Genomic DNA, 57,671 nt, shown 5'->3' with positions numbered 1-57,671 from the left:
TATTATCAAACCTGAGCCTCAGCATAGCTGTTTTTGAGAGTTTGACGCTCAGCTGCTGATGATTGTAAAAATGGTCGATACCTTTCTCATCAGTGCTTTTCATACCCGGCTTTCCTATATCGTGAAACAGCATGACCCATCTTAGAATCCTGTTCTTTTCTATGTTGGCTACCGAATGCAAGGTATGCATGGCCACATCATAGGCATGGTATGGATTGTTCTGTACAGTGAGAAAGCAAGGCTCAAATTCCGGAAGGGTATACTTTATCAGTTTTGTGTCCATTAAAAGTGAGAAGCAGAATGGGTTGTCGGATAACAGTATTTTAGTCAGCTCATCCCGTATCCGTTCACTGCTTATATTTTCTATCAGCTGGCAGTTCTTCCTAATAGACTTCAGAGTGCTTTCATAAATTGTAAAACCGAGCTGAGCTGAGAAGCGAACAGCCCTAAGCATCCGCAGCGCATCTTCGTTGAACCTTTTGTCTGGGTCTCCCACTGTTCTTATAATACCAGCCTCAATATCAACTATGCCCCCAAAAGGATCAACAATTCCTATAAGCGGGTTGTAGGCGAGGGCATTGATAGTGAGATCCCTTCTAGAAAGGTCTTCCTCAATTGAGGAAGTAAAGGTTACTGACTCAGGCTTTCTGAAGTCAAGATATTCACCGTCAACCCTGTAGGTTGTTACCTCGTAGCTGCTTCCCTCCAAAATTATTGTGACAGTACCGTGCTTGATGCCGGTATCAACTGTCTTTGAAAAAAGCTGCTTTATTTCCTCTGGTACTGCGTCTGTAGCAATATCCCAGTCCCCGGGAGTCTTGCCTAATATGGAGTCCCTAACGCAGCCGCCCACTACAAAAGCTTGATGCTTTTGCTTTTGCAAGGTGTCAAGAATAAATTGCACCTTCTGGGGTATCAAAATGTTCATATTGTATTTCATAGACTCTCCCCCTATAGTTAAGCACTAACCTCCGAGCGTTACATCCTGATCCTGATACCACTCAAGGGCTTTATAAAACTGTGACCGATCAAAATCCGGCCACATTTCCTCAATTATATAAAAATCTGCATATACTGACTGAATAGGTAAAAAACCGCTGAGTCTGCGCCTTCCTCCCCAACGTATCATCAAATCCACTCTGGATATATCCGCAGACGCAATATGCTCTGCAAGATTGATATTTTCTGCTGATCTGCAGTCTTTGATACTGCTGAGTGCGTGGTTTAGATCCCAGTTCCATCCGTAATTGACTAAAAAGTTTATTTTGATAAGACCCTTTCCAAACTTTACCCTCTTGGTATAGGGCAGCAGCTCTTGTGGAAACATCGGTGATTCCGCATTTCCTATGACCAAAAGCTCCGCGTCCTTTCCCGCAAGCTGCATAACAGCGTCAACGCAAGCTTTGCTGAAAGCCTGGGTTTGTACGGAAGGCCTCTTGGTATTATCTTGGGTAAAACCGTATAAAGTCAGTTCTTTAATTCCAAGCTCAAGACATAGGCTGTAAAGCTCAAAGCCGGGTCCTATGCCATGGCTGTATCCATCCTGCTTTTCATAGCCTTTCATCTGGGCCCATCTTCTATTTCCATCGGGAATAATTCCAATGTGCTGAGGCAGCCTCCTAAAGAGAGGAACACTCATATATTCACCTCACATTTCAATATAGCAGATACCACGCCAATATCTGCACTGCTATATTATTACCCGATATAGAGAAAATTAGCCTTGTATGAAGTTTTATAGCTCAATGACCTCATATTCATGGTTCAGCAGGTTTATAACCAACAGTCGTCTACTCAGAGTGTTACCACGTTTTATTAGGACCTTTAATACCTCCGCGACCTGTATGGAGGCGATCATTGCGGGTGTAAAAGCCGGATTGCCCAGCTCCTTTTCTATGCCATGCTGTACATCATTTGGGTACAAGCGGCTTAAGGTTCTATCCCCGGGAAATATCGTAGTAACTTGCCCGAACCAGCCTGCAATCGCCCCATGCACCAGTGGGATTCCTGCCCTTTCGGCAAGCTCCTCGAGCACAATGCGGCTTTCTATATTATCCAAAGCATCAACGACTACATCATGGCCCTTTATTATTTCAAGACCATTATCAGCGGTGAGCCTTTGTTGTATTGGTGTTACGGCAATAAGCGGATTGACTCTTCCTATTCTTTCCTCTGCGGCTTTAGCCTTGCTGCAGCCAAGGTTGTCCATCTCAGACAGCAGCTGCCGGTTAAGGTTCGACTCATCAAAAATATCTCCATCAACAGCTGTAATAAAGCCTATTCCCAAACGTGCAAGCTGCTCTATTATATAGCCTCCGAGGCCACCACAGCCCACAACACAGACTTTGAAACCTTTAAGGCTGTCATTTTCTTCAATGCTGAGGGTATTTATATTTCTGATGTATCTCTGCATTTGTATACCTCCATGAATTTTCTGGAAATTTTATTCTTATACAATTATAACTTTTATAGCATCAGCAATACAATATTAACATTTTCTTCTTATGTACCGAAAAAATATATAAGATTTTTGAATAAGGTAATTTATACTTTCCTATTCGTTATAGAGGAATTGCAGCAATGACGTTGAATATATTCAAAGAATAATCATGCGATATAAATCGCCTATGCAGATTACATAGAATAGCTGCGATTTATAACATCAATGAAAACGTTTCGCACTATTGAACTATTTTCTAATGGATTTAGTGCGAAACATATAGGAGAGATAATATGAGAAAGCTTCTGACAGCTTTTGTTTTAGTGTTTTTTATTATAGCTAACCTTTCAGGCTGTACCAGTAAAAATGATAAAGCTTCGGGAAATAATGCAGGGATACCTTCCAAGGGCTATGGAAATACCCTTGGGAATATATCAAATGGGGGCATTGTGGCATATCAGGGAGATTGGGTTTACTACTGCAACGGTACTGATGATGTCAGCATATATAAGACGAAATTAAACGGTTCGGATAAAACAAAAATAAATAGTGACAAATCAATGTTCATTAATGTACAGGGAGATTGGATTTATTACAGCAATATTGAAGAGACAGAAAGCAATAGAATATATAAAATAAAGACTGATGGTTCGAAAAGAACAAAACTGACCAATGATTCTGCTTCCTTCATAAATGTTGTGGATGAATGGATATATTACAGCAATGCCTCGGATAACAGGCGTATATACAAGATGAAAATAGACGGCACAGAAAAAATATGCTTAGCTGCTGACTTTTCTTCATATCTGAATGTACAGGATGATTGGGTATATTATAGCAATGGAGATGATAAGAGGCGAATTTACAGGGCAAGTATCGATGGCTCAAAAAGAGAGAAGATATCTGAGGATGCTGCCGCATATATAAATGTTGAGGGGGACTGGATATACTACAGCAATGGTTCGGATGGAAACAAGCTATACAAAATCAAGAAGGACGGAACCGGGAGGACTGGACTGACTATTGAAGAAGCGCTGTATATAAATGTGTCCGGGGACTGGGTATATTACAGCAATGGATATAATGGCAACAGGGTGTATAAGATAAAAAAAGATGGCACTGAGAAGAACATTCTGAATTATGAAAGCTCAAAGTTCCTGAATATTGCAGACGGTTGGCTGTACTTCATTGTAGACTCTGCTTCCAACAGGCTGTATAAGATGAAAAATGACGGGACTAAAATTCAAATGGTGGAAAAAGTAGAAAGGTAGGAAGCTCGTTTCCTACCTCGCATACGACTTTTCTAAGGCTACGTTCATAAGTGCCATTGACAATTTCTGTATAAGCATACTTAGGCTATTGATATGGCTGTTCTACCAAGTAGTTACTCATGGGTGTATGCTATATAGCGATTTGGCTAATGCGACTATGTTGCGATACATAGCCGCACGTGCATCTAAACTGCTAAGTCTACATGCTGGATAGTACCTGCCAGTCCGTTTTCCCTGAGGAAAATGCCGGTCTTCTGGATAACTCCATTTTCGGTATTCTCTGCACCTTTCAAACTGAAGGGTGTGGCTGCACTGCCCAGACATATTGCACCTATTCCCTTTTGGCCAAGTGCAAAAAGAGTGCCATTTCCATGCTCGTCCTTAGTCCATATTCTCAGCTTGTCAAAAACAGCGTCATTTTCATCTATCCACCCGTTCTTATCTCCATCATAAAGGGATAAATCCGAGAAGCCGTCGCCGCTTTTAGGACCAAAAAGCTCGCTGCCATCATTTATCTTGCCATCACCATTAAGGTCAAGGGACAGGAATCCGCTTCCGGTACTCAGCTGTGATATTTGATCTGAATACCCGTCACAATCAATGTCAAAGCTGAACTTGCTGTCGGAAAGCTTAGCAGTGGGGGAATCAAAGTTAATTACCAAAGGATCTTTTCTTATTGCATCTCCGGCTCTTATATGTATGCTTTGGCTGGTATAGAATTCCCTGCTCATGTTCAGTTGGAGGTCAACCTTTATTTCCTTCCCATCAGCGGTTTTTATAATACCCGTTGACCTGAAGGACATTTTTTCACTCTCATAGTGTGATTTATGAGAGTCGTAGATGAGCCCCCATCCAGCCTTTGGTGATTCTATGACCAAATTTGGCTGAACTTCTTCACTTGTTCTGATTTTTTTCGGAAGCTTGAGCTTTACTTCCCTGCCAAGAAAATACTCCATCATAGCTTCGATGAGCTGCAGTTTCAGCTTATCCTTTTCACTCAGCATATCCTCCATGTCATCCTCGACACTTTGGGTTTCACTGCTGCAAAGGGATTTCTGCATTTCACGTCCTATCTCGGATATATCAATAGTTACTCCCGGCGGACCTTTCATCCCTTCATTAGGATTGTCACCTACCCAGAACTGCAGGTTCTCCTGCTTCTGATTCACCTCCAGCATGGCATGCTGGCTTAGGAAAGAGATGCTTGAGCTTTCGATTTTCATTTTTTTACCTCCTTGTATGAATTGTAAGCCAAAGCGGCAATCCATTTGTGCCTTGGCACTGGTATACAATATATCGGAAAATTTTGGAACATACTTAACTTATTACTATAGGCAGGAACATCATATTATAGTATAATTGTATCGATACAATACGAAGGAGTGGGAATATGGGAGATGTGATTTACCCGGGGGAAATTGATATTGTTTTAGACAGGAGTGACGCTAAACCTCTTTATATACAGCTGTATGAGCAGTTGAAGAAATTAATAAATGAGGGCATATTGGCCGAGGATTATAAGCTTCCGACCATAAGAAGCTTTGCTCTGCATCTGGCAGTAAATAATGTGACCATAGTCAACGCATACAAGATGCTGGAGGATAACAAGCTGGTGTATAAGAAGGTAGGCAGCGGCACCTTTGTGATGCCCTTGAAGGATGATATAAATCTGGAAAGGGATGCAGTCACTGTAAGTGACGAAATTGAGTTCGATATGGACAGAGAAGTATATGAGGATACTATAAACCTTTCTGCCGCTTCTCCCGATCCGAAGCTTTTTCCCGTAAGAGATTTCAAGCGTGTACTTAATGAGGTATTGGAAAGGGACGGAGGCAGTGCCTTCATGTATCATGAAAGTATGGGTTATAAGCCTCTAAGGGAGTCAATAGCGCAATATCTGCCGGCGTACGGTATAAAGGCATCTGCTGAGGATATACATATTATATCCGGTGCTCAGCAAGGCATAGATATTGTTTCCAGGGTTCTGCTTACAAACGGAGACTATGTTTTTGTGGAAAGCCCCACGTACAATGGTGCTGTGGCTGTCTTCAAGTCAAGGGGAGCAAAGATTGTGGAGATACCACTGCTTACTGATGGACCGGATATGAAAGTGCTGGAGAAAATGCTTAAGCTTATCAGACCTAAATTTATATATATAATGCCAAATTTTCAGAATCCTACCGGCTGCACTTATTCCGAAAGGAAGCGCAAACATCTGCTGCTGCTGTGCAGAAGATATGATGTAATGGCCGTTGAGGATGATTATATGAGCGACCTCAGTTACATTGACAAGGGAGCAAGACCTCTAAAAGGACTTGATAATGAAGATCGTGTAATATATATAAAGAGTTTCTCCAAGATATTCATGCCTGGACTAAGAGTGGGGTATTTGATTATACCGAGTTCCATCAAGGAAAGGGTTATGAGCATCAAGCACATAACGGACATATCTACCTCTGGACTTATGCAAAGGGTTCTTGACCTGTATCTCAGGAGTGGTATATGGAATAAACATCTGGAATATATGAAGAAGGAATACAGCGTTAGATATTATGAGGCAGTAAGAGCGGTCAAAAAGTACCTCAGGGGGGCTAGCTTCACCCAGCCATATGGAGGGCTGAACCTATGGGTAAAGCTGCCGGAGGGGATAAGCTCCGGTGAGCTTTATGACAGATGCAAAGAAAGAAAGGTGCTTTTTACGCCTGGAACGGTATTTATAAAGACCTACCCAGGGGAACAGCATATTAGGATAAGCTTTGCAAGCACCGGCATTGAGCAAATAACAGAAGGAATATCAATAATAGGGCAGGTTATGGAGGAGATGAAAAGCACTAAATAATCTCCTTCAAAGCCATAATACTTAGAAAACAATAAAGCAAAATTGGAAATTCCGATAGAGTGCTCATGGGTAAAAGTGCTCTTTTTATCTATTATTGCAGCAAAGACAACGGCAATGTTTTTTAGCTTGCGAAAAATCTATGAAATATGTTGCTTTTAGAATAGTGATGAAGTTATCAAAAGGTAGTGAGGAATAAGAATCGTAATTGTTGGAGAAATTTAAGTTGTGATGAAGCACTATATGCGCAGCAGAATAAGGAGGTATGTGATGAAGGAGTTATACATAGGTGTAGACGTGGGGTCGGTAAGTACAAATGTGGTTGCAGTGGACAATAACTACAATGTGTTGTCAAAACAATATATAAGGACAAACGGGCAGCCTTTGGAATCAGTAAAGCAGGGACTGCGAAACCTCAGGGAGGAATTTAAGAACGATGGAAAGGTGCTGGGAGTGGGTGCTACAGGCAGCGGAAGGCAGCTTACAGGTATAGTGGTAGGCGCTGATGTAGTGAAAAATGAAATAACAGCTCACGCAACTGCTACCATTACATATTTTCCCGAAGCTAGAACTATATTTGAGATTGGCGGTCAGGATTCAAAGATTATAATACTTAAAGATGGTATGGTTGTGGACTTTGCAATGAATACAGTTTGTGCAGCCGGTACAGGCTCCTTCCTGGAGCATCAAGCTGAAAGGCTGAAGGTTAGGATAGAGGAGTTTGGAGATCTTGCATTGTCAGCAGAGAAAAATGTCAGAATCGCCGGAAGATGTACTGTATTTGCAGAGTCTGATATGATTGCAAAGCAGCAGTATGGTTTTTCAAAAGCAGATATTATTAATGGCTTGTGCGAAGCTCTTGTCAGAAACTACATAAATAATCTTGGAAGAGGCAAAAAGTTTGAAGCTCCTTTTGTATTCCAGGGTGGTGTGGCTGCCAACAAGGGCATCAAGGCAGCCTTCGAAAGAGTAGTAGGGCATGAAGTTGTTATCCCTGAACATTATAATGTTATGGGAGCAATTGGTTCTGCAATACTAGCCAAAGAGCATTTGGAAGGCACCGGAGTTGCAACAAGGTTCAGAGGCTTTGAGGTCAGTGACTTCGATTTTACTCCTACAAGCTTTGAATGCAGTGGCTGTGACAATTCCTGCGAGGTCATCAAAGTGGAGCTGAACAAGAAAATAGTGGCAATGTGGGGCGACAGATGTGGGAAATGGACCAATTCTGTTGTGAGTTAAAAGTATGATTGCATAGTGAAAAAAGTAAGCGGCTTAAGCCGCTTTTTTTCTAAAAGGTTGCATATATTCATTCCTTCCGTAATAACTTTATATAAGGAAATGCATAAAGGATTTCGTCTAATATACTAAGATGGGAGGGATATTTATAAAACCGAGAATTATTATTTTAACCAAGAAGAGTCTCATGATTTATACTGCACTACTGCTGATCCTGGTTATTGGCTTGGTCTTATTGTTTACATTAAGAAGTAATGAGGTAGGACTTGCTACCTCAGGATATACATATTTAAGATACAATGACGGAGTATATGTAGGCATTGAAAAGACTGAGTCCGGAGATGTGAAGGCCGAGGTAACCATAAAGAACACAAAGATAAAAGACATAAAGCTTATCGAAATGCCTTCCGAATACATAAGTAACAACCCCAGTATAAATGATGAAATTTCTGAAATCATCTATACAACAATAAAGTCACAGGATGTTGCAACGGCAGATGATACCGGTAATACCTCCTATGTGTTGAGCAAAGTGATCAAGGCCGTAAGAAATGCCTTGAACGAGTCTCTCATTAAGCAATAGATCGGAAATGAAAAATCTCAATGGTATTTATACCATTGAGATTAATTATTATATATGAAAGTTACACTTTCCCATATAATAATTCAGTTTTGATTTAACTGCCCGTGCCAGCATTTTCTCATTGCTTTGAAAAAGGCACATGGGCTTCAAAGGGGCTTTGCCGCCTTTGTTACTGGCTGTGTTTGCAGTTAGGGCAATAACCAAAGAAATAAAGCTGCTGGCTAACCAACTTGTAACCTGTCTTATTCGATACCTGCTCCATAAGGTCAAACAGCATTTCGTCTTCTACGTCTTCAACCTTTCCGCAGCCTGCACAGGTAATATGCGGATGTTGACTAACATTAGCATCATATCTGAATTTGTCTTCCCCAACATTAAGCTCTTGTACCAGCCCCAACCCCTTGAATACTTCAAGGGATTTGTATACTGTGGCAAGGCTCATTGTAGGATATACAGGCTGTAACCTGTTGTATAGCATATCCACACTGGGATGCTCTTTTGTATTCTTCAATATGTCGTAAACAGCTATACGCTGGGGAGTTACTTTATAGCCCTTTTCCTTTAGATATTTAATTAAATCAACCATGTTTATTCCTCCAGCGAAATTATTATTCATATAGAAAAAGCATAATGTAAATATTTACATTTGTCAAGACATCTTAGGTATAAAATGGAAGAGTATGATAATGAATTAACAACTTTCTCATATGTACGATAACGATTATTATTAAATAAATTCTATGGTTTAATTATACCACTAATAAATTAAAAGTAAATACTGTAAACTTAATTTTAAGAGGCCGAAGCTTAAAACTAAAAAAGAGCCCCTCATTGAGACTCCGTAAGCATCTACATAGCTTGGTCCTTCTTTGTGTTCTGAGAAGTAATGCTTTTCTCAGGAAAAAAAAGTTTGCCTAATACCTTGAACTTATCCAGAGCATACAAAACTGTAAATGCTATGGATACTAGAAGCACTAATCCAAGGTTTAAGCTGCTTCTGGCTATATAATACATTAATCCGAGGGAAAAAAACGTGAGAAAGAAGTACTTAAGAACATCAATTATTTTATCATTCATCTAATCACATTCCTTTTAACAAATTATTTGATGCATAGTTCCCTCGGTGATAGGTAATTCAATTGTCAATATGATATATATTACTATGTAAAATTCAAATATCCTTCTGAACTATAAAATAATATTAAAAAAAAGGCATGTTGGCATAATAATCCTATAAGCAAATAGCAAAGCCCCTCGAAATTGAGGGGCTTTATGTTTCCTAAACTATAGTCCTGCTGCTTTTTTAACAGCCTTCTGGTGTCCGGGATCCAGTCTGCTTCCGCTGTGGGTTCTACTGTTTCTAAAGTGGATGCAGAAATGACCTTTGAAGTTGTTGTTTCCTATCGATTCACCGCCATGGGGCATGCCGTTCATGGAGGCTGCTATTTTTCTTTCTACACCTTTATGCTCTATAGTCACAATTACCGCTCTTCTGTCCCAGCTCCAGCTTCCGTAGATACTCTTCATGATTTTTGTATCTTCGGCGGTCAAGGGTTCGGAGTCAGCATGGTTTCTGCCGTACAATCTCTTTACCTTAAAGGATTTGCCTGTTTCTACATCGGTTACTGTGGCTGTGTCACCCTTTTCATAAATATACTGTACTTCTTTGAACCAATCCAGGTATTCGCCTTTTGTGGCTGATGTGCTGGGCTCGTCCTTTGGATCCTCTTCTATATTATTATCGTTGCCTTCGGGAATCTTTACTTCCTGGCCTGCCTGAAGAGTTGTGTCGCTGCTGAAGTTGTTTTCGTTCTTAATTGCTTCTGCGGTAACACCATAATCTTCTGCAATGGATTCAAAAGTGTCCCCTTCCTTTACAACATAAACATTCTTATTATAGTCATATATGTTTTCCAGCTCTGAGCTATCCTGTACGGGGGTTGCAGGTTTTGTTTCAGCAGGCTTGGCAGGGGATGGCTTTACCACTTTAACTACATTTGGTATTATAATCTCATCACCTATATCAAGTATGCTTTTCTCATTAAGATTGTTATATTGAAGTATGGAATCAACAGTTACGTTATAATCAGCTGCTATATCCCATATAGTATCACCATCTTTGATTTTGTACTTGACATTGACCTTGGTTGTATCCTTTCGGGCAGCTGAGGAACGGCTGGGAATTGCAATATGCTCTCCTGCAAGCTTATTAATCAAGCTGATTGTCGCAGAACCCAATATGCCGTCAGCATCCAAACCATTTTTTTTCTGGAATTTCAGTACTGCGTCTTCTGTAACATCTCCGAAATAGCCTGTACAGACTTCATCAAAAAAGCCAAGTTTTTTTAATGCTGCCTGTGCTTTTACTATTTCATCGGATTTGTCCCCTTTTTTAAAAGAGGAAGTGTCGGCGTATAAAGAAATAGTCATACTGAATATCAGCGCCAAACACAGTGGGATAAGAAATGCTCTCTTTAAGGTATTGCCTTTCATGTGATATCTCCTCTCAATTGGCTTACGAGGTTAGTTGACGGATTCGGATCGAGAGTAATCCTAAGCATTCAGAAAGATGTCATGCTATTCACCCCAGACGTATATCCCCCGCTTCCACTATGGAATTAAGCCTGTCTTATTGCCTCTATTATACTACAGTAGAATAGCCGTGTGAAGTTAAAATTTTCTATTAGTTGAATATTTGGTACTTGCAGGAAATACATAACATTAGTCGAATTAATCAATAATATAATTGGTGCGAGGTTACGAGGAGTAGGGGCGATTCATGAATCGCCCGACAATAGCTTTGAACAATAACTTGCGAGGATGATACTATGTTTAAAAGAATAAAGCTGACGATACAGTATTTGAAGGATAAGAATGTACCTTTTGTTAAAAAGCTGCTTATAATCGGGAGTGCACTATATCTTGTTTTCCCTGTCGACATAGTTCCGGATTTTATTCTCGGGCTTGGGATACTGGATGATATAGCTGTAATAACATTTATTTGGCTTGCACTGAAATCCGAACTGGATGAGTATGGTAAGGCAAAAGGAACTTTAATAAGCGGTAAATCTAAGGTAATACCCTTTGTGAATAGAAAAAAGGGTGAATAGCGGGGTGAAAAAATGAAAAGACTCGCAGCTTTATTTGCGATGGTTTTGATAATTATATTTCTAGGCTGTTCAAGAGCGGACAGTCAGCAGAATAATATTAAGAGCAGTCAGGAGAATGAGCAGAGCAGCAGTGTGAAGGAAACAGTGCAGCAGAAAGATGATCAGGAAGAACTGGTGCTTTCTTTTGTAGGAGATATGATGTTTGATAAGTCGGTTGCCGGTTTTATCAAGTCGAAGGGGGAGGACTATGTTTTTGAAGGTTATGAAAAGCAATTCAAGAGCAGTGATATTGTTTTTGGAAACCTTGAGACAGCTCTCAGCGGTAGAGGACAGCCAATAAAGGAGAAGGAATATACCTTCAGGAGCAGTCCAAAGCTCGCTCCCCACTTGAAGAAACACAATTTTACAGCATTGAGTATTGCAAACAATCATGTACTGGATTATGGACCATCAGCCTTCAATGATACTATGAAGCTGCTGAAGGAAAATGGTATAAGCTATGGGGGCGGAGGCTACAACAAGCAAGAGGCTTCCAATGGAGTTGTAATAGAGAAAAAGGGAGTCAAGATTGGTTTTATTGCTTTTACAAGAGTAATACCCAGTTTGGATTGGTATGCCAGAGCTAAAAAGCCTGGTATAATAGGAGCTTACAAGGTTCATGAAGCAGAAGTTTTAGAGGCCGTGAAGAATTTGAATGAAAAATGCGACCTTATGGTAGTCTCATTGCATTGGGGCAAGGAAGGATCAATCGTTGTGAGGAAGGAAGAGACAGAGCTTGCACATAAGCTGGTTGATTCAGGAGCTGATGTCATAGTGGGACATCATCCGCATGTTGTACAGGGAATTGAAATGTACAATGACAGGCCGATATTTTACAGCCTGGGTAATTTCTTCTTTACAACCTCACATGCAGAAATATGCAACAAAACTATAATGGCAACCGTAAGGTATGACAATAAAGGAGTGCTTAGGTCCGTTAAGGCAGTACCCGGTACCATAAGATCGGGAAGGCCTTTTCCCATGGAGGAGGCAGAGCAGCAAGAGTTTATAAAATATCTCAATAAAATGAATACTAATCTGGAGCTATAGAGTAATATTCTTGCCTCAGCAATAATATAATGTTGAGTGTCTTTTATATACCCGCTGCTGAAACACGTCAAGTTTAATTATCAATACGAAATCCAGCATTAGAGGTATATTTTTGTTTTTTGAAAATTTTACTAGTCAGAAGGAAAAAAATAGGGTTTGTAGAATTATAAGGTAAATTCAAAATATTCAAAAATAATACAAGGAGGGGATGCATATGAAAAAGCAACCCCTTAGCTCCTATGATGCTTATCTCTTTCGGGAGGGAAATCATTATAGGAGTTATGATTTCCTGGGTGCACATCTTACAAATACAAACGGACTTGATGGAGCAGTATTCCGCGTATGGGCTCCAAATGCCGGTTCTGTAAGTTTATTAGGGGATTTTAACAGCTGGAAGGGAGCCGGCTTTGCTATGGAAAGAACCGACGATTCCGGCATATGGTCTGCGTTTATTCCCGGCTTGAAAGAGTGGGATATGTACAAATATGAGATACATGCAAAGGATGGCAGTGTCATTGTTAAATCAGACCCCTATGCCTTTTATTCAGAGCTTCGACCGGGTAAAGCGTCAAAGTTGGTTTTACTCAAAGGCTTCAATTGGAATGACGCAAAGTGGATGGAACAACGCAAAAACGCAAACATATACGAGTGCCCTATTAACATTTATGAAGTGCATCCGGGCTCCTGGAAGCAAAAACCTGATGGAGAGTATTATTCATACTGGGAGCTTGCAGAGGAGCTTGTGGACTATGTTAAGAACATGGGCTACACCCATATAGAGCTGATGCCTCTTACTGAGCATCCCTTCGATGGCTCCTGGGGCTACCAATCCACCGGATATTATTCAGTAACCAGCAGATACGGCTCACCTCGAGACCTGATGCACTTTGTAGATAAGTGTCACCAGGAGGGGATAGGAGTAATACTGGACTGGGTTCCAGGACATTTCTGCAAGGACGATAATGGTTTGAGACTTTTTGATGGTACTGCCCTTTATGAGTACAGTGATCCGAGAAAGGGTGAGAACTATGGCTGGGGCACCTGCCATTTTGATCTTGGAAAGCCGGAGGTACACAGTTTTTTGATATCCAATGCGGTTTTCTGGTTCGAAATGTATCACATAGATGGACTGAGAGTAGATGCAGTTGCAAGCATGCTTTATCTTGACTATGAGAGAAAGCCCGGGGAATGGGCGCCCAATAAATATGGCGGCAGGGAAAACCTTGAGGCGGTAGATTTCATAAGAAAGCTTAACAAGATTGTTTTTGAATACTTCCCCAATGTGCTTATGATAGCTGAGGAATCCACTACCTGGCCTCTTGTGACAGCTCCCACCTATCTTGGGGGGCTTGGCTTCAATTATAAGTGGAATATGGGTTGGATGAATGATATGCTCAAATACATGTCAATGGATCCTATACACAGAAAGTGGCATCACAGCCTGCTTACATTTTCACTTATGTACGCATTTACCGAGAACTACATCCTGCCACTATCCCATGATGAAGTGGTACATGGAAAAAAGTCGCTTCTGGATAAAATGCCCGGGGATTACTGGCAGAAGTTTGCAAACCTCAGGTTATTCCTAGGCTATATGGCAGCACATCCTGGAAAGAAGCTGCTTTTTATGGGAGGAGAGCTGGGACAGTTCATAGAATGGCGTTTTGACTCCAGCCTGGACTGGCTGCTGTTGGACTACGAAATGCACAGGAAAATGCAGCATTATGCAAAATATCTAAATGGAGTTTATAGCAAAGAGCCGGCATTATGGGAGCTGGACCATGTGTTTGAAGGCTTTGAATGGATTGATGCCAATAATTTCAATCAGAGCATAATAGTTTTCATGCGCAAAGGTAAGGACCCTAAGGATACTATTATAACAGTATGCAATTTTACTCCTGGGTTTTATGAAGACTACAAAATCGGAGTGCCATACAAGGGTGATTATACCGAGGTATTCAATAGCGATTGGCAGGAGTTCGGGGGCTCAGGACAGAAAAATGAAGAAATCATGAGTGCAAAAAAACTGAAATGGCAGAATCAGCAATACCTAATAGAGATAAAGGTACCACCGCTGGCTGTTGTATATTTTAAACCTGTCGGTAATTTAGAAGAAGTGGATTCTTATGTAGAAAGTATTGAAGCTCTAGAGCCTGAGCTTTTAAGGGTTTAATTCTGGTTGCGCGTTTCGTGTTTCGCGTTACGCGATTAAGCAAAGGCTTCGAAGCCATAGCTAAAACTCGCAACTCGTAACCCGTAACTCGTAACAAATTTCTATAATTTACTATGATACGAGAATAAATCATTATGGATATTAATAGATATGGATAACCTGAATAATTTAAGGAGGGGTATGCATGAGGAAAAAAGAATGGATTGCCATGATTCTGGCTGGCGGACAAGGCAGCAGGCTGACTTTGCTTACGAAGAAGATTGCAAAGCCCGCTGTATACTTTGGGGGTAAGTATAGAATCATTGATTTTGTACTAAGCAATTGCTCAAATTCAGGAATAGATACTGTAGGTGTATTGACACAATATCAACCACTGGTTTTGAACGCGCACATAGGAATTGGCAGCCCTTGGGATCTGGATAGGAAAAAAGGCGGGGTTACACTTCTGTCACCCTATGTGAATGAAAAGGGCGGGGAATGGTATAAGGGTACAGCCAATGCGATATATCAAAATATCAATTTCATAGATGGGCACAATCCTGACTATGTTGTAGTGCTGTCGGGAGATCACATTTACAAAATGGATTATTCAAAAATGCTGGATTTTCATAAGCAGAAGTCAGCAGATGCCACTCTTGCAGTTATAGAGGTTCCATGGGAAGAAACCGACAGGTTCGGGATTATGAACACTGAACCTGACAGCAGAATATATGAATTTGATGAAAAGCCTAAGAAAGCGAAGAGCAATTTAGCCTCAATGGGAGTATATATTTTCAACTGGGAGGTTCTGCGAAAGTATCTGATGGAAGATGAAGCAGATCTTAGCTCCAGCAATGACTTTGGCAAAAATGTCATACCTCAGATGCTGAACAATGGGATGAAGCTTTATGCATATCCCTTTGAAGGCTACTGGAAGGACGTAGGTACTATAGAAAGCCTTTGGGAAGCTAATATGGACCTGCTGAAGGAGGATAACGAGCTTAATCTTTACGACCCAATGTGGAAGATTTATTCGGTAAATCCTATCAGACCGCCTCATTTTGCAGGGGAAACTGCTGTTATAAAGAACTCAATGGTAGGTGAAGGCTGTGTCATATATGGAGAAGTAAGAAACTCAGTTTTGTTCCCCGGAGTTTACGTAGGTAAAAACACAAAGGTTATTGACACTGTTGTGATGCCGAAGGTTTTAATCGGCGACAATGTTACTATAGAACGCGCCATAATAGGTTTGGGATCTGTCATTAAGGACGACTGCAGGATAGGCGACAGCAAATCCAAATCCATTGCGCTCGTAGGGGAATATGAGCAGCTGTCCGAAGGCACTGCTTACAATGAGTGACCGGGTGCACCTAAATACACTGAGGGAGGGATAATCATGCTGGACTATATGGGAATTATCAACTTAAGCGAGAGAGAGGACAATATAAAGGAATTGACATATAACAGACCTATAGCTGCAGTACCGATAGCCGGAAGATACAGGATGATAGATTTTACTCTTTCAAACCTGGTGAACGTCGGCGTTCAGAATATCAGCATATTCACACAGAACAAATACAGGTCTCTTTTAGATCATCTGGGGACGGGAGCGGCTTGGGATCTGGACAGGAAAAACGACGGACTTTTTATAATGACACCTATGTTTAACTATTATACTCTGGGCATTTACAGGGGAGATATGGAGAATTTCAAGAACCATATTGACTATATTCATCTAAGCAAGCAGAACAATATCATTATGACCTCAAGCAACATGGTATGCAACTTGAATTATGAGAATGCAATAAAGCATCATAATGAAACAGGAGCAGACATCACAATGGTATACAAGCAAGTGGACAATTGCACCGAGGATTTCAAATATTGCAACACTCTTACCTTGGATGAGAGCGGCAGGATTACAGATGTCGATATTAATCTGGGTAAAAAGAGTGAAGGCAACATTTCTATGGATATATTCATTATGAAAAAAGCACTGTTTTTGGATATAGTCCATACCTGCATATCCAAGGGTGACTGTGACTACTTTAAGGATGCAGTACATAAGAACTTAGACAAGTTCAAGGTATACGGGTATAAGTTCGATGGCTACCTTGCCTGCGTCAATTCAATACAGAGCTATTACAGGGCGAATATGCAGCTCTTGGATCTGAATATTTCAAAGGAGCTGTTCTTTAAAAATGGGCTTATATATACAAAGGTAAAGGATGAGCCGCCGACAAAGTATGCAGAAGATGCAAGGGTGATAAACTCATTGGTAGCTAATGGATGCATAATAAACGGCGAGGTGGAGAACAGCATTATATTCAGAAGTGTGAAGATAAAAAAGGGAGCAGTGGTCAGAAACAGCATTGTAATGCAGAACTGTATTATAGAAGAGGATTCATTGTTAAGGAATGTAATACTTGATAAGAGTGTGAAGATAACAAAGGAAAAACAGCTTAAGGGGGATCAAAACTACCCAATTGTTATAGAGAAGAAAGCTATAATATAGTTTCAGTTTATCTATGGGGGGAGTAGTTGAAATGAAGGTGCTTTTTATAGCTTCAGAGGCATTTCCCTTTATAAAGTCCGGAGGTCTGGGGGATGTGATTTTCTCATTGCCGAGAGAGCTTCGAAGATTAGGGATAGATGCCAGGGTCATGATTCCCAAATACGGGGATATACCATCATTTTTCAGAGAGAAGATGTCCTGCGTAAGTATATTCAACGTACCTGTAGGCTGGAGAAACCAATACTGTGGTGTGGAAGAAATAAAATACGAAGGAATGCCCTTCTACTTCATAGACAATGAGTATTACTTCAAACGTCAGGGGATGTATGGGTTCTATGATGAAGCGGAGCGGTATGCATTCTTCTGCAGGGCTGCCCTGGAAGCCATCAGGTATTTGGATTTTAAGCCGGATATATTGCACTGCCATGACTGGCAGACCGGGATGGCTAATTTGCTGTTGAAAGCACATTATGACAGTGATGCTGCATATAATGGCATAAAAACCGTGTTTACAATACACAACCTGCAATACCAGGGTATTTTCCCAAAGGAAGTTCTTGGAGAGCTATTGGATCTGGGTGATGATTACTTTAACGTAGATGCGGTGGAGTTTTTCGGAGGGATAAGCTTTACGAAAGGTGGAATCAATTATTCCGATGTCATTACGACAGTAAGCGATACATACAGGGAGGAAATCCAGACACCTTTCTTCGGTGAGCAGTTGGATGACTTGCTGAGAATGAAGAGGGAAGGACTTTTCGGAATTGTAAATGGAATTGACTACAGCAGTTTTGACCCCAAAACCGATAAGGGAATCTTTGTGAAGTATGATTCTAAAAATATTAAAAACAAAGCGTTGAACAAGACAAAACTTCAGGAGCAGTTAAAGCTGCCTGTCAACAAGGATATACCGATGCTTGCATTGGTTAGCACCTTAACACGACAAAAAGGACTTGATCTTATAGCTAATGTGCTCGATGGCATACTTGCAATGGATGTTCAGCTGGTGGTGTTAGGTCAGGGAGATAACAATTATGAGACATTGTTCAGGAATTATGAGAACAACTATCCAGATAAGTTTTCAGCCAGCATTACATATGACGATGTGCTTGCCCGCAAGATTTTCGCTGCTTCAGACTTCTATTTGAAGCCATCCCTTTTTGAACCCTGTGGAGTGGGGCAGCTTATTGCTCTTCGTTATGGCTGCATTCCCATAGTGCGGGAAACCGGCGGACTTAAAGATACAGTCAAGGCATACAATGACAGCACAGGCGAAGGAAACGGCTTCAGCTTCAGCCAGTATACGCCGCAGCACCTGCTTGGCGCAATTAAGAAGGCTTTGGAGTACTATAAGGGCGATAGCTGGCTGCAGATAGCAAAGAACGCCATGAAAGAGGATTACAGCTGGAAGAGAACTGCAATGGCATATAAGAAGCTTTATCAAAGCATTACATAGAAAAAAGAGCGCACATTCTGCGCTTTTTTCGTATCATGGTATTACAAGGAATAATACATTTTTTTATCCATAGTTTAAATTTTGAAAATATTATATAATAAAGTAACATTATTCGCTATAAATCGTTATTTAATGTCCCTTCCAGGCAAAGCCTGTCAGCGTGCAGCAAAGCTGAACGAATGGACAAAATCGATGAATGTTTTGTATACACAAAACTAGGAGGCAATTATGATTATAAGTAAAGATAGATTTAAACATGATTACTTGAAAAAAATATCAACCATGCATGCGAAAAGCTTTGAGGAAGCAACAAACAATGACCGGTATACAGCTCTTGGAAGCCTAATCAGGGATTATGTATCAGGGGATTGGATTAAGACAAATGAAGAATATCATAAAAAGAATATAAAGCAGGTATATTATTTCTCTATTGAATTCCTGCTGGGAAGACTCCTGGGCAACAACCTGGTAAATACCGATATGGAGAAGGTCTGCGAGGAAGTGCTTCAAGAACTCGGAACCACCCTGAAGGAGATAAAGTCTGCCGAGCCTGATGCTGGGCTTGGAAATGGAGGACTTGGAAGGCTGGCTGCTTGCTTTCTTGATTCCATGGCTTCCCTTGGAATACCTGGGCATGGCTGTGGAATCAGATACAAGTATGGACTGTTCCATCAGAAAATCGTTGACGGCTATCAGGTGGAGCTCCCTGAGAATTGGCTCAGAGAGGGAAATGTTTGGGAGATGAGGAAGGCTGACAAGGCTGTTGAAGTCAGGTTTGGGGGAAATGTGGCCACCGAGTATGAGAACGACAAGCTAAAATTCAAGCATGAGAACTATGACACAGTGCTGGCAGTTCCTTATGACACACCGATAATGGGTTATAAAAATGAAACTGTTAACACATTAAGGCTCTGGAGTGCAGAAAACCCAGAGAAGGATTTCGACTTATCCTCCTTCAGCAAAGGGGATTACATGAAGGCAGTGGAGAACAAATACTCTGTAGAGGCCATATCACAGGTGCTTTACCCTGATGACAGCTATGTAGAAGGCAGGAAACTGAGACTCAAGCAGCAGTACTTCTTTGTGTCTGCGGGCCTGCAGAGTATTGTAAGAACCTACAAGCATGCAAATGAAAGCATTAAGGATTTTGATGAAAAGGTGGCAATTCATATAAATGACACTCACCCTGCAGTGGCCATACCTGAGCTAATGAGAATTCTCATGGACCAGGAAGGCATAGACTGGGATACGGCATGGAAGATAACTACAAATACTATTTCCTACACCAATCATACTATTCTATCCGAGGCACTGGAAAAATGGCCTATAGATATGTTCAAATCAATGCTGCCGAGAATTTATATGATTATTGAGGAGATAAACGAGAGATTTTGCAGGGATTTGTGGAATAGATATCCCGGTCAATGGGACAAGATATCAAGAATGGCTATTACAGCGGAAGGATATGTGAAAATGGCACACCTGGCAATAGTGGGGAGCCACAGTGTAAACGGGGTTGCCAAGATTCATACTGAAATATTGAAAAAGCAGGAGCTTGTGGATTTCTATCATTTCTATCCATACAAGTTCAATAACAAGACCAACGGCATTACCCATAGAAGGTGGCTGCTGAAGTCAAATCCCGAGCTGGCACAGCTGCTTAAGGAGACCATAGGGACCAGTTGGGCAAAGCATCCCACAGATCTTATAAAACTATTAAAATATCAGGATGATGCTGCAGTTCAGGAAAAGATAATGAGAATAAAGCAGAATAATAAGCTGGAGTTGGCAAGAATAATAAAACAGAAGTATTCAATAGATGTTGATCCAAGCTCAATATTCGATGTGCAGATAAAGAGAATGCATGCATATAAGAGACAGCTTCTTAATGTGCTCCATATAATGCACCTTTACAATTGTTTGAAGGAGAATCCCAAGCTGGATATTATCCCAAGAACCTTCATATTCGGGGCCAAAGCGGCACCGGGGTATTATTTGGCTAAACAGGAGATTAAGCTTATAAACACCCTCGCCGATAAAATAAATAATGACAGGACCATTGAAAATAAGCTTAAAGTTGTATTTATGGAAGACTATAAGGTATCTTTGGCTGAAAGGATAATTCCGGCAGCTGATGTGAGTGAGCAGATATCTACTACCACAAAGGAAGCCTCAGGTACAGGAAATATGAAGCTCATGATGAATGGAGCCATTACTGTCGCTACTCTGGATGGGGCAAATGTCGAGATAAGGGATGAAGTCGGGGATGAAAATATTATTATATTTGGAATGACAGAAAGAGAAGTAATGGATTACTACAGGCAAGGTGGATACAATGCAGTCGAGATGTATAACAATGATCCAAGGATTAAAAAAGTTGTAGACCAGTTGGTAAACGGCTTCTTCCCGGTGAGCAATGTTGAGTTCATGGGCATTTACAACCACCTGCTGCTGCAAAACGATGAGTACTTTGTGCTGAAAGACTTTAATGCATATGTGGAAGCCCATAAATGGGCGGATGAGCTCTATCGGCAAAAATCCAAGTGGGCAAGGATGAGTATAAACAATATTGCTCACTCTGGAGTATTCTCCAGCGACAGGACAATATCGGAATATGCAACAGGCATATGGGGGGTCAAAGAGGTGATTATATGACGAATACATTGTTTTTTCATAACTCTCATGAGGAAAAATATCGTTTCCCCTTTGGTGCAGTTCCCTGCGGCAGCAAAGTCAGCCTGGGGCTTACAGTTCACACCTCGAGTCCAATAAGCTCAGCTGATGTAATAATCAGTATAGAGGGCGGCATTGAACAGAGGTTGGGCTTAGCCTTAAAGGACGAATCGGGAGAAGCAATGCACTATACTGCAGAAGTGGATGTACCACAGGAGCCGGGACTTCTGTGGTACTATTTTGAGCTAGTCATGGAGGGCAGAAAGTATTACTGCGGGAACAGCGAAAGCTCGCTGGGAGGTATAGGCCGCGTATATGATACAATCCCTCCAAGATATCAGATTACAGTATATAAGGGAGAAGCAAAAACTCCATATTGGTATAAAAGAGCAATAATGTACCAGATATTTGTGGACAGATTCTATAATGGGAGCAAAGACGGCAAGGCGCTGAACCCTAAGAAGAACAGCTTCATATATGCCAATTGGGAGGATACCCCTACTTATATAAAGGACTGTGAGAATGGCTCAATAGCCAGGTGGGACTTTTTCGGAGGAAACCTTCAGGGTGTGATAGATAAGCTGGACTATCTAAGAGCGCTGGGTATCGCTGTGATTTACTTGAATCCTATTTTTGAGGCACCCAGTAACCACAAATACGATACGGCGGATTATAAAAAGATAGACCCGATGTTTGGCAGCAATGAGACCTTCAAGGACTTGTGCAAAAAGGCGGAACAGCGGGGGATATCTATTATGCTGGATGGGGTTTTCAGCCATACCGGCAGCGACAGCATATACTTCAACAGGTATGGCAGCTATCCCGGTATAGGAGCGTTTCAGTCAACAGAATCCCCATATTACTCATGGTACCGCTTCAAGTGCTCCAAGGATGACTATGAGTGCTGGTGGGGAGTCGAAAGCCTGCCCAATGTCAATGAAATGGATCCTGGATATGTTGACTATATAATTACCGGGCAGAACAGCGTCATAAAGCAATGGATGGACTTGGGTGCAAAGGGCTGGCGTCTGGACGTGGCAGATGAGCTTCCCGACGAATTTATCCGCATTCTCCGTAAGGCTATGAAGGAAAAGGATGCTGACTCGGTACTTATGGGAGAAGTTTGGGAAGATGCCTCTAATAAGGAAAGCTATGGAAAAAAGAGGGCTTATCTTATGGGAGAGGAACTGGATTCAGTAATGAATTATCCCTTTAGGGAAATAATGATCGACTTTTTTACCGGGAGACACGATGCAAGACATGCAAATGAAGTTCTCATGAGTATTTATGAGAATTATCCTCTCCATAATTTCTACAGCAATATGAATTTGATCGGTACCCATGACGTTCCAAGAATACTGACCATACTGGGGGATGCCCCCGGGGAGCAGCAGCTGTCGCAGATGCAAAAGGAAACATATCGCCTGCCTGAGAGTCAGAGGTCTCTAGGCATAGCAAGACTTAAGCTATTGTCGCTTATACAAATGACCTTTCCTGGAGTTCCAAGCATATATTATGGAGATGAAGCAGGACTGGAGGGGTACAAGGACCCTCTGAACAGGGGAACCTATCCTTGGGGAAATGAAAACTCTGAACTGCTTGATTGGTATAAGACTATAACGTCTATTAGAGGCAAATATGATGTTTTCAGCACAGGCAAATGGATTACGGTATATGCTGAAGGCGATGTTTATGGTTATGTAAGAAGTATAGATAATGGCAGGGATGCATTCGGGGAGCATTGTGAGGACAATACTGCCCTTGTGCTGGTGAACAGGAGCAGGGACAGCCGGCGCCATGTATCAATAGACATGGGGAAATGGTGCAAGAGCAGCATGTATGACTTGCTTGAGGGCAGTAAAGGTATTGACATTGTTGAGGGCAGGCTGGACATTATCCTGGAACCCCTGCAGGGGAAATTATATATGGAAAAGCTGTAGATATGAGGTTAAGCATGAGTATAAAAGAATCAATACTCAAAGAGAGTGATAAAGTACAATCGAAGAAAAGCCGCAGGGACAGAAAAGACAAGGGGGTTTTCTATACTCCCCCGGAGGTCATAGAAAGAATGACTGAGAAAGTGCTGTCCAAGGCAGATGTGATAGAGAATCCTTATATCAGGATATTGGACCCTGCCTGCGGGACGGGTCTTTTCCTTATAAAAGCCTTCCAGATGCTGAAGGAGAAGTTCGAGAGAAACTATGAGACAATATTGGACAGGAATAAAGAGCTGCAAGGAAAGCTGCAAAAGGAGGGTATAGGGCGCTTTATAGTTGAAAACAACTTATGGGGTGCCGATATAGATCAGGAAGCTTTGGATACAGCCGGTGAAATACTAATGCGGTTGGCAGGGAGAGAATGCCGGGGGAATCTTGCCTGCTGTGACAGCCTGCTGGGCGGAGTAGAAGGGGAGTACGACTATATATTGGGCAACCCTCCATACATAGGTCATAAGATGGTATCCAGTGAATATAAGAAAGTCTTGCAGCAGATATATAAAGGAATTTACATGGATAAGTCTGACATATCTTACTGCTTTCTGAAAAGGGGCATAGATTTTCTGCGTCAGGGGGGCACTTTAAGCTTCATTACTTCCAGATACTTTATGGAAGGCCCATCTGCTGCGGGACTTAGAAGGTATATAACCGATAAATGCAATATCACTGAAGTAGTTGACTTTTACGGGAGTCGCGTTTTTCAGGACGCAGGAGTCGCTGCCTGTATAATTACGCTGAATAAGGGAAGCTTTGTTGGCGAAACTGTAGTTTTGAAGCAAAAACAAAATATAGCTGCTTCAGAAGCTGAATTGTTTGCTCCTTCAAGCTTTGAGCACTTTACTGTAAATAGCACGGAATTCAAGGATGATGGCTGGGTGCTTTTAAGCCCTGAGAAATATGAAATATTTGCAGCTCTTGAAGCAAAGAGCAGTGTGACTCTGAAAGACATTGCCCACAGTTATCAGGGTATAATAACCGGCTGTGACAGGGCTTTTGTTTTAAGTGGAAGTGAGGTTTCGGAGCATGGGATAGAGAAATCGCTTTTGAGACCATGGATTAAGAACAGTGATATCTTAAAGCATGGTATAAAGGTAACTGACAGGTTCCTTATATACTCTGATTTTATACAGGAGGAGAAGGATTTTCCAAATGCTATAAAATACATTGCAAGCTGCCGGGATAAACTTCAAGAGAGAAGAGAATGCAGGCGGGGAGTGCGGAAGTGGTATCAGCTGCAGTGGGGCAGAAACAACGGGATTTTTGAGTCGCCCAAAATAATCTACCCCTACAAGTCCTCAAACAGCCGTTTTGCAGTTGATGAAGCAGGCAACTTCTGCAGTGCGGACATATACAGCCTGAAGCTTAAGAAGGAATATGAAGGCATTATTTCATTGGATTATATTGCAGCAATCCTTAATTCACAGCTGTTCGAATACTATTTTAAATGCTATGCAAAAAAAATCAGTGAAAACCTATATGATTATTATCCCAATACAGTGCTGAGAATGAGAATTCCTATGCCCATAGCCGGAAGTCTCATACAAGAGAAGGCTCGCCAGCTAAAGGATTGTAAAAATGAGGAATACAAAAGGGCTGTTACATATGAAATCGACAGGGAACTATATAAGCTGTATGGATTAAATGAAAGACAGATAAAAATTGTTGAGAATAATGGCAATGTGTCTAGTAATAAATCTAACAAATAGTTATAGAATAATGTGACACAGGGGAACGGATACCACTGAACACACGGATGTTCCACGGATTCCTACGGAATTGCACGGTTGATTTTATATAATATATAGCGGCATTAGTGGTTTTTGATTCTTACTTCATTATCGATTAATACTTATGTTTCAGTCTATTTTTTTTCGCCGTGTCTTCCGTGGGTTTCAGTGTTTTTCCGAAGGAAAACCGTGGTTCCCGTTTCTCCTTTGCTTTCTGCGCATTATTTATTTTAGTATATATTTAATTCAACAAGGAGGGGTCGAGATGCTTTTGTTGGCTGCGGCGGTGGCTCCATCTGCTGCTTTGCTGTACTACTTTTATACCAGAGATAAATATGAAAAGGAGCCCAGGCGGCTGCTTTTAAAAGCATTCCTGTTGGGCGGAGGCCTTGTAATACCGGTACTTTTTATAGAGATGACCTTGAATATATTTGATACGACTGACTTTAGCTTGTTGACCGCTGGCTATACTGCTTTTATAGTGGCGGGGCTTGTAGAAGAATCCTCCAAGTTTTTATTGTTTTTCTTCTATATATGGAAGAGCAGAGAGTTCAACGAAATGTATGACGGTATCGTATATGCAGTGTTCATTTCCTTAGGTTTCGCTACTGTCGAAAACCTTGCATATGTGCTTTCAAGTGGCTTCAGCACTGCAATTGTCAGGTCCATTACTGCTGTGCCTGCACATGCTCTATTTTCCGTAGCAATGGGATATTACCTGGGCATAGCCAAATTTGCAAAGCCACAGTACAGGCAGAAATATTTATTGCTTGGATTTGCAGTTCCGGTAATACTTCATGGAATATATGATTTCATACTGTTTTCACAGAAATTTTACATGCTGCTTTTTTTCCTGCCATATATGCTGTATCTTTGGAAAAGTGGGCTCAGACATGTAGATGAACTAGTGGAGTTCTCACCCTTTAGAAAAGCAGAGGAAGAGTACTCGGATGCTGAGAAAGATAAAAGCTAGTGGAGTACTCCACTAGCTTTGTTGCTTCTATTCTTCCCTATATAGTCCACAAAGGCCTCCAGCCTTGTTTGGAATCCAGCCTCACCTGTCTGCTCATCCACTATCATGTAAAGTATGGGGATGGAATAATCTTTTTCTATCTGAGGAAGTATTGATCGGGATACTATTTCAGGCATGCAGGTCATGGGGTAAATCTGTATAAGTCCATCATAGCCCATTTTTGCATAATGTATTGCATGACCGATGCATTCCTGGGAATGCCCTCCAATGAGAGTGGGCAGGTAGGGCTTCGACAGCTTCTTTTCCTTCGTATACGGCTTTCGCCCGGTAGCAGGAAGAATCACATTATTGCGAGCCCAATCCTTTACAGTCATTGACCTGTGCACTTCCACACCCAAGTCCCCAAGCTTTTCCTCTACATTAAGATTAGTGAATGGCTCAATAATTGTATATATCTCTCCGATGATTCCTATTCTCACAGGCTTAAAGCTGGTGTCTATATTTACTTTTTTTATAAGATTCTTGGTTTCACCGATTAAACTCAGCATCTCGGCTGTGCCCTTAGCATTCATCACATTCCTCTTAAACTCATGTACGATTGCCCGTAATTCAGCTTTATTGACAGTCCGCGGCCTTGTATAATAAAGCAATTCATTCAAGCTGTCCACTTCACAGCATACCTTATAAGCATTCAAAAAGGCCCTTACGATATTTGCTCTATTGTTTCCGGCAATTTTCTTGATTGTTTCAAAGAATTTCCGATATCCTTCCTTCGGAGGGTCAAGAATCATGATATCTATGTCTTTATATCCTGCTTCCTCCAAGGCTTGCTTCTGCAAGGGACCATAGTAGCCAAACCTGCAAGGCCCGCAGCTCCCGGTGATGAGTATTGTGTCTGCTCCTGCATTGATACTGTTAATATAATTTCCAAGCATAATCTTGTACGGGAGACATATAGTTTCCGGTGAGATGGAAGAGCCGAGCCTTAAGGTTGCACTAGTTGTAAATGAAGGGATGACGCTTTCAACTCCTACCTCATCCATAAGACTTTTAATTGCTATGTATGCTTCGCCCATGTGCGGATAAGTAAGCCGCATTTGTATTCCTCCAGTCCAATAGGTCAAAAAACGCCTCTAAGCGGGTGTTGAAGCCTGCATCTCCGGTATGTTCGTCAATATTCAACACCATGTAGGGTTTTTTATAATATTTTCTAGCATATTTCTCAATGAATTCTCCCGCAAGAGAATCTACTCCGCAGCCGAAGGCTGTCAGTGACAGCATTCCATCAATGGAGCTATTGTCCATTATGTATAATGCACTGCCGATAATGCTTTTGCCGCTGCTCCAGAACATTCTTTTAGAAAGTTCCATACATCTTTCATTTATAATATGTGGGTCTATCATATCGGGAGTTAATATTTCGGCACCTCGATCCCTCAGCTTTTTTATCAGGCTCATGTTTATAAAGTTATCATAAAGCAGGTACGGGTGCCCGATAAGCCCTATTGTGATTTTGCGCTTGTATGAAATATCTGGTCTGACCATAATTACGCTGTCGGGAGTATTGCCTTTATGTACTGATGATTTAAACTCCTCATGGGCCTTCAACGCTAAATTTATGCCTTTGCTGATTCTCATCGGGTTTTTGAACCTTAACGAAAATGCCATTTTATATAGTGCTTTTACAAGCTCCCTTTGGCTTTTTAAAAGGTTTATCTCTGTATCGATTAGGGGGGGCAAATCTGGAACTGAGTATTTAATCATCTCGGGAAGCCCCCCGAATTTCGGACATATATATTCACCCCTTGATACGCTTGTAAGGCGGGGTACAAGCATGCGGTCCACCTTATCCTTCAGATTATTTACATGACCATGGTATACCTTTACCGGGAGACATGCGTCATCAATGCTGTACTGTACACCCTTATCAAGTATTTCCTTAGTTGTCTCCGGAGAAGGAACTACTTCAGCCCCGAGCTCCGTAAGAAAGGTCTGTATAAAGGGATAATACTTGTAAAAATACATTCCTCTGGGAATGCCTACTTTTAAAGCCACTAAATCACCTCTTTCCCTGTAATATTATTAACAAAGAACAAGAGTTTAAAACAAAAATAAGAAAAATCCAGAATCATGCGTTACATGACTGTGGATTTTTTGGCAATGGGCAACCAGATATTTACATCATTCCATAGAATACTATTCCAAGCACTCCTGAAATAACTATTGCAATTATTGGGTTTATCTTTAGCTTGTAGACTCCCGCAAAGACCAGCAATGCAATTATCGCACCCTTAAGATCAATAATAGACACCTTACCAATTTTTACACACGCTGCTGCGATAAGCCCCAATACTGCAGGTCTTATGCCTAGTATGACCCAGTTTACCTGCTTCAGATGCTTGAACTTATTATAATAAACCGATACGAGCAGTGTGATTGTAATAGGTATCAGCACAACTGCAAAGGTTGCAATGGCTGATCCTGCCAGAGCTCCGACCTTGTAACCCACAAAGGTTGAAGAATTGACGGCGATTGGCCCGGGAGTCATTTCTGCTATGGCAACAATATCAATGAAATCCTCCGGTGAAATCCAGCCGTTGCCTTCAATTACTTCCTCCTGTATAAGGGATAGAACCGCATATCCTCCGCCGAAACTGAAGGCTCCAATCTTGAGGAAAGCTAAAAAAAGCTTCAATAGTGCAGTCATGCCTTCTCCTCCTTTCTGAAGAGGAAAAATCCCAAACCCCCGCATATTACTATAGTTACTATGGGGTGGAAATTAAGCAGGAGAATCGCTAGTAGTACCGCCAAAGAGATTGATATGTTAACCAAATTTATACCCATTGATTTTACAAGCTTTACCAAGGCATAAGCAATTAATGCTACCACTGCTGGTCTTATCCCTGCAAATACATACTCAACAATGGGATTTTCCTGAATCGAGCCAAAGAATAAAGCAATCAGCAGTATAATCAGGAAGGAAGGCATAACTGCTCCAAGAGCTGCAGAAATCGCTCCTGCAAAACCGGCTTTTTTGTAACCTACAAAAGTGGCACAGTTGATAGCCAAGGGGCCGGGCAGGCTGTTGGTAACGGCAATAGAATCCAAGAACTCTTCGTCGCCCAGCCACTTTTTATTGTCTACAACCTCCCGCTGTATCACGGGAAGCATTGCATAGCCTCCTCCAATCGTAAAAGAGCCTATTTTAAAAAAAGTAAAGAAAATGTCAAGTAGCATGTTATCACCTTCTATTTCGTTATTCTTAGTCTATACTGCTATGTGTGCATCTGATTGTGCCTTTTTCAGTTACTATGTAATCTACAGGAATATCGTATTCATCTGATGGAACAAAGTCTACTATCTGAAAGGAAAACGCAAGGGCGGCCTTAACTGCACCCGGCTGCAAGCGCTTCATGAACCTGTCATAATAGCCTGCTCCAAAGCCCACTCTGTTTCCGACCTTGTCAAAGGCTATGCCCGGTACGAGCACCAAGTCAATAAGTCTGCTGTCGGCAAGTCTGATATGCTGCAGCATGGGCTCACGTATTCCGAAATGTCCTGATTGGAGCTCTTCCAGATTTGTAATCCTTGAAATGGAAACCTCATGAGTCTCGGGTATACATATTGGTATATATACTTTTTTGTTCTGCTCCAGGCAATAGTTTATAATAGCGTCGGTTTTCACCTCGTGCTTAAAATCCAGATATACCATCACATGAAGTGAGCTATCAAGAAAGCTGTTTTTCCTCAGATTGAGAAAAATACTTTCGCTGAGGTTGTTTACCTCATAATCGGATAATTTATTCCTTATACCAAGTATTTGTTTTCTTATTGAATCCTTCATATACTCCTCCACATTTTGGCAGTATTACTTCCATAACAATTATATTATCACTCATTATATGTTGGGCGCAATTGAGAATTTATATGTAGCAGCTGGCTTGCTGCGGAATTAAAAAAAAGCCTCTTGAAAATCCATACTTTTATCAGACATATATTCCAGTTTCGCGTATATTACTATGAAAGATAAAACGCAAAGCATAAGGATTAAATATATAATGTTTTTCGCAAAATATATGGGAGGTAAAATAATGAATAGGAATTCTAATATTGTAATTGGTACTGTTTTGATAGCTATGGGAGCACTGTTTCTCATGTCGAACCTGGGTTATCTGAATTTCACATGGAACTATATATGGCCTCTGGCGTTGCTGGTTCCTGGATTATATATGCATTTTGCATTCTTCACGGGAATTGACAAGAACCCTGGAATACTTGTGCCAGGAGGAATACTCACTACTTACGGAGCGCTTTTTTATGCCAACGTGTTTTTCGGATGGCACATGATGGCTGATCTTTGGCCGCTGTTTCTTATAGGTGTTGCAATAGGCCTATTTGAACTGTACCTGTTTGGAAACCATGACAAAGGACTTTTAGTGCCTGTAGCCATTTTAGGCGGCATAGGATTGTCAGCACTGCTGAGAACTTATATACGCGTTGACTTAAAGGATTATATAATACCAGCCGTTTTAATAATTATAGGAATTGCAATAATTACAGGAAAGGGCAGCAAGAAGGGTAACAGTTAAAAACTCAGCGCTTGTATCTCTTAACTGAAAGAAATGTTAATCCTGCAGAGATACAACATCAAGGAAGTGCATTTTTAACACTTGATTATCAGAAATTTGTTGTGTTAAAAAGCACTTGCTGTTCACATATATTCTTCTTCAAAACCAATAAGGTTTCTGAATATAATGCTAGGATTTTTAAATAAACCCAATGCATTATATTTGGTTTTTGCAATCGACATTATTCTCTGTCAGTTGACAGTAACGAAGCAAAAAGAGTATATTTAATGTAGAATGCATATTGTTATTGTTTCATTCATTTAAGCATAAATCCGGGTGATAAAGTGGCAAAAATTTTGATTGTAGACGACTCAATGATTATGAGACGGAATTATGCAGGACATTTAACCGGGAAATGAGTTGTGCACTGCACAGGCAGCGGCGGGGAAGGCTAAATAAATACATAATTTAGAATTGATCAACCATCTATTATAATATTAATGGTTGATTTTTTGGTTGTGTAGGATTATTATATTGTATTAATGTGGAGGTTGACCAATGAATAAGCTATGGAGATTCATCTCATATTATAAGCCTTATAAAGGCCTGTTCTTTCTTGATATGTTCTGCGCCTTTACAGCAGCGGGGGTAGACCTGCTCTTCCCTGTGCTGGTAAAGTACCTGCTTGAGAAGAGCCTTAGTGCAGAGCTGAATACGGCCTTTGACATCATAATAAAGATAGGGGCAGTAATGCTCGCCATACAAATACTAAAATATTTCTGCCAATATTTCATTACTGCCTGGGGTCATATAATGGGGGCAAAAATGGAATACGACATGCGCAAAGATATTTTCGCGCATCTGCAGAAGTTGTCCTTCTCATACTATGACAACAACAAGACCGGACAGATAATGTCAAGGATAGTCAATGATTTGTTTGATATAAGCGAGCTTGCACATCACGGTCCTGAAGAAGTGTTCATTTCTGCGATAAAGATACTTGGTTCCTTCTTCATATTGCTTAGCATCAATGTTAAGCTTACCTTGATAATCTTTGCATTCATCCCGTTCATGATGGTCTTTGCTATTTTCTACAATAATAAAATGCGCTCCGTATTTATGAGAAACAGGCAGAAAATTGCGGAGATTAACGCCCAGCTGGAGGATAGCATAGCTGGAGTAAGGGTAGTGCAGTCCTTTTCCAATGAGAAGGTGGAGCAGGAGAAGTTTAGCATAGGAAATATGGGTTTCCTGAAGACAAAGCAGGAGAGCTACTTTTACATGGGACGATTCTTTAGCGGCGTCGAGCTATTTAACGGTGTAATATATATTGTTGCGGTAATTGCCGGAGCATATTTCATAAAGCTTGGTGCAGCGTCAACCTCAGATCTTGTTGCGTATCTGCTTTATATAAATACCTTCCTTACGCCTATAAGATCACTGATTAATTTTACTGAGCAGTTCCAAAAAGGTATGACTGGCTTTGAAAGATTCCTGGAAATCATGGATACGGAGCCGGATATAAAAGACAGCGTGGACAGCGTTATACTGGAGGAAGTCAAAGGCAGAGTCGAGTTTGAGAGTGTTTCCTTCAAGTATGATGAGGGAGGACATGTGCTGAAGGATATCGACTTGAACCTGGAGCCTGGGGAGACTGCAGCTCTTGTGGGACCTTCAGGAGGAGGCAAGTCCACCCTCTGCAGCCTTATACCAAGGTTTTATGATGTAACTGGCGGGACCATAAGGATTGACGGAAGGGATATCAGGGGCATTAAGCTTGAATCCTTGAGAAAAAATATTGGAATTGTTCAGCAGGATGTATATCTTTTCGCAGGGACAATTCTGGAAAATATCAATTATGGAAAGCCGGGAGCCTCTAGGGAGGAAATAATAGACGCCGCCAAGAAGGCAAATGCTCACGATTTTATAATGGGGCTGGAAAAGGGCTACGATACCTATGTGGGAGAAAGAGGAGTCAAGCTTTCGGGCGGACAAAAGCAGAGAATAAGCATTGCAAGGGCTTTTCTAAAGAATCCGCCTATATTGATACTTGATGAAGCTACTTCATCCTTGGATAATCAAAGCGAAAAAGTTGTTCAGCAGTCTCTGGAAAGCCTGTCCAGCAACAGGACCACCTTTGTTATAGCTCATAGACTTTCGACAATCAAGAGGGCAAAGACTATACTGGTGCTTACCGATAACGGCATAGAGGAAAAGGGAAGCCATGAGGAGCTTATAAACAACAATGGAGTATACGCATCATTGTATAATGCACAGTTTGAAGACTCGGAAGAAATTAAGATATGAATAGGCAGTTAAAAGTGTAAATACAACCGTCGACTGAGGTGCATTGCGCATCTTAGCCGGCATTTTTTTTGCATCTAATCGTAGATTGACAGCAGGCATAAAGGAGAATACAATAATTATATGCCCAATAGGGGCATATGGCATATAACTATTAAAATTAGGAGGAAGAAAAATGTCAACTCAACAACACCATGATGTTGAAAAGCTATGTAAAAGAATTAATAGGATTGAAGGGCAATTAGGTGGAATTCGTAAGATGCTTGAAAGCAACAAACCCTGTGATGAAATCATTATTCAACTTAATTCAGCGAAAGCTGCTTTGCAGAAAATAAGTCAAATTGTGCTGGAAGACCATCTGGATCATTGTGTACTAGACGCACTTCGTGATGGAGATGGTGAAGTCCAGATTAATAGTTTAAAACGTGCTTTAAGCCAATATACGAAAATGATTTGATTAGTGAGTGAGGCAATATATGGATTTATTAAAAATAAAAAAATTAGCTTCTAAAGACAAAAAAATACAACCAATACTTATGGCTATTTTGGCTGCAGCTCTTTATGGTATTAGTTCACCTGTATCAAAACTGCTGCTCATAGAGATACCACCAACATTAATGGCAGCACTATTATATTTAGGTGCTGGCTTAGGAATGTTACTTGTTAATATGCTCAAGGTATTACGGAAGCGAGAGCAAATAGAAGCCAAAATGACCAATAAAGAGATACCATATGTAGTCGGTATGATCCTTCTTGATATTGCGGCTCCTATTTTTTTGATGTTAGGACTAACAATTACAACGTCATCAAATGCATCTTTGCTGAACAACTTTGAAATCGTTGCAACAGCTCTTATTGCTTTGTCTATTTTCAAAGAAGCTATAGGTAAAAGAATGTGGATAGCAATATCCCTTATTACGATTTCGAGCATTATTCTGTCAGTTAAGGATTTTAGCAGCTTTTCATTTTCGATAGGGTCAATTTTTGTAATTATGGCTTGCTTATGTTGGGGCTTTGAGAATAACTGCACACGTATGCTTTCGTTAAAAGACCCTTTGCAAATAGTTGTTGTAAAAGGCTTTGGGTCAGGCGTTGGTTCACTCATCATCTCTATGACTTTGAAGGAATATAGCAGCAATGTTGCATATATTGCGTTTGCCCTTTTACTTGGCTTTGTAGCTTATGGACTAAGTATATTCTTCTATATTAAAGCACAAAGAGAACTTGGAGCAGCCAGAACGAGTGCTTTTTACGCAGCAGCACCATTTATTGGAGTCTTGATTTCATGGTTTGTATTACAAGAAGGGATTGCTGATTCTTTTTTGATTGCATTGATAATTATGTTGGTTGGGACCTATTTTGCAGTATCTGAGGATCACAAGCACACCCATATTCATACTGAGGAAGTTCATGAACATAAGCACAACCACATTGATGGTCATCATATTCACATCCATGAGCAGGAAGTGATAGGAGAGCATAGTCATGAACATACTCATGAAGCTGTCGAACATAAGCATACTCATTTGCCGGACCTGCATCACAGACATTCTCATTAGACAGTTTTCAAGGGGCAGCCGCACGATATAAATATAAGCCTACGAGGGGACGTAGGCTTATATTACCCCAATCCCCTATATTGTAGGGTGGGTTGCTTTCGCCAGAGGCAGCGTAAACACCGCTTGTCTTTAGCAACTTTTATGGTATAATATACTCATTAGTAAATTATATTAAGAATGTGTTACAAATTCTTCAAATCAGAAAACCATAAAGGGTAGAAAGCTCATAACTAATTCCTTACTGAATTAAATCTAAATATTTAGTTGGAAGCATATAATAAACGGAGTTAATCTAAGATTATCTCATAAATATTATCAAAGAGGAGGAATATTAATGAAAGAAAAGTTCAAAAGCGAGTCATTGGAAAACGGTGGACTTAAGAGGGAACTAGGTCTAGCCGCAGCGACAGCGATTGTTGTTGGAAACATGATAGGGTCAGGAATATTTATGGCTCCACAAGGACTTGCAGCAGCATCAAATCCAAAGGCTGCAATGATAGCCTGGATTATTACATCAATCGGTTCAATTTTATTAGCTTTAAGCTTTGCTAAAATGAGTACCGCTATGCCAAAGACAGGTGGACCTATAGTTTATTCAAGAGCTGCCTTTGGAGAATTTGCAGCATTCTTGATTGCATGGACTTATTGGATAGGTGCTTGGGTTGGAAACGCAGCAATTATAACAGGTTTCATGAGCTATTTTACTTACTTCTTCCCTGTATTCGGAGAAAACAGACTTTTCGCATTTTTAATGTCATCCCTTGTACTATGGATATTTACTTGGATAAATATTAAAGGGGTTAAGGGAGCCGGACTTGTTGGTATAGTTACTACAGCATGCAAGTTAGTTCCACTGATCATCTTTGCAGGAATTGCTGCTATGAAGTTTGATGGAGGCAACTTTGGCACAGTATCATCAGTTGAAGTTTCCACAATGGCAACAATACCAGCCGCTGTTGGTATTACACTCTGGTCCTTCGTTGGACTTGAAAGTGCAACAGTTCCAGCAGGAGAAATCAAAAATCCTGAAAGAAATATTAGATTAAGTACAATATATGGAACTATAGTAACAGCAGTTATTTATGTAGTAATCAGTTTCCTTGCAATTGGTGCAATGCCTCAGGACAAGTTGGCAGGATCAAGCGCTCCTCTTGCAGATATAATAAACTTCGCAATCGGCGGAACATGGGGTGGAACTCTGATAGCATTAGGTGCAGTAATTTCAACACTTGGTGCAACATCAGGCTGGATTTTAACTACAGCAAGAAGCTCATATGCAGCTGCTGAAGATAAGTTGTTCCCTAAATTCTTTGGTAATATCCATCCGAAGTTTAAGACTCCACACACTTCATTAATTGTAGCAGGAGTTTGCGCAAACATTCTTCTTATAATGAACTATGTAGGTTCACTTACATCTGCGTTTAACTTTATGCTGCTTCTCGCAACACTGGCGTTCCTTCCAGCATACTCATTTACAGCAGCAGCTGAAATATTGTTATTAACAAAACATTCTGCTGACTTTAATGTTTGGAACTTCATTAAGAATTCATTCATGGCACTTTTAGCATTTGTATATTCAATATATGCAATATATGGAACAGGCGCAACAGTTGTAATGTATGGCTTCCTGTTAATGCTTGTAGGAATACCATTCTATGTGTACATGAAGCTTCAGAATAATAAAGGAAAATCAGAACAAGCTGTTTAATATTTAAATAACTTTCATATCTAATAGATTTAAAAGCCTCTGCAATATCTTTGCAGAGGCTTTTAACGTTATCAGCTCAATAGAAATCGATTAAAGCTTCATAATATCTTCACAAATGTTTTATATACTTAAATGTAAAACCTGCACAGGGTAGACAAGAGTTGTTTTATAAGATAGCATAAGTGCAATAAGTAAAACATAAACGGAGGAGAAATATGAAAGAGCAATTACAAAATAAACTGGAGAACCTTAGAAAAATAATCAGGAACACAGACGGAGCAGTTGTTGCATTCTCAGGGGGAGTGGACAGCACCTTTCTACTAAAGGTTGCTTCAGAAGTTCTTGGAGATAATATTATTGCTGTGACAGCAAATTCAGAAACTTATCCCAAAAGGGAACTTGAAGAGGCAAAGCTTTTTGCCGAAACTCAAGGAATAAGACATATAGTAATTGAAACCCTTGAGCTTGAGATAGCAGGTTTTGCAGACAATCCGCCGGATAGATGCTTTTATTGCAAGCATGAGTTGTTTTCCAAGCTTACAGAGATAGCAAAGAATAATGGTTTAAGGTATGTTTTTGATGGATCAAACTTTGATGACAGGAATGATCACAGGCCAGGCATGCGTGCCGCCAAGCAGCTAGGGGTTGTCAGTCCATTGAAGGATGCGGAAATGACAAAGGACGATATACGTGAGATGTCCAAAGAGTTTGGATTGAGCACTTGGAACAAGCCTTCCTTTGCATGTCTGTCATCAAGATTTCCATATGGAACGAAGATTACACCCGATAAGCTTGTTGTAATTGGCGAAGCGGAAGACTTTATCAGAGACTTGGGCTTTCCGGAGCTAAGAGTTCGACATCATGATACCATAGCAAGGATAGAAGTAGGTAAGGCTGATCTAGGGCGGATTGTGACCTTTGCGGATCAAATTACTGATAAGCTCAAATCCTTGGGCTTTCTATATGTGACATTAGAGCTGTCTGGTTATAAAACTGGCAGTATGAACTATACATTGAAAGAAGTAGAAAAAAACGATTGACATAGTTAAAATTATATAGTAAAATAAAACATATAAAACCAGTAGGAATAATGGGAAATGTATTGAAGAGAAGAGTAGGTCAAGAGAAACTGACAGAGAGAAAGTCCAATGTTGAGAGGACTTTTAAGCGTAACTTGTCTGAAGTGCATCTCGGAACACCGGACCGAATACTTTAGCGATTGTGAATCAATCCTGATTTTAGTAGGCTCCGACGGGTATGCCCGTTATAGCATTAAGGTATGATTGTACCGGAATTACGAGTTATTTGCATTCCAACATAATGATGCAAATAAACAGAGTGGAACCGCGAAATAAACTTTCGCCTCTGTAATAGAGGCGGGAGTTTTTGTTTTTTGCCTTAGTTCCTACTATACAAATTACATAATATCGAGGAGGGATAACAAAACTTTAATGCAATGCAGCATACAATAACCTACAAAAACAATAGGAATAGTAATATATAATAATAGGAGGATTAATCATGAAAAAAAGAATTATTTTAGTTACAGCAATTATTACCATTTTGGCGTTGGTATTCAGTGGATGCAGCGCATCAAACCAGACAGCAGCAAACCAATCAGGAAATGATGCAAAACCACAGAATCTGCTTGAACAGATAAAAGCCGAGGGAAAGATCAAATTTGGAACTGAAGGCACATATGCACCCTTTACTTTCCATGACGAAGCCGGCAAGCTTACAGGCTTTGATGTTGAAATTGCTGAGGAAATAGCAAAACGTTTGGGTGTAAAAGCCGAGTTCATAGAAACCAAATGGGATGGAATATTCGCCGGCTTGGATGCAAAAAGATTTGATGCCATAGCAAATGAGGTTGCAATAAGAGAAGACAGACTCGAAAAATATGATTTCTCCACTTCATATATCGTTTCAAAGGCTGTACTCATAGTAAATGAAGAAAACACTGACATCAAAGCATTTGAAGATTTGAAAGGAAAGAAATCAGGGCAGTCGCTTACAAGCAATCTATCAGATATCGCCAAGTCATTCGGAGCGGAAATAGTACAGACCGACGGGTTTAACCAAGCAATAGACCTACTTACTTCCAAACGTATTGATGCTACTATTAATGACGGTCTGTCCTTCCTGGATTTTAAGAAGCAGAGACCTGAGACACCTATAAAGATTGTAGATAAGATGGATACCATGGATCAAATGGGGATAATGTTCAATAAAGGAAATGCGGAGCTTGTAGACGCGGTCAACAAGGCATTGGATGAAATGAAAGCTGACGGCACATACCTTAAGATATCAGAGAAATGGTTCGGGGCAGACGTGTCCAAATAAAATGCATGAGGTGATTTCATATGTCAGACAGAATGGTAAGAATTGTACAAATACTTACTGATTCCTTTCTCCCGCTTTTAAAGGCGGGGATACAATTTACTGTGCCACTTACCATCCTGTCCTTCTTTTTTGGGGTGGTCATAGCTTTTGTTGTTGCGATAGTAAAGGTTTTAGAAATCAAACCCTTTGAGGTCATAGCCCGTTTTTATGTTTGGATTATAAGGGGAACACCTTTACTGGTGCAGCTTTTCATAATATTTTATGGTCTCCCAAGTATAGGGATAACGCTGGATGCCTTAACATCTGCAGTTATCGGTTTCTCCCTAAGTGTTGGGGCATATGGCTCAGAAATTATAAGGGGGTCTATCCAGTCGATATCGAGTGGACAATGGGAGGCGGCACATGCTCTTGGAATGTCGAAGGCTCAAGCCTTGAGGCATATAATACTTCCGCAGGCAATAAGGGTAGCAATACCGCCTTTATCCAATTCCTTCATAAGCCTTGTAAAGGATACCTCTCTGGCGGCGACTATTACTGTGTCAGAAATGTTCCAGGTGGCTCAGCAGATAACTGCGCGAACCTATGAACCCTTGTGGTTATATACAGAAGCGGCTGTGATATATCTGATCTTCTGCTCAGGACTTACAGTGCTGCAATCTAGAATGGAAGCACGTTTCGGAAGGCATTTGGCAAGATAATATATGAAATAGGGTAGGGATGCAAATTGATACGATTGGAAAATGTGTATAAGAATTTCGGTTCTCTTGAGGTGCTAAAGGGCATAAACCTCTCGGTGGAAAAAGGTGAAGTGGTCTGCATAATAGGCCCCAGCGGTTCTGGTAAAAGCACACTCCTCCGGTCCTTAAACCAACTGGAGAAGATAACCAGCGGAAGGATATTCATAAAAGACGAACTAATCTACGATAGAAAAGACAATAAGGATATGCTCAAGCCATCAAAGCAAAGAATATCAGAGGTTTGTTCTGAGATAGGCATGGTTTTCCAACGGTTCAATCTATTCCCTCACATGACTGTTCTGGAAAACATCATGCTTGCTCCAAGAGTGGTGAAAAAAATTCATCAGGACAATGCCAGAGAATATGCACTCCAATTGCTTGATAAGGTGGGACTTAGTGATAAGTCGGATGTATACCCATCAAAGCTCTCAGGGGGACAGCAGCAAAGGGTTGCTATTGCCAGAGCACTGGCGACTAAGCCGGAGATTATGCTTTTTGATGAGCCTACATCAGCTCTTGATCCCGAGCTTGTCTCTGAAGTCCTGGAAGTAATGAGTTCACTAGCCTTGGAAGGTATGACCATGCTGGTTGTGACTCATGAGATGGGCTTTGCGAAAGAAGTGGCTAATAGAGTGATATTTATGGACAATGGTGAAATAATTGAAGAGAATACACCGGAAAACCTGTTTAACAACCCTGTCAAGGATAGGACTAAGGCTTTCTTAAGCAAGATCATATAGAGCTGCAGCATAATAGATATAATATTGGAGGTATTTTAATGAACATAGAAACGTTATTAATCCATGGCGGTATTGATGGGGATGAGCAAACCGGTGCAGTCAGTGTACCAATTTACCAGACCTCGACCTATAAGCAGGCAGGTATTGGTGAACATAAGGGATATGAATATTCGAGAACTGGGAATCCAACCAGGCATGCTTTGGAAAAGCTTATTGCTGAGCTGGAGGGAGGCTATGCCGGATATGCATTTGGGTCAGGAATGGCAGCTATTACAGCTGTCTTGATGCTCTTTAAGAGTGGAGATAAAATACTGATACCGGATAATATCTATGGGGGCACCTTTAGAGTATTGGATAAGGTTTTTACGAATTTTGGAATACAATATGAGATTGTTGATACCAGCAATGAAGAGCAGGTAATAGAGCACCTGGATAATAGTGTTAAGGCCATATTTATCGAGACGCCTACCAACCCATTAATGACCATCACTGATATTTCCAGGCTATCTGCTATTGCGAAACAAAGGGGCTTGCTTACAATAGTCGACAATACATTCATGACTCCATATTTGCAAAAACCGATTGAACTGGGAGCGGACATTGTTGTTCATAGTGCAACCAAGTATCTGGGGGGACACAGCGATTTAGTAGCAGGACTGGTTGTGGTAAATAATGAAGAGCTTGCAAACCGTATACACTTCATTCAGAATGCAACAGGAGGAATACTTGGACCCTTTGATTCATGGCTGCTCATAAGAGGAATTAAGACATTATCGGTTAGAATGGATAGGCACGTTGAAAACGCTGAATATATTGCAGAGAAGCTAAATGAGCTAAGTGCAGTTTCAAAAGTATATTACCCTGGATTAAAAAACCATCAGGGATATGAGCTTCACAAAAGTCAGGCAAAAAAGCCGGGAGCTGTGATTTCTATTATTTTGGATGAGAATTATGATGTTAACCGTTTCCTTAAAGGTTTAAAAACCATAACTGTTGGAGAAAGTTTGGGGGGGGTAGAGTCATTGATGACCCACCCGGCCACAATGACCCATGGAGCCATCCCGTATGAACTAAGGCAGAAAGTAGGTATTTTGGACAATATGGTTCGGCTGTCAGTGGGAATTGAGAACAAGGATGACTTGCTTTCAGACATAATGAATGCTATCGAAGCAGCGAAATTGCAGCGGTAGGGGTGGATTAGATGAGATATGTGAATGATATTCGGGAATTGATAGGAAAGACGCCTATAATAAAGCTGAACAATATGGGCATTAAAGCCGGGATAAATGTATTCGCCAAGCTTGAGTGCTTCAATCCTGCCGGCAGCGTGAAGGATAGGATTGGTTTGTCGATGATCAGCAAGGCAGAAGGAGACGGACTGCTTAAGCCAGGCAGCACCATAGTTGAGGCAACAGCCGGTAATACCGGATTGGGGGTTGCATTAGCGGCATTAAACAAGGAGTATAGAGTAATTTTTGTCGTGCCCGACAAGTTTTCGATAGAAAAGCAAGTGCTGATGCGCGCACTCGGGGGTGAAATCATTAATACTCCGAAGGATAAGGGAATGAAGGGAGCCATGGAAAAGGCAGAAGAGCTGCTTAGTACCATTGAGAATTCTGTTACCTTGAAGCAGTTTGAAAATCAGCAAAATCCACTAATTCACTATGAGACAACCGGACAGGAAATATTCACGGATCTGGAGGGTCAAATTGACTACTTTGTTGCAGGAGCAGGCAGTGGTGGAACATATACAGGTGTTGCTAGATATTTGAAAGAGAAGGATGGCAGAATAAAAGCAATATTAGCGGATCCGGCCGGTTCAACCATGGGTGGTGGAGAAGAGGGCTGCTATCTGATGGAAGGAATCGGCAATAACTTTATACCACAGACAATGGATATGGAACTTGTGGACGATGTAATCAAGGTCAATGATGAGGAAGCCTTCTTTATGGCAAAGGAGCTGGCGAGAAAGGAGGGCCTCATCGTGGGTTCTTCATCAGGTGCTGCCATGGCGGCTGTATTAAAGTTGACACAGAGAATCACATCAGGGAATATTGTAACTGTCTTTCCAGATCGCGGTGACCGATATTTCAGCAAAAATCTATACTACTAAGCTGTCTTCTAAGTAATATCTGTTTTTTTATAGGAGAATATAGTTTTCCATAAATAAAAAAGTTAAAATGTATCCGTTTCTCCATAATATCTCCATATACAATATGTATTATTAGAGGAAAATGAAGGGTGGAGTTATTTTGGACAATAAAAGCAAAAGCAAAAATATTATATTTATTATACTTGTTGCAGTTTTGGCATCTTTTGCAGTGTATACAATTATCAATAGCAATCAGAAACAACAGGCATCTTCAGCAGATTCGGGCAAACCGCCGGTGACAGTAGAAAAAGGTGAAGCTGTCGACATACCAAGCAATATAGACGTTAAGATATTAAAGAGTGAGATAACCGAAAAAGCTAAATTTTATCCATACAAAGCTGGTGATACTTACATGGAAGTGTTAGCTGTGAAAGCAACAGATGGAAGTATTCGTACAGCATTAAACACATGTCAGGTTTGTTTTGACTCTGGTCGTGGATACTATAAGCAAGTAGATGATACACTAGTATGTCAGAATTGTGGGAATATATTTGGTGTAGATGATGTTGAAGTAGTGAAAGGCGGATGCAACCCTGTTCCGGTTCTTGAGGAAAGTAAAGCCGATGATGGCAATTATATAACGGTAAAGAAAGAGTTCCTGGAAGCAAGCAAAGGCTTATTTTCAGACTGGAAAAGATAGCATAGAAAGCACTATTCGTGTATGAATGGTGCTTTTCCTTTTGTTATACCGAAACAGGCGGTATAATTATGAATACACTGATTGTTCTTAACTCTGTTGGATTTAAACTCATATTGGCAATAATACTATTAGAGGAAATAAAAATAAACAAAATAAAATCTCCATAAAATCTCCATATTGAATACTTATACTGTATAATATAGGGTAGGGGGGTAAAGTAAATACATTGTTAGAAGAGAGATATTAATTACATTATATAATCGAGAGGAGATAAATTATGAAATCGGAAAGCTATAAAATAAATGGAATGACTTGTGCAGCTTGCGCTAAAGCTGTAGAGAGAGCCGTTAAAAAATTAGATGGAATAACCGATGCCACTGTAAATATTGCGACAGATAAGCTTGCCCTTACTTACGATGAAGCAAAAATCAAATCCAGTGACATTATGGAGGCTGTATCAAAAGCGGGCTACGAAGCTCTGGAAGAAAAGAATACAAAAGAGGTTGCCATACCAATAGAAGGTATGACATGTTCTGCGTGTGCCAAGGCAATTGAAAGAGCAGTTGGCAAGCTTCCGGGAGTGGAAGCTGTGTCAGTCAACTTTGCAACAGAGAAAGCGAATATTCGATATAACCCAACTGACTTAAGAATGTCAGAAATCAAGCAGGCTATTGCGAAGGCGGGATATAAAGCACTTGAAATAGAAAGCAAGGACAGAGTGGATGAGGATAGACTGCGGAAGCAAAAAGAAATAAGAATCTTATGGACTAAATTTACGGTTTCAGCAGTTTTTGCTGTCCCTCTCTTATATATAGCAATGGGCGCCATGCTGGGCTGGCCATTGCCGAAAGCTTTGAATCCAATGGATTACCCGCTCTTCTACGCTTTAGTAGAAATTTTACTTGTCATACCCGTAATAATAGCCGGCTACCGTTTTTATACGGTGGGATTTAAAGCAATATTTCACAGAAGTCCAAATATGGACTCTCTGATAGCAATGGGTACTTCAGCTGCTGTTCTTTACAGCCTGTACTCAACCTATCGAATAAGTATCGGAGATTTTCAATATGTTGAAGACCTCTATTTCGAAACAGCAGGTGTAATTATAACATTGATTCTTTTAGGTAAATCCCTGGAAGCAGTATCAAAAGGAAGAACTTCAGAGGCTATCAAAAAACTGATGGGGTTGACACCGAAAACCGCTATCATACTTCAGGAAGGCAAGGAAATTGAGATACCTATTGAAGAAGTTGAAGTAGGCGATATCATAATCGTAAAACCAGGTTCAAAGATTCCGGTGGATGGTGAAGTAGTAGAAGGACTTACAGCAATTGATGAATCCATGTTAACAGGCGAGAGCATACCTGTTGAGAAAAAACAGGGAGATAAAGTATTTGCTGCAAGCATAAACAAGACTGGGTCTATTAGATTTAAGGCTACTAAAGTAGGAAGTGATACAGCTTTAGCCCAAATAATAAAGCTGGTGGAAGACGCTCAAGGATCAAAGGCGCCAATTGCACAAATGGCAGATATAGTATCTGGATATTTTGTACCGATTGTTTTCATAATAGCAACACTGTCAGCATTAGCATGGTACTTTATTGGCGGTGAAACACCAGTATTCGCGTTAACAATCTTTATAGCTGTATTGGTTATTGCTTGCCCTTGTGCATTAGGCCTGGCTACCCCAACAGCCATTATGGTTGGAACAGGAAAAGGAGCCGAATACGGCGTGTTGATTAAGGGCGGGGCTGCACTTGAAACAACACATAAGATTAAAACAATTGTATTTGACAAAACCGGGACAATAACTGAAGGCAGACCAGAGGTGACGGATATAGTCACTACAAAGATTATTGAAAAAAATAAGCTGCTTCAGATTGCAGCATCTGCCGAAAAAGGCTCTGAACACCCTCTTGGTGAGGCAATAGTACGTGGGGCAGAGAAAGAAAATCTGGAAAGCCTTAAAGTAGAGAAGTTCAATGCAATACCAGGTTATGGTATCGAGGTTGAAATAGAAGGTAAGAATGTATTGCTTGGGAATAGAAAGCTTATGATGGATAGAAATATCAGCCTTTCTGCACTTGAAACGGAATCAGACAGATTGGCAACAGAGGGAAAAACACCGATGTACGTCGCTATAGACAATCAAATGGCGGGAATTATTGCTGTTGCTGATATAGTAAAAGAGAGCAGCGCAAGAGCAATAAAGAAGCTTCATGATATGGGCATCGAAGTAGCTATGATTACCGGTGACAACCGCAAGACAGCCGAAGCTATTGCAAAGCAGGTTGGTATAGACCGTGTGCTGGCGGAGGTTCTTCCACAGGATAAGGCCAATGAAGTAAAGAAGCTGCAGGCTGAAGGCAAGAAGGTAGCCATGGTTGGTGATGGTATCAACGATGCACCGGCGCTGGCTCAAGCGGATATAGGAATTGCAATAGGCTCTGGTACTGATGTAGCTATGGAATCTGCAGATATAGTATTGATGCGAAGTGACTTGATGGATGTTCCGACAGCAATACAACTCAGTAAGAGCACAATTCGCAATATCAAGCAGAATCTTTTCTGGGCATTTGGCTACAACGTAGCTGGAATACCAGTTGCAGCAGGCATCCTGCATTTATTTGGCGGACCACTGCTAAATCCAATATTGGCAGCAGCAGCGATGTCATTAAGTTCAGTTTCTGTTTTAACAAATGCTTTGAGGCTGAAAGGCTTCAAACCGTATAAATAAATGACGGTGGGACCTTCGAATCAAAGCTGTGAGTCAATGCTACCATTGTGCCGTTTGTGGTATAATGGTAGCATAAAGGTACAGTTTTGTACATCTTGAAGGAGGCAGAAAAATATTTGAATTTCAGAGAAGTAACACTTGATGATAAGAAAACCTTTGATAGGTATAGAAATATTTGTTCGGATTATTTATTCTCATATATCTATATGTACCAGGAATTGTATAAACTTAAAATAGCAGAAAAGAATGGGGCAGTAGTTATCCGGTCTGACATTGAAAACACCAGCTTCTATATGCCTCTTGGGGACATGAAGCAGGGGATTGCATCAGTTCTTGAATATTGTAAGGAAAATAATATAAGTCCCGTATTCGCTAAAATACCTCAAGATTATTTAGGGATTTTTAATGATCTTAAATTCATCATAGAAGAGGATAGAGATTCCTTTGATTATATATACAAAAACTCAGATTTCATTGAATATAAAGGTAAGGAATTGAGGAATCAGAGAAATAACTTATCTAGTTATTTTAAAAGCTTCACACCGAAATTCGATGATAGGGTAGAGCTGTATATAGATAAATGCAAAGCTTTTACGCTAAAGTATCACAATTCACCGGATAAGCTGAACCCTACATATAAAATGCTTGATAATATTAACGAATTCAATTTAAAGGGTGGGGTAGTCCTGGATAGTGATGAGGTGGCGGCATTTTGTTTGTATGAGAAAATATCTGATGATACGGTTCAATCGCATGTTGAGCTTACAAACAATTCCCACAGAGGGGTGCATGCCTATCTTATCAATGAACTGGCAAAAAGAATGGATGCGGTTTACATTAATAAAGAAGATGATTTGGGGCTTCCCGGACTTAGGAGATTTAAAGAAAAATATAATCCTTGCACTATGTTGAAGAAATATAAAGCGTTTCCGGGTTAGAAAGTTACTGAAATCTTATACGGGTATGATATTGAAAAATATTATACCCGTATAAAGGTTTGATCCCAATGCCGTATCATTTTAGTTCCCCACTTAATATCTACATTTTCAACAGGCATATCATAAGCAAGTCTTAAAGACTCTTCCAGCATGTTTACTCCTGCTCCGTAGTTTGCAACAAGGGAACCAGACACCCGGGGGTTTATTTCTATAAGCTTCGGCTTTCCGTCATTAGAATATTTAAACTGAACATTTATATTGTATGAAAGGTTAAGACTTGATATTATCTCTTTTGTATACGCAATTAAGCCTTCATTTTTCTCAATTAAGGAAACACTGGATACACCCATTGAAGTCTCAATTCTCTGCCTGGGTATGCAGATATAGGTAGTTCCATTTTTGCATACACAGTCAACACTATACTCTTTTCCGGGAAGATATTCTGTAACTAAAAGATCAGGGATATTATCTACTGCTTTTAGCTGGTTAATATATGCTTCAAGGCTCATCTTAGGGGGGCCTGGGGGTTCATTAAACATGTCGATTTTTTCTTCGGTTATAATTCTAAAGCCCTTTCCTCCCTCACCCTGGCCAGGTTTTATACATACAGGCACATTAGGATAGCCAAGCGCTAAAACAGCATTTTTAACAGAATCAATATTTGAAGCTACCGTGTATTTTGGTATGAAATCCTTGTTGTTCAAGAATTGATAGAGATTGATTTTACTATTTGCGATTCCAAGACTTTCAGTGTCCTCTGTCACAAGTACCTTTATACCCAAGCTGTTGAAACGCTTAATATTTTCTGACATAAGAAAGAGCTCATCAGTGTATTGAGGTATTATGGTTGTTATTTTTTCATGTTGACATATATCCAATATTGCATCTATGTATTTTGAGTCTTTCACTTTAGGAACCACATATTTTTTATCTGTCGCTGCAAATCCTGCATTATTTTTGTCTTCTGAATCTGCAGTAATCACATCAATGTCAAAGGACTTAACCCTTCTCAGCATTGCAATATCAGATAAAGTACCCATACTCCCAGCTATAGTCCATAGTACTGTTAAATCCAATTTTCTGCCTCCTTTAGTTACCCTCTTCCTACAATAAGAAACCTCCAAACTAATGATTTATTTTAACATTAATTTGAAGGTTTATACAATCTATGAAATAAACTTAACTTTTCGGAAGATACAGCTCTCGTATTTCTTCTAAGTCTTTAGCCTTAAGGTCATCAACTACTTCAATTATGCCTAAAATGTTTTCGTCCTTTACAATTGCATAACCACCAGCCTTTTCAGGACTAAACTCGACTTCGTTTATACCTTTCTTGCCAGTGAAAGAGGTAACTTTTTCTCCTGTAGTAACATCTACAATTAAATATTCCCCTTCAGCATTATCAAAATCGTTTAAATCAAAGGTCAACTTAGTTTTTTCACTGCTTCCTGTAACAGCTATCAATGGCTGCAATTCATAACCAATACCTTTAAATGAAGCACTTTGTTGTTTCCCATCAACTAGAGCTTTTTTAATTAGCGTTTCAGTTGAAATTTGGTCTATACCAGCATAAATGCTTGGCTGGCTTGGTTCATCAGAACCCTCATCTATTGGAGTTGCACAACAGCTGGGACCTGTGCTTGGTGGAGGTAAGGACGGATCAGCCTTTGATGTATCTACAGAGTCAAGATTATCTACTACTTTTATTACACCTCGTATCATACCCATCCAACAGCTGAAGTTTATATCTTTATCCCCTGGAGTAAATTCTTTAATATTTTCTCCCTTTTTTAATTTCCATTCAAGATTTAATTCTCGTGCAACAATCGCATTATTACACGAATTCATTTCTTTCCCATCGATTATCCACCTAACAGGTATTCCCTTTTGTACATAAAAAGAGTTAGGAGAATAACCATTGTTGTCAGCAGTCATATTTATAATCTGAATGCCATCTTGTAAAGTAGCCTTCGCAACATATGCACTTGAAGAGCCACCTGAGTCGTTGGCTAATGCGGTCATTGGATTAATATTTATACCGGCAAGGGCAAGACCTCTATTTCCCATGATTAAGCCAAGGACTATAATAAGCACACCGCTGAATTTAAGTATTTTCTTAGTATAGCCTTTACTTAAAAGCCCTGACAATGCACCAAAGGTTAGCATAAGAGGTACTGTTCCTATAGAAAACACGAGCATTGCCAAAGCTCCTTTTGTGGCACTTCCTGTACCTAGAGCAAAAAGCTGCATGGTTTGAAGAGGACCACAGGGCATAAGTCCGTTTAAAAGGCCAACAATAAATGGAGATCCAGACTTGTTTTTTATTTTACACGCTGAGAAAGGCAGCTTAATATGAAATTTTCTAAATGTACTAAAGCCCGCCATATTAAAGCCCATCAAAATCATGAATAAACCAGCAAGTATTTGCATTGCCGACTTCGCAACAATTGAAAGCGAAAACACAGAACCAAGGGCACCGATTATTCCACCAAGAATAGTGTAAGAAATTACTCTTCCTATATTATATAAAAGTGCCGGTTGAATAGCTTCAAATCTGTTCTTGCTTTCTTTTGACAAGCTTTGTGAAAGCATAATCCCACCGCACATACCCACACAGTGAAGCGATGTAAGAACTCCTACTACGAAAAGAACCGCATAGGAAGCATTAGCAAGCTTTGCTTCCATGTCAAAACCGCTGGTTTTCAGGCCAAGCAAAACTACAGCAGCTACAACTATAAGAATTCCCATAAATTTATAGTCTTTAGAACCTTGTGTGCTGTATCCTGCATTTTTTACAGCGGCTCTAATTTTGTCCAAGTTGCATAATTCATCATCGTAATTGACTTCTGCAAATTGTCCACTATAGCTGGCTTTGACATCCATTACTCCATCCAATTTCTTAATAGCTTTCTCAACACGACTTTCACAGGAGGTACAGGTCATTTCATAAACTTTAATTTTTTCATTTTTAATACTCATAGATATCCTCCTAATTTTACTTTACAAATCAAGAGTATATACAATAAATATGTGGGTTTTATGGAGATGAAAGAAAATTTTATTCCTTCATACAATCTACATACATTTGTTATTAAATATAATTAAAGAAAAATGCTTTCTTAATTAAGAAAAGCATATTGGAGGGTTAAGTATGAATTGTCATGGAGATAACAAAGGTGAGCAAGGATCGCATAAACATAGTGCATTAAAGCATATGCTGCACATGGCTCTCTGTTGTGGATTACCTATAATTATTATTGGATCTTTGCCACTAATAACAAGGTATAGTCCTGCGGCTGGTGGAATACTAGGAAAGATAGCGCCATTTTTATGTCCGATATTGATGATTTCAATGTTGCCAATGATGTTGGGGGGCAACAAAAAAGGAAATTGTTGTGATGATAAAAATGAGAATCAAGATGATACTAAGCCACTTGAATTAAATAAACCTGCAGAATAATATAATGATGAGGATATTCATAAGGCTAATGATGGGATAAGAGGAGGTTGAGATTATGATAAGTTTTAAGAAAATGATTGACAATTTTTTAAAAAAACTGGCAAAACAAAATCAAGAGCAGTTTGGTAATGAAAAGCTGGACTGTTGTAAATTGGACCGACCAAACAAAACTAGCAAGTAAGAAACTTCATATTTTCTTCACAAAACCCTGTTATTATAAAAATATGGAAAAATTGAAGGAGGAATTTGAATGAAAAGAATAATTACGATTGTTACAATAATGAGCATCATCTCTCTTATGCTTGCAACCGTTGTCTTCGCGGCTGACAATGCAAATGTGCCGCAGTGGTTTAAGGATATGATATCAGCGAGAAAGACACAGGTTGACCAAGCTGCGAAGGATGGCTCCATAACTCAGGATCAGGCAAAACTATATAAAGACAATATCGACCAAATGGAAAAGTTCCATACAGAAAACGGTTTCCCGAATGGTATGATGACTGGAGGGTTCGGCGGCTGTGGAGGCGGAAGCTTCAATAACAGCAAAACCAGCAATAACACCGGATTTGGATTTGGATTTGGCAGTGGAATGATGGGCGGAGGCTCTGGCTACAACATGATGAATGGTTTTAATTACGCTGTTCAATAACTAACATCACATCTAATACCCTCTCTTTTTTAGATGGTTTTTATATTGAAGAAGGCTCAAGCATTTGAGCCTTCTTTGCTTGTTTTAGCAGATGGAAAGTAGTATGTCATACTTCCTCTGGCAATAATACTATTAGAAGAAATATATATCGGGAAAGTCAAAATCTCCATTAAATCTTCATAATAAATGTTTATATTAATATATATGTACGGTAGGGGGGTAAAGTAATTATGAAAGAAAGTAGGTTAGTGAATATGAAAAGAATAATAGTTATTGTTTTGGTTTTATCGTTGGCAGCATCCCTGGCAGCATGCCAAGCAACAGATGTAGTGGGCAAAGTTGCAGTAACATCCTTTGAAGCAGTATTAAATAAAATTCCTGACAAAATAGCTTCTGACGAAGTAAATAATGGATGGGCATTAACTTCCCCAACCGGTGAAAGATTCATATGGGGGAAGGACTTCAGCAAAGAAGGTGCACCTGATATTATGCTCGAGTTTGATGCAAAACCTTTTATTAATGCGGGGTTGGACGTAAATAAGCTGCCAAAAGAGACTTATTTATATGTCAGCGATATGGATAAACTAATGGTTCACTCTGAGTTAGGCAATGAAAAGTTTACTTATAGCGGAGAAGCGAAACCTTTGGATTCCTTCAAGAAAATCGTAGAAACACACCGAGACAGTATTGGTTACCATGAAAAGCTTGACCACTATGGTGTCGCATTGGGCAACGGCAATATGTTTGAATGGGCAAAGGACATGAATACCAATGATAAGGACATCGTATTCGTATTGAACCCACAGCCATTTATCGATGCAGGCGTTGACCCTGCTAAAGTGGAAGGCTGGGTATTCGCAAAGGTCCCAGTCAAGGATGATAACGGCAAGGATATTGAAGTTGACAAGTTATTAAAGCCTTTTGATTTGAAGTAACTGATTCGAAGAACTAAAACATAAGCTTATTAGATAAAGGAGAACCTTATTGTCCCTTGGGCATGCAGGTTCTCTTTTGATTGCAGTACTTTGTGCATCTATTGGATATAGATATTAGTAAATAAGAATTTGGGCAAAATAATAACAAACCAATAAGGAAGTGAAACAATGAAGCTCGTAAAGCTAAGGAGTATGAATGATCAAAGCAGCGAAAAAGGGCATGGTCTATATGAGCAGCATCAACGATGTGAATTATGTAATGTGCCAATATTCAATAACCCTTGTCGTGACTTAAGAAGCAGAGACGTTTTTAAAGGCAAAGGGAAAACCCTTTGTAACAAGTGCGCAGCAACAATTGCAAAAATGCCTGCAGAGCAAGCACTTCAAGCCTTACATAATGCTTCCGAGACATACCCAAGAGAGTAACATAAAAAGAGAACCTCATTGTCAATTGACGATTAGGTTCTCTTTTTATGCCCTTACTCAAATTAAAGCTATGTAGGAGAATTCATAGAACCGTAATATGAAGGTAAATGATTAGATGATTAGTAAATTGCGAAATAAGTCGAATAATGCGGTCGAATTATCAGGGACTTAATGGATGTACAGGAGGATTTTGAAAGGCACCAATTGAACTCTATAAATTAATAGTAGGGGTATTATGCTACGCTAAGAGCATTTCGAATTTAGTTTAGATATATAGCTATAGTTTAGAGTCAGGCAATATTACCATTTAGTGTAGGATCTATGCAGAGTTACAGATAAAACTGGCGGTATTTAATGGCCTGACTATCTGGGGTAAAAATATCTGGGAATATGTTACGTATTTGCTGATAGAAGTGTAATTGTGTCTATAATGGGAAGCTGCAGATGAATTTACCGATTATAGGGAATACCAAATTATTTGTGAGGTTAATTATGGAGAAGAATGAAAAGATATTAAACTTATTCATTGAAGCAGGCAAGCAACTGCGTTATGACTTTGAAGAAATAAAAAAAGATAATCCGCATTATGTAGATAAGTGCCAGGCTCCGAGGTTATTAGGTTATTGTAATCATCGATTTCAGTAACCTAATAACCTTTGCACCTGGCACCTAAACGCACAGTATTCCCCTCAGCCTCCACATCATTTTAGGGTAGGGCATTGGAGGAATTTTTATTTTTCATGATTGTTTTTTGGTTTTTGATAATGAAAAAGACTCCTGAAATTAATCAGAAGTCTTTTCCTATTTTGCACTCATGTGCCTAAAATACTTTATTGTTAGCTCACGCTACTGTAGCTAAAGTATAACATACATGTATTTAGATTACAATACCAAATATATTTTTAAGTTTATTTCTTATTATATCCTGTATTGGTGTATATTTTCCATCTTTATATTTACTTTTATATTCATCTTCGCTCATTAATTTATCAGTTATTTTTAAATCAAATCTATCCGAACTTACAGACCTCATTTGAGACAAATCAATTTTACCTGTCACTTTACTATAAGAAGTCTCATATAGTTGAACCTCTGGATTATATATTTTTTTACCACTTCCTGTTATTGGTGCAACAATCATCATTGAAGACCTAGTAAAAAAGGTATTATTTAAAACAATTACAGGTCTTTTTTTATTTTGTTCGCTCCCTATATTATATCCTAAATCACAATTTAAAATACCCCATTGGAATATTTGGTCTGGACTTTCTTTAGGGTAATCAATTTTTTTATTAGCCCAAATTGCTTGAGATAAAACAAAGTCATAAAATAATAACTTATTAAATAAATCAGAATTACTGGCAGTAATTTTATCATTAACTTTTATCATAGAATCATTCCAATATTTGTATATTAAATTAATTTGAGATTGTAGTAGTTTAATTCTATCTAAACCAGATAATGAAGTTAATATTTTATTTTTTTCATCAATTTTGTCAATTTTATTAAAGTCTAATGCATCCATCGTTATCCTCCCACAAAATACATGTCCCAATTATACCATATTTTGACACAATTAGAAATATATTATGGAAAGTTTATATTATTTCTTTATAGTATATCATATGGTGCAATTATCCATATAGTGTCACTATCACCTAACGTTATGGGAACGTCGGCTAACAATCCATTCGACGGACATTTTCTTTGGGGGTTCGGCTTTGGGGTAAACGTCGTGAATGGAAAGACGTTATCTGAAATCGCGCGTATAGGACCGCCACATCGCGTGAAGGATTATGATTATAAAATATGTACCGGGCACAGCGGTTATGTGGTTATATTTGCATCATTTCGCAATAACTTCTTATCCGGTGTACGCGGTACAATATTATCAATAGTAAACTATCTGCTATTGAATGTTGAGCAACAATTTTGGTACATCATTCTTAAAATCAACTTATTCAAAGGAGAAAGTAAATGGAAATCAGACAAGCCTGAAATCTATTGTTGGAGAAGCTTAGGAATAGTCCAACTGAATTTTCTTCATTTACCAGGATTCGCAAACCACCTGTCTATTTCACTGCGTGGTGGGGCGATGATTCTATCATCGTAGACGAAGCTGCTGAAAAAACTAATAGCGCTAGATTATCAGGTCAGAGGACAATAACATTCAAACAATTTGAAGCTGTCTATTCTCTTTACCCTGACTATATTTCAGGAGTAGATAAGTGCCAGGCTCCGAGGTTATTAGGTTATTGTATTCATCGATTTCAGTAACCTAATAACCTTTGCACCTGGCACCTAAACATTACTATACCCATTTTTATATTGATATTTTCTGAAATTTATGGTTGACTTTTATTAGCAGGATTATCCATAAACTCCGGGTAAGGGGCAACTGAAATAGCTATTTAGGGCAGAAATGTATAATATTGCGTAAGACGCGAAATCAAAGGAAAGTGTTTATGTGAAAGGCTGGACAGCAGATATAGTAAATAATAAAATGATGATTATAATAATTGGATTAAAATGCTCTATAATGATGTTGATCAGTCCGTAATCAATAAAAGTGGAGAATGATTAAATTTGAAATGAGAAATCAGTAAAAAACGCGTGAAAGAGGGGGACATATGCATAGAAACGAAAAAATCTATTACTGGTACTCTGCATTTGCTGATTTAGTGATTTTAACTCCGATTATCGTACTCTACCTAACGGCAAAAGGACTATCGTTTACAGAAATCTTGCTGATCGACTCAATTTTAGCCATTGCAATTTTCGCATTTGAGGTCCCCACTGGTGCGTTGGCAGATAAATTGGGTCGCAAATGGTGTTTGGTTTTGGGCGGGATACTTTGCTGTATAAGCTTATTTATCTACATTATCGGAAATCGGTTTGCCGTTTTTGCTTTCGCGGAGGTGCTTTTCGGTTTCGGCGCTGCATTCAAATCAGGTGCGGATAGTGCACTGATATATGACTCGTTGAAACTTCGCCAACAAGAGGACCGTTATTTGAAGGTTGAGGGAAAGGCACGGTCATTCGCACTTTATACACTAGCCTTTGGGTCAATCACTGCAGGTTTTGCTTACGAAATCAATATTCATCTGCCTTTAATTATTTCTATAGGGTTTATTGCGATGTCGGTGCTTTTCGCGCTGTGTTTTGAAGAAAAACAAGTCGGGGTGGAAAGCGAGCAAGAAACTCTTAGCGATAGCAAGATGCCTACATTCACCATGTCTGCATCTCCAATGCGTGCCTATTTTAACCAGATTCGGGAGAGCGGATCTTATGCAGTCCGGCATCCCAAACTGCGATCTGTGATCTTATTTACGATGCTTTTCTACACCTTTTATCGCGCCGGATTTTGGTACGTCCAGCCTTATATGGAGGCGGTACATATACCGGTCAGCTATTTCGGCATCACGTTCTTTGTTTTCAACATTGCAGCTGCATACGCCTCAAAGCGCAGTCACGATTTTATAAACTGGACAAAATCTAGAACCCTCGGTGTTCTCGGCGGATTGCTGATTGTATCCTATGTTTTTATTGCTTCCCTCCATATATGGGTCGGCGTTTTGTTCATTCTGTTGCAGCAATTCGCAAAAGGATTTTACCGTCCGGTGACATCCAAGTATATGAACAAATATATCCCATCGGATAAAAGGGCAACGGTCTTGTCTTTCCAAAGTCTATGTTCCAATCTGACTGTTGCATTGATTTTACCTATCATGGGCGTTTTGAAGGATAAAAGTGATATTTTTACCGCCCATTGGATTTTGGCGATTGTGATGGGTTTACTATTGGCAGTGCTGATGCGTTATATGAATAAACATATGAGCAGTTCATCAACCACTCAGCTAACTGTTGAAGAGCCAAAAGAGGAATTGCAAGGATAACACCAAATACATATATACATAATGATACATGAAGTGAATATATGTATTTAATTCATGTGTTCCAAACAAAAGGCTTAATTTTTGCCAAGTTCTTCGCAAAGCTCCGAATCAATAATACGTTATATTCTTATGTTACGCAATACCTGAGCTTCCAGTTATCCATACAATTATCATGGACAAGTTGTTCTGATTAGGCTAATAATGGGAAGTTCCCAGAATTTATTTAAGTGTTGGGTATTTATATAATTTACTACCACGATATATGGAGGTTTTTATGTTAGGCTTGAAAAGCGGAACCGTGAGAATAGAAAAATATAATCCGGAATGGAAAAACGAATTTGAAAAGGAATGGATAAGGTTGGAAACGGCTTTAAAAGAATATAATGTAAATATACAACATGTTGGAAGTACATCTATTATAGGATGTTCAGCCAAGCCAATAATTGATATTGCAATAGGAGTAGAATCACTTGAATATGGTGAAAAATTGATATCTGTATTAGAGAAAATAGGCTATATATATGATGGAGATGGGAAAATACCGGGTAGGCATTTTTTTAAGAAAGGTAACGGAGAATTAAGAACTCATTATGTACATGTAGAGCCAATTGATGGGGAATTATGGACCAATCATATTTTGTATAGAGACTATCTAAATAATCATTTTGAATTAGTAAAAGAATATAGTATTTTAAAAGAAAGTCTAGAAAGTGAGTTTGCTGATAACAGAGATGGATATGCCAGAAAAAAAGATCCTTTTATAGAAAATATACTGGAAAAAGCTAAAGAGGAAAAGAGTAGATAAGTGCCAGCCTCCGAGGTTATTAGGTTATTGCAATCATCGATTTCAGTAACCTAATAACCTTTGCACCTGGCACCTAAACGAGTTATTAACGAACCAGAGATGATGGAATATCTTGGAGGACCTGATACCAAAGAACAGGTTTTGAGTCGTCACAAACGTTATTTAGAGCTTGGCGATAAGGGATGTATGTTTAGTATCATATTATATCCAGATTTGAAGGAAGTCGGCTGTATTGGTTATTGGGAAAAAGTTTGGAATTGCGAAGGTATATACGAAATAGGGTGGAGCGTCCTACCTTCATATCAGGGGAAAGGGATAGCTACAGGTGCCGCCAAGTTAGCAATAGACGCAGCAACTGCCGAGAACAAGTATGAATATATTCACGCTTTTCCTTCAATCAATAATCTTGCCTCTAATGCAATCTGTCAGAAGCTGGGCTTTGATTTTATCTCAGAACATGAATTTGAATACCCGCTAGGGAGTTACATGCGATGCAATAACTGGCGTTTGAAGCTTAATATTAATAAATAGCTATTAAGAAGCGATGCCGTAGATATTATCAAGTTACGAATTTTACTATAATATTTTAAGGAGATATTACAAATGGAATTAAACGAAATCATGGACGAACTAAGGTCTCTTGGTACAGAACGTACGAAAAAAATTTACATGGGAAATGGTGCTAAGGAGCCTATTTTTGGCGTAACCATAAGCGCTATGAAGCCGATTTTTAAGAAAATAAAATACAACCAGCCTTTGGCAGAGCAGCTTTATGCAACAGGAAATTATGATGCCATGTATTTAGCGGGCATGATAGCGGAGCCAAAGAAAATGGCAGAAGAAGATTTTAACCGATGGATAGAAGGCGCTTATTTTTATATGATTTCGGACTATATTGTGGCAGTAACTCTTGCCGAAACAGATATTGCCTTTACCGTTGCCGACCGTTGGATTGATAGCGGAAAAGAATTAACAATGTCGGCTGGCTGGAGTTGCTATGATTGGCTATTAGGCAC

At 39.8% G+C, this 57,671-nt stretch carries 54 protein-coding genes, 1 riboswitch and 1 other annotated feature (1 of these 56 running past the window's edge); of the genes, 39 read left to right on the top strand and 15 right to left on the bottom strand.

Annotated elements, in window-relative coordinates; all coding sequences use genetic code 11:
• The 3 genes from VEB00_15850 to VEB00_15840 all read right to left on the bottom strand — a co-directional run.
• A protein-coding gene (locus tag VEB00_15850) for a CCA tRNA nucleotidyltransferase (protein ID HYF84489.1) crosses the window boundary here: on the bottom strand, positions 1 to 940 show its 5' portion. The gene continues 401 nt to the left of window position 1, outside the view; the window shows 940 of its 1,341 coding nt (coding positions 1–940); the start codon lies at positions 938 to 940; its stop codon lies beyond the left edge, outside the window.
• A 24-nt stretch (positions 941 to 964) separates the two neighbouring features.
• On the bottom strand, positions 965 to 1,639 hold the full coding sequence (gene uppS / locus VEB00_15845) for a polyprenyl diphosphate synthase (protein ID HYF84488.1): 675 nt from the start codon (positions 1,637 to 1,639) through the stop codon (positions 965 to 967).
• 96 nt (positions 1,640 to 1,735) lie between these two features.
• Entirely contained in the window at positions 1,736 to 2,413 is a 678-nt protein-coding gene (locus tag VEB00_15840; protein HYF84487.1) for a HesA/MoeB/ThiF family protein, read from the bottom strand.
• Between the two features lie 320 nt (positions 2,414 to 2,733).
• Here VEB00_15840 and VEB00_15835 point away from each other — a divergent pair, with 320 nt between their 5' ends.
• Positions 2,734 to 3,711 (top strand): DUF5050 domain-containing protein, encoded by a 978-nt coding sequence (locus VEB00_15835; GenBank protein HYF84486.1) that lies wholly within the window; start codon positions 2,734 to 2,736, stop codon positions 3,709 to 3,711.
• 185 nt (positions 3,712 to 3,896) lie between these two features.
• Here the strand turns inward: VEB00_15835 and VEB00_15830 are convergent, their stop codons facing one another.
• Entirely contained in the window at positions 3,897 to 4,934 is a 1,038-nt protein-coding gene (locus tag VEB00_15830; GenBank protein ID HYF84485.1) for a hypothetical protein, read from the bottom strand.
• A 167-nt stretch (positions 4,935 to 5,101) separates the two neighbouring features.
• Between VEB00_15830 and VEB00_15825 the strand changes: the two genes are divergently transcribed.
• The 3 genes from VEB00_15825 (at position 5,102) to VEB00_15815 (ending at position 8,366) form a co-directional block, all read left to right on the top strand.
• Complete coding sequence (locus VEB00_15825; GenBank protein ID HYF84484.1) at positions 5,102 to 6,550, top strand: PLP-dependent aminotransferase family protein; 1,449 nt, start codon at positions 5,102 to 5,104, stop codon at positions 6,548 to 6,550.
• Positions 6,551 to 6,817: 267 nt separating this feature from the next.
• Positions 6,818 to 7,786: an acyl-CoA dehydratase activase gene (locus VEB00_15820; GenBank protein HYF84483.1), complete on the top strand. Its 969-nt coding sequence runs from the start codon at positions 6,818 to 6,820 to the stop codon at positions 7,784 to 7,786.
• A 184-nt stretch (positions 7,787 to 7,970) separates the two neighbouring features.
• Entirely contained in the window at positions 7,971 to 8,366 is a 396-nt protein-coding gene (locus tag VEB00_15815) for a hypothetical protein (GenBank protein HYF84482.1), read from the top strand.
• A gap of 169 nt (positions 8,367 to 8,535) precedes the next feature.
• Here the strand turns inward: VEB00_15815 and VEB00_15810 are convergent, their stop codons facing one another.
• From VEB00_15810 to VEB00_15800, 3 genes are all read right to left on the bottom strand, one after another.
• Complete coding sequence (locus VEB00_15810; GenBank protein HYF84481.1) at positions 8,536 to 8,952, bottom strand: Fur family transcriptional regulator; 417 nt, start codon at positions 8,950 to 8,952, stop codon at positions 8,536 to 8,538.
• A 263-nt stretch (positions 8,953 to 9,215) separates the two neighbouring features.
• Positions 9,216 to 9,443, bottom strand: coding sequence for a hypothetical protein (locus tag VEB00_15805; GenBank protein HYF84480.1), 228 nt, complete (start codon positions 9,441 to 9,443; stop codon positions 9,216 to 9,218).
• A 207-nt stretch (positions 9,444 to 9,650) separates the two neighbouring features.
• Complete coding sequence (locus VEB00_15800; protein ID HYF84479.1) at positions 9,651 to 10,859, bottom strand: LysM peptidoglycan-binding domain-containing protein; 1,209 nt, start codon at positions 10,857 to 10,859, stop codon at positions 9,651 to 9,653.
• Between the two features lie 5 nt (positions 10,860 to 10,864).
• A riboswitch (cyclic di-AMP (ydaO/yuaA leader) is annotated at positions 10,865 to 11,001 on the bottom strand.
• A gap of 193 nt (positions 11,002 to 11,194) precedes the next feature.
• On the opposite strand from VEB00_15800, the gene VEB00_15795 reads away from it, so the two are divergent.
• From VEB00_15795 to VEB00_15750, 10 genes are all read left to right on the top strand, one after another.
• Positions 11,195 to 11,476 carry a DUF1232 domain-containing protein gene (locus VEB00_15795; GenBank protein HYF84478.1) on the top strand — a complete coding sequence of 94 codons (282 nt, stop codon included), beginning with the start codon at positions 11,195 to 11,197 and terminating at the stop codon, positions 11,474 to 11,476.
• 12 nt (positions 11,477 to 11,488) lie between these two features.
• On the top strand, positions 11,489 to 12,565 hold the full coding sequence (locus VEB00_15790; GenBank protein HYF84477.1) for a CapA family protein: 1,077 nt from the start codon (positions 11,489 to 11,491) through the stop codon (positions 12,563 to 12,565).
• A gap of 208 nt (positions 12,566 to 12,773) precedes the next feature.
• The gene (gene glgB, locus VEB00_15785; GenBank protein HYF84476.1) at positions 12,774 to 14,738 is read left to right on the top strand and encodes a 1,4-alpha-glucan branching protein GlgB; all 1,965 of its coding nucleotides are present in this window, start codon (positions 12,774 to 12,776) and stop codon (positions 14,736 to 14,738) included.
• Positions 14,739 to 14,922: 184 nt separating this feature from the next.
• Entirely contained in the window at positions 14,923 to 16,077 is a 1,155-nt protein-coding gene (locus tag VEB00_15780; GenBank protein HYF84475.1) for a glucose-1-phosphate adenylyltransferase, read from the top strand.
• Between the two features lie 36 nt (positions 16,078 to 16,113).
• Positions 16,114 to 17,232 carry a glucose-1-phosphate adenylyltransferase subunit GlgD gene (glgD, locus tag VEB00_15775; GenBank protein HYF84474.1) on the top strand — a complete coding sequence of 373 codons (1,119 nt, stop codon included), beginning with the start codon at positions 16,114 to 16,116 and terminating at the stop codon, positions 17,230 to 17,232.
• Between the two features lie 31 nt (positions 17,233 to 17,263).
• A complete protein-coding gene (glgA, locus tag VEB00_15770) occupies positions 17,264 to 18,688 on the top strand; it encodes a glycogen synthase GlgA (protein ID HYF84473.1) in 1,425 nt (474 codons plus the stop codon).
• A gap of 225 nt (positions 18,689 to 18,913) precedes the next feature.
• The gene (locus VEB00_15765) at positions 18,914 to 21,343 is read left to right on the top strand and encodes a glycogen/starch/alpha-glucan phosphorylase (protein HYF84472.1); all 2,430 of its coding nucleotides are present in this window, start codon (positions 18,914 to 18,916) and stop codon (positions 21,341 to 21,343) included.
• Entirely contained in the window at positions 21,340 to 23,301 is a 1,962-nt protein-coding gene (locus VEB00_15760) for a glycoside hydrolase family 13 protein (protein HYF84471.1), read from the top strand. The genes VEB00_15765 and VEB00_15760 overlap by 4 nt, the downstream gene beginning before the upstream one ends.
• Before the next feature lie 14 nt (positions 23,302 to 23,315).
• On the top strand, positions 23,316 to 25,064 hold the full coding sequence (locus VEB00_15755; GenBank protein ID HYF84470.1) for an N-6 DNA methylase: 1,749 nt from the start codon (positions 23,316 to 23,318) through the stop codon (positions 25,062 to 25,064).
• Positions 25,065 to 25,350: 286 nt separating this feature from the next.
• On the top strand, positions 25,351 to 26,058 hold the full coding sequence (locus tag VEB00_15750; GenBank protein ID HYF84469.1) for a PrsW family glutamic-type intramembrane protease: 708 nt from the start codon (positions 25,351 to 25,353) through the stop codon (positions 26,056 to 26,058).
• On the opposite strand, the gene VEB00_15745 is transcribed toward VEB00_15750, so the two are convergent.
• The 5 genes from VEB00_15745 to VEB00_15725 form a co-directional block, all read right to left on the bottom strand.
• A complete protein-coding gene (locus tag VEB00_15745) occupies positions 26,055 to 27,155 on the bottom strand; it encodes a CoA protein activase (GenBank protein HYF84468.1) in 1,101 nt (366 codons plus the stop codon). The genes VEB00_15750 and VEB00_15745 overlap by 4 nt on opposite strands.
• The gene (locus VEB00_15740) at positions 27,109 to 28,113 is read right to left on the bottom strand and encodes an acyl-CoA dehydratase activase-related protein (GenBank protein HYF84467.1); all 1,005 of its coding nucleotides are present in this window, start codon (positions 28,111 to 28,113) and stop codon (positions 27,109 to 27,111) included. Before VEB00_15740 ends, VEB00_15745 begins: the two co-directional genes overlap by 47 nt.
• A 121-nt stretch (positions 28,114 to 28,234) precedes the next feature.
• Positions 28,235 to 28,765 (bottom strand): chromate transporter, encoded by a 531-nt coding sequence (locus VEB00_15735; protein HYF84466.1) that lies wholly within the window; start codon positions 28,763 to 28,765, stop codon positions 28,235 to 28,237.
• Complete coding sequence (locus VEB00_15730) at positions 28,762 to 29,295, bottom strand: chromate transporter (GenBank protein HYF84465.1); 534 nt, start codon at positions 29,293 to 29,295, stop codon at positions 28,762 to 28,764. Before VEB00_15730 ends, VEB00_15735 begins: the two co-directional genes overlap by 4 nt.
• A gap of 25 nt (positions 29,296 to 29,320) precedes the next feature.
• Positions 29,321 to 29,902: a 5-formyltetrahydrofolate cyclo-ligase gene (locus tag VEB00_15725; protein HYF84464.1), complete on the bottom strand. Its 582-nt coding sequence runs from the start codon at positions 29,900 to 29,902 to the stop codon at positions 29,321 to 29,323.
• A 247-nt stretch (positions 29,903 to 30,149) separates the two neighbouring features.
• Between VEB00_15725 and VEB00_15720 the strand changes: the two genes are divergently transcribed.
• The 14 genes from VEB00_15720 (at position 30,150) to VEB00_15655 (ending at position 46,484) form a co-directional block, all read left to right on the top strand.
• On the top strand, positions 30,150 to 30,647 hold the full coding sequence (locus VEB00_15720) for a DUF5668 domain-containing protein (GenBank protein ID HYF84463.1): 498 nt from the start codon (positions 30,150 to 30,152) through the stop codon (positions 30,645 to 30,647).
• Positions 30,648 to 31,184: 537 nt separating this feature from the next.
• Positions 31,185 to 32,933, top strand: a complete 1,749-nt coding sequence (locus VEB00_15715; GenBank protein HYF84462.1) for an ABC transporter ATP-binding protein — start codon at positions 31,185 to 31,187, stop codon at positions 32,931 to 32,933.
• 172 nt (positions 32,934 to 33,105) lie between these two features.
• On the top strand, positions 33,106 to 33,387 hold the full coding sequence (locus VEB00_15710; GenBank protein HYF84461.1) for a metal-sensing transcriptional repressor: 282 nt from the start codon (positions 33,106 to 33,108) through the stop codon (positions 33,385 to 33,387).
• Between the two features lie 79 nt (positions 33,388 to 33,466).
• The gene (locus tag VEB00_15705) at positions 33,467 to 34,489 is read left to right on the top strand and encodes a DMT family transporter (protein ID HYF84460.1); all 1,023 of its coding nucleotides are present in this window, start codon (positions 33,467 to 33,469) and stop codon (positions 34,487 to 34,489) included.
• A gap of 334 nt (positions 34,490 to 34,823) precedes the next feature.
• Positions 34,824 to 36,197 (top strand): amino acid permease, encoded by a 1,374-nt coding sequence (locus VEB00_15700; protein ID HYF84459.1) that lies wholly within the window; start codon positions 34,824 to 34,826, stop codon positions 36,195 to 36,197.
• A 215-nt stretch (positions 36,198 to 36,412) separates the two neighbouring features.
• Entirely contained in the window at positions 36,413 to 37,237 is an 825-nt protein-coding gene (gene larE, locus VEB00_15695; GenBank protein HYF84458.1) for an ATP-dependent sacrificial sulfur transferase LarE, read from the top strand.
• A gap of 53 nt (positions 37,238 to 37,290) precedes the next feature.
• Positions 37,291 to 37,567 (top strand) — a binding site (T-box leader).
• A 151-nt stretch (positions 37,568 to 37,718) separates the two neighbouring features.
• Positions 37,719 to 38,540, top strand: coding sequence for an amino acid ABC transporter substrate-binding protein (locus tag VEB00_15690; GenBank protein HYF84457.1), 822 nt, complete (start codon positions 37,719 to 37,721; stop codon positions 38,538 to 38,540).
• A 20-nt stretch (positions 38,541 to 38,560) separates the two neighbouring features.
• Positions 38,561 to 39,238 (top strand): amino acid ABC transporter permease, encoded by a 678-nt coding sequence (locus VEB00_15685; GenBank protein HYF84456.1) that lies wholly within the window; start codon positions 38,561 to 38,563, stop codon positions 39,236 to 39,238.
• 26 nt (positions 39,239 to 39,264) lie between these two features.
• Positions 39,265 to 40,017, top strand: coding sequence for an amino acid ABC transporter ATP-binding protein (locus VEB00_15680; protein HYF84455.1), 753 nt, complete (start codon positions 39,265 to 39,267; stop codon positions 40,015 to 40,017).
• 38 nt (positions 40,018 to 40,055) lie between these two features.
• Positions 40,056 to 41,207: an aminotransferase class I/II-fold pyridoxal phosphate-dependent enzyme gene (locus tag VEB00_15675; protein HYF84454.1), complete on the top strand. Its 1,152-nt coding sequence runs from the start codon at positions 40,056 to 40,058 to the stop codon at positions 41,205 to 41,207.
• 11 nt (positions 41,208 to 41,218) lie between these two features.
• The gene (locus VEB00_15670; protein HYF84453.1) at positions 41,219 to 42,130 is read left to right on the top strand and encodes a cysteine synthase family protein; all 912 of its coding nucleotides are present in this window, start codon (positions 41,219 to 41,221) and stop codon (positions 42,128 to 42,130) included.
• A 139-nt stretch (positions 42,131 to 42,269) separates the two neighbouring features.
• Positions 42,270 to 42,809, top strand: a complete 540-nt coding sequence (locus tag VEB00_15665) for a Fe-S-containing protein (protein HYF84452.1) — start codon at positions 42,270 to 42,272, stop codon at positions 42,807 to 42,809.
• Between the two features lie 277 nt (positions 42,810 to 43,086).
• Positions 43,087 to 45,546 (top strand): heavy metal translocating P-type ATPase, encoded by a 2,460-nt coding sequence (locus tag VEB00_15660; protein HYF84451.1) that lies wholly within the window; start codon positions 43,087 to 43,089, stop codon positions 45,544 to 45,546.
• Positions 45,547 to 45,662: 116 nt separating this feature from the next.
• Positions 45,663 to 46,484, top strand: coding sequence for a phosphatidylglycerol lysyltransferase domain-containing protein (locus tag VEB00_15655; protein ID HYF84450.1), 822 nt, complete (start codon positions 45,663 to 45,665; stop codon positions 46,482 to 46,484).
• Positions 46,485 to 46,525: 41 nt separating this feature from the next.
• Here VEB00_15655 and VEB00_15650 read toward each other — a convergent pair whose 3' ends face one another.
• Together VEB00_15650 and VEB00_15645 are read right to left on the bottom strand one after the other, a co-directional pair.
• Complete coding sequence (locus VEB00_15650; GenBank protein HYF84449.1) at positions 46,526 to 47,560, bottom strand: ATP-grasp domain-containing protein; 1,035 nt, start codon at positions 47,558 to 47,560, stop codon at positions 46,526 to 46,528.
• A 103-nt stretch (positions 47,561 to 47,663) separates the two neighbouring features.
• Positions 47,664 to 49,463, bottom strand: coding sequence for a sulfite exporter TauE/SafE family protein (locus tag VEB00_15645; GenBank protein ID HYF84448.1), 1,800 nt, complete (start codon positions 49,461 to 49,463; stop codon positions 47,664 to 47,666).
• A 172-nt stretch (positions 49,464 to 49,635) separates the two neighbouring features.
• Between VEB00_15645 and VEB00_15640 the strand changes: the two genes are divergently transcribed.
• The 6 genes from VEB00_15640 (at position 49,636) to VEB00_15615 (ending at position 52,599) form a co-directional block, all read left to right on the top strand.
• Entirely contained in the window at positions 49,636 to 49,944 is a 309-nt protein-coding gene (locus tag VEB00_15640; GenBank protein ID HYF84447.1) for a hypothetical protein, read from the top strand.
• A gap of 55 nt (positions 49,945 to 49,999) precedes the next feature.
• The gene (locus tag VEB00_15635; protein HYF84446.1) at positions 50,000 to 50,125 is read left to right on the top strand and encodes an LDCC motif putative metal-binding protein; all 126 of its coding nucleotides are present in this window, start codon (positions 50,000 to 50,002) and stop codon (positions 50,123 to 50,125) included.
• A gap of 69 nt (positions 50,126 to 50,194) precedes the next feature.
• Positions 50,195 to 50,593 carry a DUF2680 domain-containing protein gene (locus VEB00_15630; GenBank protein HYF84445.1) on the top strand — a complete coding sequence of 133 codons (399 nt, stop codon included), beginning with the start codon at positions 50,195 to 50,197 and terminating at the stop codon, positions 50,591 to 50,593.
• Positions 50,594 to 50,823: 230 nt separating this feature from the next.
• Positions 50,824 to 51,528, top strand: a complete 705-nt coding sequence (locus VEB00_15625; GenBank protein HYF84444.1) for a hypothetical protein — start codon at positions 50,824 to 50,826, stop codon at positions 51,526 to 51,528.
• 168 nt (positions 51,529 to 51,696) lie between these two features.
• A complete protein-coding gene (locus VEB00_15620) occupies positions 51,697 to 51,954 on the top strand; it encodes a hypothetical protein (protein ID HYF84443.1) in 258 nt (85 codons plus the stop codon).
• 492 nt (positions 51,955 to 52,446) lie between these two features.
• Positions 52,447 to 52,599, top strand: coding sequence for a hypothetical protein (locus tag VEB00_15615; protein ID HYF84442.1), 153 nt, complete (start codon positions 52,447 to 52,449; stop codon positions 52,597 to 52,599).
• Positions 52,600 to 52,831: 232 nt separating this feature from the next.
• On the opposite strand, the gene VEB00_15610 is transcribed toward VEB00_15615, so the two are convergent.
• Entirely contained in the window at positions 52,832 to 53,479 is a 648-nt protein-coding gene (locus VEB00_15610; protein HYF84441.1) for a type II toxin-antitoxin system PemK/MazF family toxin, read from the bottom strand.
• 210 nt (positions 53,480 to 53,689) lie between these two features.
• Between VEB00_15610 and VEB00_15605 the strand changes: the two genes are divergently transcribed.
• The 5 genes from VEB00_15605 to VEB00_15585 form a co-directional block, all read left to right on the top strand.
• Positions 53,690 to 54,067, top strand: coding sequence for a hypothetical protein (locus VEB00_15605; protein ID HYF84440.1), 378 nt, complete (start codon positions 53,690 to 53,692; stop codon positions 54,065 to 54,067).
• Positions 54,068 to 54,584: 517 nt separating this feature from the next.
• Positions 54,585 to 55,850, top strand: a complete 1,266-nt coding sequence (locus VEB00_15600; protein ID HYF84439.1) for an MFS transporter — start codon at positions 54,585 to 54,587, stop codon at positions 55,848 to 55,850.
• 274 nt (positions 55,851 to 56,124) lie between these two features.
• A complete protein-coding gene (locus VEB00_15595) occupies positions 56,125 to 56,655 on the top strand; it encodes a GrpB family protein (GenBank protein HYF84438.1) in 531 nt (176 codons plus the stop codon).
• 60 nt (positions 56,656 to 56,715) lie between these two features.
• Positions 56,716 to 57,186, top strand: a complete 471-nt coding sequence (locus tag VEB00_15590) for a GNAT family N-acetyltransferase (GenBank protein HYF84437.1) — start codon at positions 56,716 to 56,718, stop codon at positions 57,184 to 57,186.
• A 72-nt stretch (positions 57,187 to 57,258) separates the two neighbouring features.
• On the top strand, positions 57,259 to 57,671 hold a 413-nt coding region (locus tag VEB00_15585), incomplete at its 3' end, for a DNA alkylation repair protein (protein ID HYF84436.1).

The sequence above is a fragment of the Clostridia bacterium genome (assembly GCA_035628995.1).
Taxonomy (GTDB): Bacteria; Bacillota; Clostridia; order Lutisporales; family Lutisporaceae; genus BRH-c25.
The sequence above is the reverse complement of the archived record's forward strand: the minus strand, read 5'-3'. Positions and strand labels throughout refer to the sequence as shown.

What these genes read in the sequence shown, in the direction of transcription:
- uppS (HYF84488.1), bottom strand. Translation starts at nt 1,639, where the DNA reads ATGAGTGTTCCTCTCTTTAGGAGGCTGCCTCAGCACATTGGAATTATT.
- VEB00_15840 (HYF84487.1), bottom strand. Translation starts at nt 2,413, where the DNA reads ATGCAGAGATACATCAGAAATATAAATACCCTCAGCATTGAAGAAAAT.
- VEB00_15835 (HYF84486.1), top strand. Translation starts at nt 2,734, where the DNA reads ATGAGAAAGCTTCTGACAGCTTTTGTTTTAGTGTTTTTTATTATAGCT.
- VEB00_15830 (HYF84485.1), bottom strand. Translation starts at nt 4,934, where the DNA reads ATGAAAATCGAAAGCTCAAGCATCTCTTTCCTAAGCCAGCATGCCATG.
- VEB00_15825 (HYF84484.1), top strand. Translation starts at nt 5,102, where the DNA reads ATGGGAGATGTGATTTACCCGGGGGAAATTGATATTGTTTTAGACAGG.
- VEB00_15820 (HYF84483.1), top strand. Translation starts at nt 6,818, where the DNA reads ATGAAGGAGTTATACATAGGTGTAGACGTGGGGTCGGTAAGTACAAAT.
- VEB00_15815 (HYF84482.1), top strand. Translation starts at nt 7,971, where the DNA reads ATGATTTATACTGCACTACTGCTGATCCTGGTTATTGGCTTGGTCTTA.
- VEB00_15810 (HYF84481.1), bottom strand. Translation starts at nt 8,952, where the DNA reads ATGGTTGATTTAATTAAATATCTAAAGGAAAAGGGCTATAAAGTAACT.
- VEB00_15805 (HYF84480.1), bottom strand. Translation starts at nt 9,443, where the DNA reads ATGAATGATAAAATAATTGATGTTCTTAAGTACTTCTTTCTCACGTTT.
- VEB00_15800 (HYF84479.1), bottom strand. Translation starts at nt 10,859, where the DNA reads ATGAAAGGCAATACCTTAAAGAGAGCATTTCTTATCCCACTGTGTTTG.
- VEB00_15795 (HYF84478.1), top strand. Translation starts at nt 11,195, where the DNA reads ATGTTTAAAAGAATAAAGCTGACGATACAGTATTTGAAGGATAAGAAT.
- VEB00_15790 (HYF84477.1), top strand. Translation starts at nt 11,489, where the DNA reads ATGAAAAGACTCGCAGCTTTATTTGCGATGGTTTTGATAATTATATTT.
- glgB (HYF84476.1), top strand. Translation starts at nt 12,774, where the DNA reads ATGCATATGAAAAAGCAACCCCTTAGCTCCTATGATGCTTATCTCTTT.
- VEB00_15780 (HYF84475.1), top strand. Translation starts at nt 14,923, where the DNA reads ATGAGGAAAAAAGAATGGATTGCCATGATTCTGGCTGGCGGACAAGGC.
- glgD (HYF84474.1), top strand. Translation starts at nt 16,114, where the DNA reads ATGCTGGACTATATGGGAATTATCAACTTAAGCGAGAGAGAGGACAAT.
- glgA (HYF84473.1), top strand. Translation starts at nt 17,264, where the DNA reads ATGAAGGTGCTTTTTATAGCTTCAGAGGCATTTCCCTTTATAAAGTCC.
- VEB00_15760 (HYF84471.1), top strand. Translation starts at nt 21,340, where the DNA reads ATGACGAATACATTGTTTTTTCATAACTCTCATGAGGAAAAATATCGT.
- VEB00_15755 (HYF84470.1), top strand. Translation starts at nt 23,316, where the DNA reads ATGAGTATAAAAGAATCAATACTCAAAGAGAGTGATAAAGTACAATCG.
- VEB00_15750 (HYF84469.1), top strand. Translation starts at nt 25,351, where the DNA reads ATGCTTTTGTTGGCTGCGGCGGTGGCTCCATCTGCTGCTTTGCTGTAC.
- VEB00_15745 (HYF84468.1), bottom strand. Translation starts at nt 27,155, where the DNA reads ATGCGGCTTACTTATCCGCACATGGGCGAAGCATACATAGCAATTAAA.
- VEB00_15735 (HYF84466.1), bottom strand. Translation starts at nt 28,765, where the DNA reads ATGACTGCACTATTGAAGCTTTTTTTAGCTTTCCTCAAGATTGGAGCC.
- VEB00_15730 (HYF84465.1), bottom strand. Translation starts at nt 29,295, where the DNA reads ATGCTACTTGACATTTTCTTTACTTTTTTTAAAATAGGCTCTTTTACG.
- VEB00_15725 (HYF84464.1), bottom strand. Translation starts at nt 29,902, where the DNA reads ATGAAGGATTCAATAAGAAAACAAATACTTGGTATAAGGAATAAATTA.
- VEB00_15720 (HYF84463.1), top strand. Translation starts at nt 30,150, where the DNA reads ATGAATAGGAATTCTAATATTGTAATTGGTACTGTTTTGATAGCTATG.
- VEB00_15715 (HYF84462.1), top strand. Translation starts at nt 31,185, where the DNA reads ATGAATAAGCTATGGAGATTCATCTCATATTATAAGCCTTATAAAGGC.
- VEB00_15710 (HYF84461.1), top strand. Translation starts at nt 33,106, where the DNA reads ATGTCAACTCAACAACACCATGATGTTGAAAAGCTATGTAAAAGAATT.
- VEB00_15705 (HYF84460.1), top strand. Translation starts at nt 33,467, where the DNA reads ATGGCTATTTTGGCTGCAGCTCTTTATGGTATTAGTTCACCTGTATCA.
- VEB00_15700 (HYF84459.1), top strand. Translation starts at nt 34,824, where the DNA reads ATGAAAGAAAAGTTCAAAAGCGAGTCATTGGAAAACGGTGGACTTAAG.
- larE (HYF84458.1), top strand. Translation starts at nt 36,413, where the DNA reads ATGAAAGAGCAATTACAAAATAAACTGGAGAACCTTAGAAAAATAATC.
- VEB00_15690 (HYF84457.1), top strand. Translation starts at nt 37,719, where the DNA reads ATGAAAAAAAGAATTATTTTAGTTACAGCAATTATTACCATTTTGGCG.
- VEB00_15685 (HYF84456.1), top strand. Translation starts at nt 38,561, where the DNA reads ATGTCAGACAGAATGGTAAGAATTGTACAAATACTTACTGATTCCTTT.
- VEB00_15675 (HYF84454.1), top strand. Translation starts at nt 40,056, where the DNA reads ATGAACATAGAAACGTTATTAATCCATGGCGGTATTGATGGGGATGAG.
- VEB00_15670 (HYF84453.1), top strand. Translation starts at nt 41,219, where the DNA reads ATGAGATATGTGAATGATATTCGGGAATTGATAGGAAAGACGCCTATA.
- VEB00_15660 (HYF84451.1), top strand. Translation starts at nt 43,087, where the DNA reads ATGAAATCGGAAAGCTATAAAATAAATGGAATGACTTGTGCAGCTTGC.
- VEB00_15645 (HYF84448.1), bottom strand. Translation starts at nt 49,463, where the DNA reads ATGAGTATTAAAAATGAAAAAATTAAAGTTTATGAAATGACCTGTACC.
- VEB00_15640 (HYF84447.1), top strand. Translation starts at nt 49,636, where the DNA reads ATGAATTGTCATGGAGATAACAAAGGTGAGCAAGGATCGCATAAACAT.
- VEB00_15635 (HYF84446.1), top strand. Translation starts at nt 50,000, where the DNA reads ATGATAAGTTTTAAGAAAATGATTGACAATTTTTTAAAAAAACTGGCA.
- VEB00_15630 (HYF84445.1), top strand. Translation starts at nt 50,195, where the DNA reads ATGAAAAGAATAATTACGATTGTTACAATAATGAGCATCATCTCTCTT.
- VEB00_15625 (HYF84444.1), top strand. Translation starts at nt 50,824, where the DNA reads ATGAAAGAAAGTAGGTTAGTGAATATGAAAAGAATAATAGTTATTGTT.
- VEB00_15620 (HYF84443.1), top strand. Translation starts at nt 51,697, where the DNA reads ATGAAGCTCGTAAAGCTAAGGAGTATGAATGATCAAAGCAGCGAAAAA.
- VEB00_15615 (HYF84442.1), top strand. Translation starts at nt 52,447, where the DNA reads ATGGAGAAGAATGAAAAGATATTAAACTTATTCATTGAAGCAGGCAAG.
- VEB00_15610 (HYF84441.1), bottom strand. Translation starts at nt 53,479, where the DNA reads ATGGATGCATTAGACTTTAATAAAATTGACAAAATTGATGAAAAAAAT.
- VEB00_15600 (HYF84439.1), top strand. Translation starts at nt 54,585, where the DNA reads ATGCATAGAAACGAAAAAATCTATTACTGGTACTCTGCATTTGCTGAT.
- VEB00_15595 (HYF84438.1), top strand. Translation starts at nt 56,125, where the DNA reads ATGTTAGGCTTGAAAAGCGGAACCGTGAGAATAGAAAAATATAATCCG.